This is a genomic window from Shewanella salipaludis (assembly GCF_012911865.1).
Classification (GTDB): domain Bacteria; phylum Pseudomonadota; class Gammaproteobacteria; order Enterobacterales; family Shewanellaceae; genus Shewanella; species Shewanella salipaludis.
The window spans coordinates 57,672-115,342 of the sequence record NZ_JAAXYH010000011.1 but is presented as its reverse complement, the minus strand read 5'-3'; the positions used below and the strand labels follow the sequence as shown (position 1 = coordinate 115,342).

Here is a 57,671-nt window from a genome sequence, read left to right as displayed (position 1 = left end):
CCTCCCTAATTGCCTTGGCGATATAGTCGCCCATCTGTGTCGTCGTCTTGGCGTCCGCTCTGTGTTCGGCGCTCAACAACTCTCCCGTTAAATAACCGTCGGCCAATGCCTTGCCGACGGCGCGTTCTATGGCGGCGGCGGCAGCTTCCTGCTTCAGACTATGGCGCAGCATCAGCGCCGCCGAGAGGATCTGCGCCACAGGATTGGCTATGCCCTTGCCCGCAATGTCCGGGGCACTGCCGCCGGCGGGTTCGAACAGGCCGAAGCCGCCGGCGTTCATGCTGGCCGAGGCCAACAGGCCCATGGAGCCGGTTAACATGGCGATCTCGTCCGACAGGATGTCGCCGAACAGGTTAGAGCAGAGCATGACGTCGAACTCATGGGGACGGCGCAGCAGCTGCATGGTGGCATTATCTATGTAGATGTGCTCCAGTTCGACATCGGGGAAGTCGCGCGCCACTTCTTCGACCACCTGACGCCAGAGCACAGAGCAGGCCAGGACGTTGGCCTTGTCGACCGAGGTCACCTTCTTGCGGCGGCCGCGGGCGGCCTCGAATGCGATACGGGCGATGCGCGCTATCTCGCGGCGACTGTATCTCATGGTATCGAAGGCTTCTTCATCTTCGCCCTCGCCCTGACGCCCTTTCGGCTTACCGAAATAGATGCCGCCGGTTAACTCACGCACACACAGGACATCGAAGCCGCGGGCCGAGATGTCACTGCGCAGCGGCGACATATGCTCCAGCCCGGAATGCAACTTGGCAGGACGCAGGTTGCAGAAGAGTTCGAAGTGACCCCGCAATGGCAGGAGCGCCCCACGCTCCGGCTGCTCGTTGGGCGGTAACTTCTCCCACTTGGGGCCGCCTACGGAGCCGAACAGTATGGCGTCGGCCGCTGCACAACCCTGCAGGGTTGCTGCCGGCAAGGGGCAACCATGCTTGTCTATGGCGATACCCCCGACATCGAATTCGGCATATTCCATCTCCAGAGCGAAACGCGCCTCGACGGCACTCAACACCTTGCGCGCCTCGGCCATCACCTCTGGCCCTATGCCGTCACCGGCCAACACTGCTATTTGATAACTCATACGCCACCCAACTCCTTATTTTTCTGAATGCTATCGGCAATCGACACCCGTCGTTGCGAGACGTTAAACGCTGCCCAGCTCTTTGCTCTGCTGCATCCGCTGCTTGCAATCCGCGACCCTGTCGGCACGGCGGATCAGGTTCATCACATGCACCAATGCCTGGGCCGAGGCTTCAACCACATCGGTCGCCAGCCCCAGGCCGTGGAAGTTCTGCCCATGATAATTGGCCGTGATGTCCACCTGCCCCAGGGCATTCTGACCTTCGCCCTTGGCCCCCAGCTTATAGCTAGAGATATTGACCTTGTGGGCCGTTGCCCGCGCTATCGCGTTGTAGGCGGCATCGACCGGGCCATTGCCCGTGGCAGCCTCGGTTTTCGATTCACCATCTATCGCTATGCGCACGGTCGCCGTCGCTACGCCTTCGGTGGAGTCTGACTGCACCACCAGCTGTTGCAGTTGGTAATGAGCGTCCGTCTCCGCCTGGGCCTCCATGAAGGCCAAGGCCTCCAGGTCATAATCGAACACTTGTCCCTTCTTGTCCGCCAGCTTGAGGAAGGCCTGGTACAAGAGGTCCATGTCGTAGTCGCGCTCGCTGTAGCCCATTTCCTCCATACGGTGTTTGATCACATGGCGGCCCGAGCGTGAGGTCATGTTCAGGTTGTTACGATTCAGACCAATGCTTTCCGGGGTCATGATTTCATAGGTATTTTGTGCCTTTAACATACCATCCTGATGAATGCCCGAGGAGTGGGTGAAGGCATTGGCCCCGACGATCGCCTTGTTGGCCTGCACCGGCATGTTGCATAACTGGCTGACCAAATTGGAGGTGCGGTGGATCTCCTTGGCCCTGATGCCGGTTTCCACTCCCAACAAACTCTTGCGGGTCGCCAATATCATGGCAATTTCTTCCAGCGAGCAGTTGCCGGCGCGCTCGCCTATGCCATTGACGGTACATTCAATCTGTCTGGCTCCTTGCTCCACAGCGGTGATCGAGTTGGCCACCGACATCCCCAGATCGTCATGGCAATGCACCGAGATGATCGCCTGATCTATGTTGGGAACCCGGTTGAACAGCGTCCGTATGATGCCACCGAATTCGCTCGGCACCGTATAACCTACGGTATCCGGGATATTGATGGTGCGGGCACCGGCGGCGATGGCCGCCTCCACCATGCGGCATAGGTTGTCTATCGGGGTACGGCCGGCATCCTCACAGGAGAACTCCACATCGTCGGTGAAGCGACGGGCATATTTCACCGCCCCGACCGCCATGTCCAACACTTGCTCGAAGGAGCGCTTCAACTTGCTCTCGACATGTATGGTCGAGGTCGAGATGAAGGTATGAATGCGGAACTGCTCCGCCACCGACAGCGCCTGGGCCGCCGCATCTATGTCTTTCTCCAGTGCCCTGGCCAAGGCGCATACCCGGCTCTGCTTGATGGTGCGGGCTATGGTCTGCACCGACTCGAAATCCCCCGGCGAAGACACAGGGAAACCCACCTCCATCACGTCCACGCCGAGACGCTCGAGTGCCAGCGCAATTTGCAGCTTTTCCTTGACCGTCAAGCTGGCGGCCAGCGCCTGTTCGCCATCGCGTAAGGTGGTGTCAAATATGATTACCCTGTCAGACATCTCGCTTCTCCATAGGAGGTCATCCTCCGTTGATTGCAGCTTTACCCGCACCTGAAAACAAAAAACCCCGCGACTGTTAGCGCGGGGTTTGTGAATGCTTGCCTATTTATCGAGCGTGCAACACTAAGACCTCCGCGCAGTATCTGCGAGAGAGAGAATGAGGAGGTCGAGTGTCAGGCTGATATTGTTCATTGGAATTTTCTATTCACCAAATGTAGATTTTTATTCTGTGTCAGTATTTTGAACTGGTTAATATTTAACGTGTGGCGCCATGGGTGTCAACCCCGAATTTTTCATGTTCAACACATTAGACCAGTCAGAACCCGGCGAAAACAGTCCAACTCCCCCCGGGCGAAGACCAGATGAGCTGTCGCAACAGCCAGGGCGTTCGGGTCGGCCCAAGAGACATCATGGGGATAAGCGGCTCATAGCATAAGATTTTTATGCAACTTAGCATAGAAAACTGGGTATACTGGCGCCCGGTTTATTCTGGGATCCCCACTCGCGCACTATCGGAGCATTAAATGGATTTTCGTGTCATGGTTCTGAGTCTGCTGATCTGGCTGACACCGCTCGCGGCGGGGGCCATGGAGCAGATGGATAAGCTGAATCTCTTGATGTACCAGTATCCGACCCAGGCCATGGAACAAATAAACCAACTGGAAAAACAACTGGATAAACCCGGCACTCCTGAGATTGAACGCCTGCGCCTCAGCCTGTTGAAATGTTTCAATCTATTGCAACTGGGTGAGAATGAGGCCGCCCTCAACCTGGCACAGCTGGGGGATGCCAAGGCCAAGCAACTGAAACTGGATAGGGCCAGGCCCTATTTCCTCACCTGTCAGGCAGATGCCTATACCAATTACAACATGCTCAAGCTGGCACTGCCCTTGTTGGATTCGGCCGTGCTCCTGGCCAAGCGCTACCAGCAACCCCAGGCACTGGTCGATGCGCTGCGTCTCAGGGGCCAGCTGGATACGGACACAGAAAATTTCACCTCGGCCATCGAAGATTTACGCCTGGCACTGGACATCTACCCCGACATTCACACCCAGATCAACGACTGGAGCTGGCCACCACAGGCCTATCTCTACGCCGCCATGAGCAATTTACTCTACGCCAGCGGCGATCTGCAGCAGGCAGTGTATTATGCCAACCTGGGGCTGCAATCCGACGAGGCCAAAGGCAAAGTTCTGCAAACCTTGTTGATCAATGCCGCCATGGTGACTCTGGTCAATGGCGACACCCAGACCAGCGACAACTTGCTCAAGCAAGCCAAGGCCCTGCAACCGGAAATTGCCTCACCACTGGAACTGGCCTTCAGCTATGGCATCATAGCCTCGATCGACTTCAAACGCGGCCGGCTGGACAGTGCCGAGGAGTTGATCCGACTCAGCCTGCACACCTTCGAGGCACAGAGAAAATTAATTGCCACCATGCGGGCCAAGCGCCTTCTGGCGCAGATCCTCTTTGCCAAGGGCAAGGACGGCGCCGCAATGGAACTCATAGAGCAAGCGATAAGCCAGGGCATAGAGCTTGGGCAATACAGTGACCTGGAGGAATTTTACGCCATAGTGAGCCAACACTACGCGGCCCAGGCCAACTTCAAGTTGGCCTATGCCTACTCACTCAAACGCTATCAAGCCAAGGAACAGGCAGATCAAACACTCAACGATGCCCGCTTCATTCAGTTCAAGGCCAGGCTGAATCAGCAGGAGTCCCTGCAACTGGTCTCGCAACCCGACGCCGGCAACACCCTGTTTGCCTTCAAGGGGTTCTACTTGGCCCTGATAGCCGCCACCCTGGTCCTGCTGTGCGTCTGCGTCTGGTACCTGATCTACCGTAAGCACAGGCATCAAGCCGGCAATCACGGCGTGCAAGAGTCAGGTTCCATGACACAGGAATTGGATGCCATGCTCAGTGGCGCCAAACGGGGCAACACGCCATTGTCGCTCTTGTTGTTCAACACCAGCCACGTACGCCAGGTCGATCTGTCGCCTCTGCAGTCACAGATGGAACAAAGACTCAGGGAGCAGGACAAACTGATACGCTATTCGATGGATGAGTTGGTGATCATCTTGCCCCATACCTCCGCCGTCGGTGCCAAACGTGTGATGGAGCAGCTCGTCGACTGTATTCAGCCCTGGCAGGCGGGTTTCAAGGTCAATCTGGGGCTGGCGACACTGCAACATTTCGATACCTTGGCTTCGCTGATAAAACGGGCCAACATCAGTCACTTGGGTCAGGTCAAAGCCACAGAGTCGCCGGCGTCAACACCACAAGCCCAATAGCAGGGGCGCAAGTGCCGTTTCCGGCCTCACTCCCCCGCCAGATAGGCACTGATTTCGTCGAGGAATTCACCGCCGAAACGACTGAGCTTGCGCTCACCCACGCCATTGACCGCCAACATCTCCCCCGGGCTGGTCGGCACCATGGCCGCCATTTCGGCCAGGGTGGCGTCGTTGAACACCAGATAGGGAGGAACATCTTGCTGTTCCGCCAGGTTCCGGCGCAGTAATTTCAACCTGGCAAACAACTTACGATCGTAGTTCTGTGGCACCCTGGCCTGACTCGTCCTGCGTTTGCCCGTGATAAGTTGAATTCTCGGCTCGGCCAACATCAACACAAGTTCGCCCCTGAGCACGGGTCTGGCGGCGGGATTCAAGCGGATCGCCGAGCCGCGGCTGATGTCCTGGCTGGCCAGCCCCAAATGGATCAATTGGCGAATGACACTGAGCCAATACTCATGACTCTTGTCCTTGCCTATTCCCCAGGTCGTCAACTTGTCATGTCCCCTGTCCAGCACAGGCGCGGCCTTCGCGCCCCTGAGCACTTCTATGACATGGTTGATGCCGAAACGCTGCCCCAGGCGATAGATGCAGGACAGCACCTTCTGGGCATCCTGGCTGCCATCGTAACGCTTGGGCGGATCCAGGCAGATATCACAGTTACCGCAAGGCTCGAGGGCGCTCTCATCGAAATAGTGCAGCAACACCTGACGCCGGCAGGTCTGTGCCTCGGCGAACGCCGCCATGCTGTTGAGCTTATGGAATTCGACCTGCTGCTGTGGTCCGGGTTCGGACTGCTCGATAAGATGCCGGACCCGGCCGATATCCGCCGGATCGAACAACATGAAGGCCTCGGCGTCCAAACCATCGCGGCCGGCACGGCCCGTCTCCTGGTAATAGGCTTCGACGCTCTTGGGAATGTCATAGTGCACCACATAACGCACGTTGGACTTGTTGATGCCCATACCGAAGGCGACGGTGGCCACCACTATGTCGAGTCTGTCCTTGAGGAAGCCGTCCTGGACGGTCGCGCGCTCTTCCTGGGTCATGCCGGCATGATAAGCCCCGGCATTGAATCCTTGTTGGCGCAAGCGCTCTGCCACCTCATCGACCCGGCGCCGGCTGCTGCAATATATGATGCCGCTGTTGCCCTTCTGCGCTGTGATGAACTGCCTGAGTTGATTGGCGGCGTTGAGTTTCTCGGCGACCGTATAACGTATGTTGGGTCTATCGAAACTGGCCAGCAGGCTGTAGGGAGTGATCCCCAGGCGCTCACAGATACTGGCGCGGGTCGCCTGATCTGCCGTGGCCGTCAAGGCCATCAGGGGCACATGGGGAAAATACTGTTTCAACTGCCCCAGGGCGGCGTATTCCGGCCTGAAGTCATGGCCCCACTGGCTGATGCAGTGCGCCTCGTCGATGGCGAACATGGCCAATGGCAGGGATTGCAGCCGCTCGATGAAGTCGGGCCGCAACAGGCGTTCGGGCGACACATACAGCAGCTTAAGTTCACCGAACCTCAACTGCCTGAGCACCTCCAGACTCTGCTCCCTCGGCTGGGACGAGTTGAGGTAGGCCGCGGCAACGCCTGTCTGCAACAGGCTGTCGACCTGATCTTTCATCAAGGAGATCAAGGGAGAAACCACCAGGGTCAGGCCCTCCATCAGCAGTGCCGGCAGCTGGTAGCACATGCTCTTGCCGCCACCGGTCGGCATGATCACCAGACAATCCTCGCCGGCGCACACCCTCTCTATCACTTCCCGCTGGCCATCCCTGAAGGCGCGATAGCCAAATACTTGTGCCAGGCGCTGTGACAGCGGATCTTGTGATACTTCCAATGCAGATGGGTCCATGGGGCTCGGATGTCAAAAGTGAGGCGCACTATTCTAATCCAGCTCGCCTGCCCTGTCTTGCCTCAATCGTCTTCGCGTCTCCTTGGGTTTGCATTTCTTGCCTGAATGACGGTAGATTAATTGCTCTAAACAGAATGATTCGGGTCGCATAGACACAGGGACACACATGGCTACAGCTATTCAAACAGCAACACTCCAAAGGGTCGCCCAGATTTTCGACGCCCAGGTGCCCTTCCATAACCTGCTGGGATTGGACATCAAACGCTATGATCTCGACGGCGTCGAAGTGACTATCAGGATGAAGCCAGAGCTGATAGGCAACATACACCAGCAGATCCTCCATGGCGGCGTGACAGCCACCATACTGGACGTGGTCGGCGGCCTGACCGCCTTCGCCGGCCTGGTGGCCAGCCGTGACGATTGGTCCCTGGAGGCATTACAGCAAAGGCTCAAGACCCTGGGCACCATAGACATGCGGGTCGATTATCTGCGCCCCGGTCGCGGCGATGTCTTCACCGGCACGGGCAGCGTGATCCGCGCCGGCAACAGGGTCTCTGTCTGCCGCATGGAGCTGCACAACGAGCAAGGCACTCACATCGCCTTCGGCACAGGCACCTACATGGTCGGCTAGCGCTTGTGTTTGCCGGCCATGGCAGACTAACGGGACAGGGAGCGCCAAAAGAAATAACCCCAAGGCTTGAGCCAGGCAGTTCGAGGGCCTACAATCGCCATTCCAATCGACTCCGAACTGCTCACATGCCCAATCTCGAACACCGCAAAGGGATCTTCCTGGCGATTTGCGCCTATTGCCTCTGGGGCTTTGCGCCTCTGTACTTCAAACTGCTGCAACAGGTGGCCGCCACCGAAATACTGCTGCACCGCATCATCTGGTCGTTCGCCTTCATGTTGTTGCTGATGGCCGGCATCGGCGGTTTCTCCCGCCTGAGGTTGCTGCTGCGCCAGCCGAAGCAACTGGCGGTGTTGCTGCTGACCTCTGTGCTGATCGCCGGTAACTGGCTGTTGTTTATCTGGGCGGTGAATAACGACCACATGCTGGATGCCAGCCTGGGTTACTTCATCAACCCCCTGCTCAACGTGTTGTTAGGCATGCTGTTCTTGGGGGAGAGACTGCGTAAGCTGCAATGGGTTGCGGTGGCGCTCGCCTGCATAGGGGTGATGATCCAGTTGCTCTCTTTCGGCTCCATCCCCTTGGTCTCACTGGCATTGGCGGGTTCCTTCGGCTTCTACGGCCTATTGCGCAAGAAGGTCAATGTCGATGCCAAGACTGGGCTGCTGGTCGAAACCGCGATCCTGCTGCCCGTGGCGCTGAGCTATCTGCTGCTGACCCTGGACAGCGCCAGCGCCAACATGTTCACCAACCCCTGGCAGATGAACCTGATGTTGATGGCCGCCGGCATAGTGACCACCATTCCCTTGTTATGCTTCGCCGGTGCCGCCGTCAGGATCCCCCTGACCCTGTTGGGTTTCCTGCAATACATAGGCCCCAGCATCATGTTCATCATGGCCATAGCCGTATTTAACGAGCCTTTCGATGTCGAGAAGAGCATCACCTTCGGCTTCATCTGGAGCGCCTTGCTGCTGTTCAGTGCCGACATGCTCATCAGACGCAAGCAAACCAGGCTGGTGCCCGACTAGCTCGGCAAACCGTTGGCGAGGCGACAAACTGACGATGAAACGAAAAATGCCAGCTGAGCTGGCATTTTTATTGGGCGCTTACTGCAGATCCAGGGCGAGAATCTTGGAGCGCCGCTGATAGTTATACAGCTGCTTCTTCTTCTGCGGCAAGGCATCCACTTCGACTATGTTGAAGCCATGCTCCAAGAACCAGTGAATGCTGCGGGTGGTGAGGGCAAACAGTCGACCGTAGCCCCTGACTCTCGCCTGATTGATGATGTTCTTCAGCAACAGGCTGCCTCTATCCGCATCCCGGTAGTCAGGGTGTACCACCAGACAGGCGAATTCGCCGGCATTGTCTTCCTCGAAGGGGTAGAGGGCGGCGCAGCCAATGACCAGCCCATCGCGCTCGATCAACATGAACTGCTCTATCTCTATTTCCAGCTGCTCGCGGGAACGCCGTACCAATATGCCCTGCTCTTCCAGTGGCCGGATCAGATTCAATACCCCGCCGATATCCGCTATGGTTGCCCGGCGCAGTCGCTCGGCGCTCTCTGTCACTATCTGGGTACCTATGCCCTCTCGGGAGAATAACTCCTGCAACAGGGCACCGTCTTCGAGATAGCTGACCAGATGGCATCTGGGCACGCCGTTACGACAGGCGTCTATGCTGGCCTTGAGGAAGGCCGTAGTGCCTATGCAAGGTTGTTGCTCCGCCTCCAGCCGATCGAGGATCTGTTGTGCATCGGTCGGCATCAGCTCGGCGATGACCTCACCATTACTGTCTAGGATCCCGCTCTGGGCACTGAAACCTATCATCTTGTCGGCCTTGAGCTTGATGGCCACCTGGGTCGCAACTTCTTCGGCCGTCAGGTTGAAACTCTCGCCTGTGACCGAGGCGGCAATCGGCCCCATCAACACTATGCAATTCTTATCCAGCTGATGCCGCAGGCCCTCGACATCGATGCGGCGCACCTTGCCGCTGAGTTGGAAATCCACCCCATCATCGATCCCCAGCGGCTGGGCGATCACAAAGTTCCCGCTGACTAGGTTGATCTGCGCCCCCTGCATTGGGGTATTGCTCAGGCTCATGGACAGGCGGGCGGTAATGTCGAACTGCAAGGCCCCGGCCACCTGCTTGATCACCCTCAGGGTGTCTTCGTCGGTGATCCGCACGCCATTGTGATAGGCTGGTGCAATATTGTTGCTGCCGAGCGCCGCATCTATCTGTGGCCTGGCGCCGTACACCAGCACGACCTTGATCCCCAGGCTATGCAGCAGGGCGACATCGTTGATGATGGCGCGAAATTGACTCTGGGCCAGGGCTTCTCCGCCGAGCATCACCACGAAGGTTTTGCCCCTGTGAGCATTCACATAGGGAGCGGAATGACGGAAACCATCGACTAATTCAGTGGTACGCACGCGTTATTTTCACCTCTATTCGACCCGGGACGGGCACCAGCCCTGCCCACATTGACAATTTTGGCTATGCTATTGCATTTTAATTCACAATAAAAGAATTTAATCTCACTTGATGGCCGTATTTTATCATAACCAGTCAGTATCGCCGCTTTGTGTTACACAAATATAAGTGTAGAAGAAATAATGATACTTTCAGGCGCATTCCCGCCGGCAGCCGGATTTAGCCAGGCAAAAAAAAAGCCCCAAGAAGGGGCTTTTCGCAAGAAGTGAAATCGAGTAATTACTTGATTTTAGCTTCTTTGTAGATAACGTGCTGACGGATAACGGGATCAAACTTCTTGATCTCCATTTTCTCAGGCATGTTACGCTTGTTTTTCTCAGTAGTGTAGAAGTGACCAGTCTTAGCGCTTGAAACTAATTTGATCTTCTCGCGATTACCTTTAGCTTTAGCCATGATCTATTATACCTTCTCGCCACGGGCACGAAGTTCAGCAACAACTGCTTCGATACCTTTTTTGTCGATCAGACGGATACCTTTAGTAGATATACGTAACTGTACGAAACGCTTTTCTTCTTCTAACCAAAAACGGTGGTTTTGCAGGTTAGGTAAAAAACGACGACGGGTCGCGTTTTTTGCATGCGAACGGTTGTTACCAACCATCGGCTTCTTGCCAGTAACTTGGCATACTCTTGACATGTCAATCTTCTCCAAAAACAATTTAACGCTCGAGCATTAATGTACCTCGTATGGCCGTCGCCCGAGGCACAAAGAGGGCGCATTTTATACACGATCCCCTAGGGAAGATCAAGCAATAGATTAATTAATCCACCCTCGCTCCGCAAAGGATACTATCTCAGTGTCGCCGACAACCATATGGTCTAGCAAAGAAACATCTATGGTTGCCAAGGCATTTTTTAAGCGTTCAGTTATGCGTCTGTCAGCCTGGCTGGGCTCGGCAATGCCAGACGGGTGATTATGGCACACTATAACTGCCGCAGCTTTTTTCTCCAACACCAGGCTAACCACTTCGCGAGGGTAAACCGATGCCGAATCTATGGTGCCGCGAAATAGCTCTACAAACTGTATCACTCTGTGCTGGCTATCGAGCAGCAAGATGGCGAACACTTCATAGCTGCGATCGGCCAATTGTCGCATTAAATAGTCCCGAGTTAAATCGGGATTTGTCAAAACCTGGCCTCTTTGCAGATTTTCGTGCGCCACACGCCGTGCCAACTCGGCAGCGGCCTGAAGCTGGGCGTATTTTACAGGGCCAACCCCGGGAAGTCGACACAACTGCTGCCTGGATGCCGCCAACAGGCCCCTCAGACCGCCAAACTCGTTGATCATGCCGCGGGCAAGCTCGACGGCATCCACGCCGGGGATGCCGCTGCGCAACAACACCGCCAGCAATTCGGCGTCTGAGAGCAAGTTGGCCCCCAGTTGCAGCAACCTATCCCTGGGCCCCTCACCCTCGGGCCAGTCTTTAATTCCCATCCGCCACTCCCTGTCCAAGCCTGCTGATTTAACGGCTGTTCCTAAACAGTATGGAACATAATTTTTCCCCCTTGGCCTCACAACAGCGAAACCCTTTGTGATATCGTTGGCGCAATGATTTCTCAGTCGGATTGAGTCTGTGAGCCTGACCAATAAAAAAATACTCCTGGGCATAGGTGGCGGCATCGCCGCCTATAAGAGTGCCGATCTGGTGCGGCGCCTCAAGGAACGTGGCGCCCAGGTGCGGGTGATCATGAGCCAGAGCGCGCTGGAGTTTATTACCCCGCTGACACTGCAGGCCCTGTCCGGTCATCCGGTGGCCACCAGCCTGCTGGATCCGGCCGCCGAAGCCGCCATGGGACATATAGAATTGGCGCGTTGGGCCGATATGCTGTTGATAGCCCCCGCCACGGCCAACCTGCTTGCCCGCATCAATGCCGGCATGGCAGATGACATACTCACCACCACCTGTTTGGCTACCCAAGCCCCAGTGGTGCTTTGCCCGGCGATGAACCAGCAGATGTACCGCAACGCCGCCACCCAGGCAAACCTCGCCCAGCTGGCGCAGCGTGGACTCACCCTCTGGGGCCCAGACAGCGGCAGCCAGGCCTGCGGCGAAGTCGGTCCCGGACGCATGCTGGAGCCTTTGGCCATCGCCCGGTTGACGGAGCAGTTCTTTGCCCCCAAGAGTTTTGCCGGCCAGACGATATTGATCACCGCCGGGCCCACCCGCGAGGCCATAGATCCCGTGCGTTACATCTCCAACCACAGCTCGGGCAAGATGGGCTTCGCCCTGGCCAAGGCCGCGACCGACATGGGCGCCAAGGTCACCCTGGTTGCCGGCCCCGTCACCCTGCCAACCCCGGCCGGCGTGCACCGCATAGATGTAGAGTCGGCGCAGGAGATGCTGCAGGCCGTGATGGATAATGTTGATCAGCATGGTATTTTTATCGGTTGCGCCGCGGTCGCCGACTATCGCGTCGCCGAAGTCGCCGCCGGTAAGATCAAGAAGTCAAGCGAGCAGATGCAGCTTGCACTGGTACGCAATCCTGATATCTTAGCCACGGTTGCCAGCCATAGCCCCAGACCCTTTACCGTGGGTTTTGCCGCCGAGACGCACGATGTCGAGGCCTACGCCAGGGGCAAACTCAACAACAAGAAGCTGGATATGATAGCCGCCAACGATGTCTCGGTTGCCGGTCTTGGCTTCAATGCCGATGCCAATGCCCTGCGGGTCTTTTGGCAAGATGGCAGCCAGGATTTACCCGCGACCGATAAGCTCAGCCTTGCCGGACAATTGCTCTCATTGATAATGAAAAAAATAACCCATAAATGAAGACACCAATAGAACTGAAAATCCTCGATTCGCGCATAGGCTCCGAGTTTCCCCTGCCTGCCTATGCCACCCCAGGCAGCGCCGGCATGGATCTGCGGGCCATGCTCGACACAGACCTGACCCTGGCCCCGGGCGAAACCGTGCTGATCCCCACTGGCATCGCCGTCCATGTGGCCGATCCCAGTTTGGCGGCGGTGATCCTGCCACGCTCCGGCCTGGGTCATAAACACGGCATAGTGCTCGGCAATCTGGTCGGCCTCATAGACTCGGACTATCAGGGGCCGCTAATGGTGTCCTGCTGGAATCGCAGTCAGCAGCCCTTCACCCTGGAGATAGGCGACAGACTGGCACAGCTGGTCTTCGTTCCCGTAGTGCAGGCACAATTCAAACTGGTCGACGAGTTTGACAGCTCAGATCGTGGTGAAGGCGGATTTGGCCACTCGGGCACCAACTAATCTGTCGATGATTGATCCAAGGATTGATCTAAGAGTTGAGCTAAGAATTGAGCGAAGGAAACTGCAATGGCTGTAACCCCAAAAATAAATCGCCGTGAACATATTCTCCAGTGTCTGGCACAGATGTTGGAAACCAACCCGGGACAAAGGATCACCACGGCAAAACTGGCCGCCGAAGTCGGGGTGTCCGAGGCGGCACTGTATCGCCACTTCCCCAGCAAGGCCAGGATGTTCGAGGGCTTGATCGAGTTTATCGAAGAATCCTTGTTGTCACGCATCAACCTCATCATGGACGAAGAAAAAGACACCATGAAGCGTTGCCAGCAGGCACTGCAGCTCTTGCTGGTGTTCGCCGAGCGCAATCCTGGGATCTCCAGGGTACTCAACGGCGATGCCCTCTTGGGTGAAAACGAACGCCTGCGCAGCCGCATCGGCAGCCTGTTCGCCAAGATAGAGACCCACCTGAAGCAAATCCTGCGGGAAAAGACCCTGCGCGAAGGCAAAGGCTTTAACCTGGACGAAGCCATACTGGCCAACCTGCTGCTGGCGGTTGCCGAAGGCCGCATAGCCCAATTCGTCCGCAGCGAGTTCAAACAGAAGCCTACCCAACACTTCGAGCAGCAGTGGAACTTCATCCAGCAACAATTGCTGCAGAGCTAGAACAACACAGGGCAAGCTACGGCATGGGAAGGTTGGGCCTCTTAGAACCAACCCCTCTACACTAGCGCCCGATGCGAATGACTAGTCACAAAAAGCCGATAGCCACTGCTGGCCATCGGCTTTTTTGTGGTCTTTTGTCCGCCCGACGGTATGAATTTACAGCAATTCAGGGTATTCTCCCCCTCCGCGCCCTCGAAGGGGCGCAATCCCAGAGTATATTGCCGGTCTCCAGGGCGCTGCATAGCCAAGGCCATGGAGAGAGGCACACAGTGACAACCACTGCCTGTGGTAGTGGAGGAACCCATGACATCGAAAGAAGCGGTATTATCCGAAGCAGCATTGACGGTACGCACGGCACTGAGCGAGCGCGGCCTGGAAACCCCCATGATCCCCTGCGGCCTGAGTGCCGACGAGCGCAAAGAGCGCATCGAACATCATATGAAAGAAGTCCTGACTCTGATGTCATTGGATCTCAGTGATGACAGCCTCGCAGATACCCCGCGCCGCATCGCCAAGATGTATGTCGATGAGATCTTCTCCGGCCTGGATTATGCCAATTTCCCCAAGATCACCGTCATAGACAACAAGATGGGCTTCGATGAAATGGTCAAGGTGCAGGACATCAGCCTCACCAGCACCTGTGAACACCACTTGGTGACCATAGACGGGGTGGCCACAGTCGCCTATCTGCCGCACAAGAAGATCATTGGCCTGTCGAAGATCAACCGCATAGTGCGCTTCTTCGCCCAGCGACCCCAGGTACAGGAACGCATGACCCAACAGATTCTGGTGGCCCTACAGGCGCTGCTGGAAAGCAAAGATGTGGCGGTCAAGATAGATGCTGTGCACTACTGCGTGAAATCCCGCGGCGTGATGGACTCCACCAGCAGCACCACCACCACGGCACTGGGCGGCATCTTCAAGAGCAACCCTGCTACCCGCGCCGAATTCCTGCATCAGTAATAGTCCCGCCGGCGCCTCACTCGCGCTCAAGCGCGCAATAAACAAAAAGCCAGACCTTGGGTCTGGCTTTTTATTGTGGCCGAGTCGCTCAAGCGACACCTGCGCCGGCATCAGATGCCGTATTGGTCGCGGTAGCGGCTCACGGCTGCCAGCTCGGTTTCCATCCCTGACTTTTCAGACAGATAATCGATCAGATCCGCCAGTTTGATGATGGACACTATCTTGCAGCCGAAATCACGCTCCACTTCCTGAATCGCCGACAGCTCCCCCTTGCCCTTCTCCTGACGGTCGAGCGCGATCAACACCCCGGCCAGCTGAGCTTCATGGGCCGCTATGATATCCATGGACTCACGTATGGCGGTACCTGCGGTGATCACATCATCCACCAGCATCACCTTGCCCGTCAGCTCACTGCCGACCAGGCTGCCGCCTTCGCCGTGATCTTTCTTCTCTTTGCGATTGAAGCAATAAGGCATGTCGAGATCATGATGTTCCGCCAGCGCCACCGCAGTAGTAGTGGCTATGGGGATCCCCTTGTAGGCAGGGCCGAACAGCAGATCATACTCTATGCCCGAATCCACCAGCGCGGCGGCATAGAAACGCCCCAGACGCGCCAGATCCCGGCCGGTATTGAACAGGCCGGCATTGAAGAAATAAGGACTGGTACGGCCCGACTTAAGGGTAAACTCACCAAATCTCAGTACCTGACGTTCTAAGGCAAATTCAATAAACTCACGCTGATAGGCTTTCACAATCTCTCCTCGTTATTACAGCCGGCGCTAACCCAGCTCTCATTATCTATGCCGTTGCTCTTGGCTAATCCAAAAAAAGGACCCTTGCGGGTCCTTCATATAAACTTAATTCAACGCCGACTTCTGTACATCGACTATCTCACGAATGCTGTTCTTGGCCAGCGCCAGCAGTTCGAGCAATTCTTCATGGCTGAACGGCTCGCCTTCGGCGGTGCCCTGGATCTCGATGATCTTACCGGTTTCCGTCATCACCACGTTCATGTCCGTTTCGGCGGCGCTGTCTTCCAGATACTCGAGATCGCTGATGGCTTCGCCCTTGAAGATGCCGACGCTGACGGCGGCGATCAGGAACTTGAGCGGATTGGTCTTGAGTATGCCCTTGGCACGGGCCCAGTTCAATGCATCGACCAGGGCCACACAGGCCCCTGTGATCGCCGCGGTACGGGTACCGCCATCGGCCTGGATCACGTCACAGTCGATCACTATGGTGTTCTCGCCCAGTGACTTCATGTCCACGGCGGCGCGCAGGGCACGGCCGATCAGACGCTGGATCTCCTGGGTGCGGCCCGATTGCTTGCCACGGGCGGCTTCCCTGTCCATGCGGCTGTGGGTCGAACGCGGCAGCATGCCGTATTCCGCCGTCACCCAGCCCTGGCCCTGGCCCTTGAGGAAGCGCGGCACGCCTTCGGTAAAGCTGGCGGTACAGAGTACCTTGGTCTCACCGAATTCGACCAGCACAGAACCTTCTGCGTGAGCGGTGAACTGACGCGTGATGGTGATAGGACGAGTTTGAGCTGGCGTTCTGTTGCTTGGACGCATGCGAGATTCCTGTTTTCAGAGTCATTACCGATTTTGGCTGCATATTATAAGGGCTTGGGCTCCCGGATGCCATGTTATCGCGCCATTCTATGCAAACTGAGGCCGGTTCACTTTAACCCCGGGGATAAGATCACTATAATCGCCATTCAATCTGCCGATTTAAACCAACGGGATAACCCATGATCCAAAGCATGACAGCCTACGCTCGCATCGAGCACAAAGCCCAATGGGGCACAGCCTCCTGGGAAATTCGCTCTGTCAATCAGCGCTATCTCGAAACTTACCTGCGCCTGCCTGAGCAATTTCGCAGCTTCGAACCTGTGCTGCGGGATCGTCTGCGCAAACGTTTAAATCGCGGCAAAGTCGAAGTCAACCTGCGCTACGAGCTGGCCGACAGCAGCAACAACGAGCTGCAACTCAACCAGGACTTGGCCAAACAGCTGCTCAGCGCCGCCAACTGGCTCAAGCAGGAAGCGGGTCAGGGCGAGCTCAGCCTCACGGATCTGTTGCGCTGGCCCGGCGTACTTTCCAGTTCGGAACAAGACATGGACGCCATAGGCGCAGATCTGCTGCAAGCCTTCGACAGCGCCATAGATCAATTCATCGAGGCCCGCGGCCGTGAAGGCGCCGCCATCAAAGACATGCTGCTGAGCCGCCTCGACGGTGTCACCGAGCAGATCGCCCTGGTACGGGAACACATGCCCAAGGTGATGGAATATCAACGCGAGAAACTCAACAACCGCCTCGCCGAGATCAAGGGTGAACTGGATCCCGCCCGCATAGAGCAGGAAATGGTGCTGCTGGCACAGAAACAAGACGTCGCCGAAGAAATGGACAGGCTCGAGGCCCACGTCACCGAGGCGAGGCGCATCCTCAAGAAAGGCGGCAGCGAAGGCCGCCGGCTGGATTTCATGATGCAGGAGTTCAACCGCGAGTCCAACACCCTGGCCTCCAAGTCCATCAGCACAGAAATCACCGCCGCCGCCGTGGAGCTGAAAGTCTTAATCGAGCAGATGCGCGAACAGATCCAGAACGTGGAATAGCCGTTGCGCATATAGATAACAGAGAGATACCCAAGCCCCGCGATGCGGGGCTTTTGCGTTTATGGCACTTCGAACTTCGGGAGCAACAGGTATCCTGGTACCGGGACCTTGCTATCACATCTCATGCCTCCCCTCATGCCCCCTTCTCCGACACGCCGCAGGTCCCTCCATGGAGGCTGGGTCTTGCCATTCGCCACTGGTGCCGCCGGAACAGGTTTGGCCTTCCAAGGTGCAGCAAGTGCAATGCTGCCGACAAGCCTTGGCATGGAAAGAGGTAAATGTGACCCCTGCCGAGTGCTTAGGTGTTTTGCATTCGCGCCCACTGAGGTATATTGGATCTCTTATCATTGCAATGTAGATACAAGGAAAATCAGTGGCCTACTTGATTGATAACTCATCGGGGACGCGAGTCTATCTATGCACCAGCCACAGCTTCGGCCGCCTGCTGTTTTCGGTGCAGACGGAAGTCCCGCGTGCGGAAGTATCGAAAATACACTGCCTGGTAGAATGGGAAAATCAACAATGGCTGATAAGGGACATCAGCCTCAACGGCACCTGGGTCAATGGCGAGCGTCTGGAGCCGAATAAGCACAGGTTATTGCACCTTGGCGATCGCATCAAGATCTGCAATCTCGACGATGCCAGCTTCGATGTGCAGGACTTGTCTCCCCCCATAGATATGCTGATCCCCCATCCGGAGCAGCACACACAGCAACAAGAGATCCCGCTGGCCCGTTTCAATATATTGCCCAATGAGCAGGCTCCCGAGCTGCTGGTCTATTACGACACTGAGCGCGACGTCTGGACCATAGAAGAATATGACCGGCAATCGGTAGAGCACAAGCCTTGGCCGGATCACGACAATATTTTACTCTCGGGTCAAAAATGGCAGCTGTTCGTCAATGAACAGAACTGTGATACCAGAATATTGCGCCATAACTCGGTCAACAATCTCACAGTGACCATCAAGACGAGTCTCGATGAGGAGAGCACCCAGCTCATAATTGACAACGCGGGGCAAACATTCGATTTGGGCATGCGCAGCCATCACTATCTCACCCTGTTGCTCGCCCGCTATCGAGTGCACGACATTGGCCTGGGAATAGCGGCGAATGAACAGGGCTGGAGAGACGGCAGTCAACTGATGCGCGATTTAAAAATTGATGCCAATCATCTCAACATTCTTATCTACCGGGCGCGCAAACAGTTTGCCAGCGAACTGGGACTGAGCAACAGCCAGAATCCGGCGCTCATAGGACGCAGGCCGGGTAAGATGCGTTTCAATGTTGCCCATTTCACCCTGAAAAAAGGTGACATAGACGAATATGTTTCGCCTCTGCAGCCCCATGATCCAGTAAGTCATATTGAATGTTAACCCGGGTCCGACATTATCGTATCGAGAAGTGCCTGGCCCGTGGGGGTATGGGCAGCGTCTATCTGGCCTATGACGAGAAGTTATCACGCCACGTCGCCCTGAAACTGCTGGATACAGACCAAGGCGCACGGCAGCAGAGCCTGCAGGAAGCCAGGGCGCTGGCACGGCTTAACCATCCCCATGTGGTGCAGATCTACGAAGTCATAGAGGGCGAGTCTCCAGGGCTGGTGATGGAATACATCAAGGGTCATGACTTGCTGACGCTGCAACGCCAACAGATATTGAGCCTGCCGCAAAAACTGCAGATCCTCAGCCAGATTGCCGCTGCGCTGGCCGCGGCCCACAAGGCCGGCATCCTGCACTGTGATATCAAACCGAGTAATATCCTGATCTGCGACAGGCTGCAGGCCAAGCTGTGCGACTTCGGCCTGGCGCAGCAACCACAGGATGCGCCGCCCTCTTACGGCAGCCAGCCCTATATGTCACCGGAGCAGCGGCAGGGTAAAGCACTCGATGAGCGCAGCGAGCTGTTTTCTTTTGCCGTGATGGCCTTCGAGCTGCTGGCGAAACGCCACCCCTTTAGCGACGCCGACAAGCCGCGCGCAATGGATGCCGCCGGCATCATACCCGCACTCCCGGCGGAATTGATTAGCCTGCTGAATAAGCTGCTCGATGCCAATCCGGGACGGCGGGGGTACAACAGCGAGCAGGTCGCCGAGGTGTTGGCCCGCATCTACCGGGATTTGGAGTTCCAGGCACAACTCAGCCAGCAGACCATGGCCATTCCTGCCGCCAAACCACCGCGTCTGCAGGGCACACTCACACTGTGGGGGCTGGGGGGGCTGGGGTTGCTGCTCTGCCTGGGCCTGGGTTACGCCGGCTTGGATTATTGGCGCAGCCATCGAGCCAACCGCTATGTTCTGGTGTTGGAACCCAGATTCGATCAGCCAACGACGCAAGAGCAACAGCTGTTGTTGCAAGCGACCATAGACGATGCCCTGCGCCAGGCGGTGCTCCACACCCGCGGCACGACGCTGATTTCCCGCAGCGAACTCAACCAGAACCACGACAACCTCACGCAGTTGGCACAGCTGACCGGCGCAACGGATATTGTCGATACCGAGATCAACTGCCGGGTCCAGCCTTGCCAGATAAAACTCAGCCGCTTGGAGCCGAAGCAATTAAGCGTACTGGGGCAGGTCAATTGGCCCAGCCTGAGCAACCTCGACAACTACAGCCTGTTTCAAACGACCCAAAGCCATTGGGCAAGGCTGTTCCAGGGCTTGGATATGCAGCCCGACAAACTGACGATGTCGGCGGTCGAATATCAGGAATATCTGGCGATATACAGGTTGTCATTCAACACCCTGGATGCCGGTTTGCTGGCGCGCCTCGATACCTTGTTGGAGCGTAATCCCTATATTACCGCGGCCTATTCTCTCTATCGGGAGCATGCGCTCAAGCTGTACCACTCATCCGAAGATTCTGCCTTACTGCAGCGACTGGCGCAGCGGCTGGACAAGAGCCCGGGCTCCTACAAGACCAGTGTGTTCTATGCCGTCGACAGATTCTGGCTGGCACTGAGTCAACAGGACTATCGGGACGCCGAACAATACAGGGAGAAAGCGCTCGAATTGGGCCTGGATCCCGCCCATGCCGCCGCCTTGGGGGGACACCTGGCCTTGTATCAGGACCAGTATCGACAGGCACGGGAGCAATATCTGTTGGCTCATTCGCTGCGCCACGACACCGCCAGCCTGATGAACCTCGCCATCACAGAAATCGCACTCGGCGAGGCCAGCCAGGCGCAACAGCGACTGACGCAGATCCTGGGTATTCAACCGCAAAACTGGTCGGCCAACGTCAATCTGGGGATCATTTATTTGACCCATGGACCGGTAAGGGATGCGATAGCGCGTTTCGAGGCTGTGCTGGCACAGAGTGAAGACCCGGAAATCCTGAGCTACCTGGGACTGGCGCAGCTCATCGGCGGCCAACAGTCGGAGGCACTCGCCTCCATGCGCCGCTCGGTGGCACTCAGCCCCGACGTCGCCACCTATCGGCTCAATCTGGCCGACGCCGAACTGGTCAGCGGCAACCAGGTCCAGGCCGAGCAACATTATCAGGCGGTGTTGCACCTGTCACCACAGACGCCGCTGAGCGTGGGCGAATGGCTCGAACGCGCCCAGGCCTCGCTGCATCTGGGCAGCACAGTCGCGGCCATGCGTGCCTTGAATGAAGCGCAAAAACTGGCGCCGGCCGACACCAACGTCGCCTATGTTGCCGCGTTGATCGGCAGTAAAACCGGCAATCTGGACTCGGCCCTGGTACAGATGGAGCAGGCACTGGCCTCTGGGCTGGCCAAAGAGTGGTTTACTCTGCCCTGGTTCACGCCGCTGCAGCAACGCGAGGAATTCGCGGCACTGCTGCAACGTTATTGAGCCCTAGCCCTGCGGACGTTGAATTTTGATACTGGGATCTTGTGAGTAATAGAGTCCCAATTGACCGCCGCCAAGGCTGCTCTCAGGCAGGAAGCTGGCCAGGTAGCGGAACGCCAACGGCAGCTCGTTGCTGGTTTCCTTCACCTGGCTGACAGTGATAGTCAGGCAAGTGCTGTCATCATTGAGTGCCGTGGTTACCGCAAAGTCCGGGTTGTTGGCGGTATTGTTTTCAAAATATACCCCCTTATCATAGAACTGCCATATGCCAGGCTCTTGTGCCGAACCGTCGAGCAGTACAAGCAACTTGAATGTCTGCATCTCGGCCAACAAATTCAGCGTCGGGAATTGAACATTGTCCGCTGCGAATATCACCTCTAGTTCACCGTCCAGGGGTTGGAACTCGTTATTCCTTAATATTTGCGTCTGCCAGTCGGCCGTTTTATGTGGCGTCACCTTGAGGCAGACGATCGCTATGCCGCCCTCGACTGTCGACGTGTTTGCATTAAAAGCCGGTACTATTATGGTATTTTCGGACATAAATTTCTCCAAGTAACAAAATGATGCGGTGCGATACTCAGCTGTATGAGTCGTGTTCAACTCACTATCCACGCTAGCAGTAATCAGAATTTTATTCTATCTCTTAATGACTTAAAAAAGGATTACACGGCATTACACCCCTGCTTCAGGGAAACGCTCTGCGGCTTGCCGGCATCGAGCGGCAGGCTGTCTTCGCTGAGGCTGAGCCTGGCCTCAAATCTGCGGGCACTGCAATAGCTCACCTGCATCTCGTGTCGCAGCCGGGCCGAATGCTGGATCTTGAGCATGGACTGCTGGGGCAACAGCGACTTGGTCAACGTCAAGACCAAGCGTATCCCGGGATTGTCCCTGGCCTGATAGCGCGCCCAGCCCATGAAGACCCGGGCGCCCACATGCGACTCCAGCAGTATGCTGGTGCTGCTGTTTGCGGGCAGCACGGCGGGAAATTGTGCCTCATAATGGCTGCCACCCGGCCGCCTGAACAGGGGAAAGGGGGAATCATTGTTCAACTCTATCCTGGCGCAGTGCCTTAACTCGGCCCCCTGGAGCTGTAGTGTCTGTTGCATAAGCCGTTGTCCACCCTCATCCGCATCAAGGCGTGAGCCGGCCAAGGCAGCTCCGCCATCCAGTCTGTAAGAGTAAGGAATTTAACGACCAAAGCGAATTACACGCCATTACATGCCATTACATGCCATTACACGAGCGCGCCACAGTGGCGCCGACAAGCAAGATCTGGCCACGGCTGCCCGAACATTACCGCCAACTTGCCGGGTTTTATGACACAGGCTCGGGTAGCGACTCACGCACTTTATCCGGCCAGGAGAAGCTGAACACTGCGCCGCGGGGGGAATTTGGGGTCAGGCTGATGGTGCCGCCGAAGGTTTCAACCGTCTTCTTGACTATCGCCAGTCCCATGCCGCTGCCCTCCACCTCATCACGGGGCCTCAGGGTCTGGAACATGCTGAAGGCGCGCCCGGCCAACTCCGGCGGTATGCCGGGGCCGTCGTCTATGACATCGAACTCAAAGCTGTTGCGTCCCGGGTGCACCCTGACCCTGATTTCCCCCCCGGCTCTGTCGTGATGCTTGATGGCATTGCCGAGTAAATTCCTGAAGATCAACTCCAGCGGCACCCTGGCCGTCCGTAACCTGGGAAAGTTGCCCTCGAGTTGCAGTCTGAAGGCGGCATCCAGGCACAGCAGCTCGAAGGTATCTCGTACCAGGTCGGCGGTGTCGACCAGCTCCGGGCTGCCTTCCAGGCGCCCGGCACGGGCATAGGCCAGCAGATCCGCCAACAGTTGCTCCATACGGCTGATCCGCCCCCGCATCAGCCTCAAATGCTCGGCCGATTCCGGGTCTATCTTGCCGCTCAAGTCCTCTTCCAACCAGGTGGCCAGCTGATCTACGCCCCGCAGCGGCGATCTCAGATCATGGGAGGCCACATAGGCGAAGTTATTCAATTCCTGATTTCTGCGGGTCAGCTCGTCGGTAAACTGCTTGCGTTCCGAGATGTCGACTATCGCCGAGAGCACCTTGATGCCGACCGTGGTGTCGACCCGGCTGAGGCCTATCTCCACCGGAAATTCGCTGCCATCTTTGCGCAAGGCATAGAGATCCCGTCCCAGCCCCATGGCCCTATTCTCCGGCTTGGCAAAAAAGCCGCTGCGCAGGCCCGGATGCTGATGCCGAAAGCGCTGCGGGATCAGCATTTCTATCGGCTGCCCCAGAAGCTCCTCACGCAGATAGCCGAACAACTTTTCGGTCTGGGCATTGACCAGTTCGATACGGCCCAAATTATCCGTCATCACCATGCAGTTGGGCGCGGCCTCGATCACCTGCCTAAAGCGCTTCTCCAGGCTGGACAGTGCTTGGTTGCGGTGGGACAGCTCGGCAATGAAATGCTGGCGCTCTGAAATATCCACTATGGCCGAAAGCACCTTGGCGCCTTGCTTGGTGTCTATGCGACTGAGGCCTATCTCGACCGGGAATTCGCTGCCATCTTTACGCAGGGCATACAGCTCCCGCCCGAGTCCCATGGGGCGGGTTTCCGGCTTGGCGAGAAAGGCATTGCGCAATCCAGGATGCTGGTGATGAAAACGGGCGGGGATCAGGGTTTCTATAGGCTTACCCAAGAGTTCGGCACGCTCATAGCCGAATAACGCTTCTGTCTGGGCGTTGACCATTTCGATCACCCCGGCTTGATTGATCAATACCTGGGCATAGGGGGCGGCTTCTATGACCTGGCGCAAGAGCGTCTCCAATTCGCTCACGGCCTGCAGTTTGAATTGTTCATTTTTCAGGAATAACTTCATCCGAAAATAATAAAATACCCCGCCACAGATGAGCCCCAGGATGCCGATGGCAAGCAGACAATAACTCCCCGCCATGATAGCCCGGTTAAGGACAATAGACTCGGGTGCCAGGGTGAGCAGGGTCAGGACCCGCTGTGGTTCATCCGGATCCAACGCTATGTTTTTCTTTGAAAAATAAAAGGTACCCGATTGCGGCAGTCCGGGAAGCGAGTGGGAGGCGGCTAATTCTCGCGGTGAGACCAGGTTGAAATCATGGCTCCAGAGATGCCGCTCTCCCAGATCGAAACCGAAGCTCTGAGCTGCGTCCGGGTGCACCAGATAATCGCCTTCGGCGTTAACCATCAGGGTGCGGATTTGGCCGAATTCGAATGGGATACTACCTATGCTCGCCAGTAACCGGGAAACATCTGCGTTCAATACCAGCATGCCAAACAGCTGCCCATCCTGGCGATACACTGGCATGCCGGCGCGGATCATGGGCGTCAGGGGCTGCGACAGCCGGCCATGCTCCCGGTTCAAGCTGATATCGGAAATATAGACACTATCCTTGCCGAGTTTGGCGATCGCCATGAAATAGTCCCTGGCGGCCTTGGGCTGCAACTGATTGTCGGCGACGGCAACAGGTGTGCCATCGATACGATCGACCCGGACCAGTTCTTGCCCCTCATCTGCAATGCCGATGAAGCGGATCTGGTTCAACGCCGGATTGGCCACGAGATAGGCACTGAAAATTTGTTTCAACCTGGCGCGCCAGATCTCGAGCGAGTCACCCTGCAGTGGGTCCAGGCCGGCGTTGAAACTGGCGCGGACTATGCCTTGTACCCCTGGGGTCTTCTCCAGAAATTGCACATCTTTTTGAATGTTGACCAGCAGCAACTGCAACTCGGCGCTTTTCTTGTCGGTGAGCGTCGTCAGTTGTTGCTCCAGTTCCATGACCCCCTTGGTATGCACTTTGCCGCCATAATAGGCCGAGAGCAGCAGTGCCAGCAGCAGGAAGAGCAGCAGGGTTCTGACGAAGACGCGTTTATCTTTCGACAACAAAAATCGGGAAAACGGCACAGCAACACTCCCTTTCGTTAGCCATCCCAAGACATGGCTCTGTATTTCCCGCTCTCACAGCCTTGGCCATTGATGGGGCATAGTTCCGGTCAGGCCAACAAGAACCTGGACTCGAACTCGGTTGCCGGCAGGGCCTCGGCATAGAAATACCCCTGCTGGAAATCACAGCCATGCGCACAGCAAAATTGTGCCTGGGCATTGGTCTCTACCCCCTCGGCGACCACTTTCAGCCCCAGGGCCTTGGCGAAACGTATCATGGCGGCCAGCAGACGATCCTGGGCCTCGCCCTGACCTATGCCCGAGACGAAGATACGATCTATTTTCAGCGCATGAATGGGAAATAACTTCAGATGCTCGAAGGAAGAAAAGCCGGTACCAAAATCATCCAGGGATAAACGCACCCCGCGGGCAGCAATCTTGGCCAGCTTGGCGGCGATATTCTGGGGATTCTTGATCAAGGCATGTTCGGTAATTTCCAATTCGAGCAGGCCGGCATCCAGACCGCTGTCTGCCAGGGCCCTGTCTATGGTCTCGAACAGATCTTGCTCCTGTAATTGCCCGGCAGACAAGTTGATGGCGATGGCCAGACACAGGCCATCGGGAGCCAGGCAGTTACGCCAGGCATGAACCTGGCGGCAAGCGCTTTGCAACACCCACTTGCCTATTTCCGGCATCAGACCTATCTCTTCCGCCATGATCAGAAAGTCGGCCGGCAGTAGTACCCCGCGGCTGGGATGCTCCCAACGCAGCAAGGCCTCCAGACCGATCAACTGACCATTCTTGGCATCGATCTGGGCCTGGTAGTAGAGTTTGAATTCCTGTTGTGCCAGTGCATTGCGTATGTCGCGCTCCAAGGCCATGCGCTTGCGCACGGCCTGATGCAGCTGCTTCGAATAAAAGTGGCTCTGATTACGGCCCGCCTGTTTGGCGCGATACAAGGCGATATCGGCGCATTTCATCAGATCCAGGGTGTTGTTGGCACTGTCGCCGTAAACGGCTATGCCTATGCTGGCGGTGACCCGCAACGAGATACCATCGCATAGCATGGGTTCGTGGAAGGAGGCCACTATGCGTTCGGCCAGCAGTATCGCTTGCTCATCGCGGGCCAGGTCCTGGAGCAGGACCACAAACTCATCGCCCCCCAGTCGCGCCAGCAAATCGCTCTCGCGGATGACGGGTTTGAGTCGCCGCGCCACCTCGATCAGCAACCGATCGCCCACTCCATGGCCGTAAGTGTCATTGACCTGCTTGAACCTGTCGACATCCAGCAAGAGCACAGCCAGGGTGCCGCCCCTGTTGGCCCTGCCGACCCCAAGCTGCAAGGCGCGTTCGAAATCGTAGCGATTCGCCAACCCGGTCAGGGGATCGCACTCGGCCAGCTGCCGCAGTTCATTCCTGCTGTTATGCAATGCCTCTTCCAGGCGGTAACGATGCTGCGCCTGATATACGGCGCGCCACAGACGGCGGGAGTTGACCTCATCCTTGAGCAAAAAATCTTGCGCCCCGGCTTCCAATGCCTGAGCCGCCAGCGTCTCATCCTCCTGTTGGCTGAGCATGACAATCGCCGTCTGACAGGCGCCGGTGCTGCGCAACATTTTCAGCACCTCGATGCCATCGCAGTCAGGCAACCTGAAGTCGAGCAGAACGACATCGAAACGTTGCGCATTGGCGAGTATCAAACCTTGCTGCGCCGTCGTCGCCTGGGCAAAGTTGACCTCAACCTCGGCGTGTCTCATGGCCCTGATGATAGCCATACGGTCCAGCTCATCGTCATCGATAATAAGCACTTCCATGTATTATCTTCCTCGATTAACGTTAACTTATGCCGGGCATCTCGACCACACGCCAATAATGGTCCAGCATTTCCATGATGTGTATGAAACCATCCCCGCCCTGTCGTTTGACTATGTAGCCGGCCACATGCTGGTCATAGGCGGCTATCCTGTCTTCGTCGTCTTTTGAGGTCGTCAGCACAAAGACCACTGAGCTCGCCAACTTGCGGTCCTGGCGTAACTGGGCCAACATCTCTATCCCATTCATCCGCGGCATGTTGATATCCAGCAAGATAAGATAAGGCCGTGACACACTGTCCGCTTGGCGCAATAATTCCAGCGCCTCCACCCCATCCTTGGCACGAATCAAAGGATTGGGGATCTTGAGTTGCTTCAAGGCGCGCTCAACACCCTTCACATCGACATAGTCATCATCCACCAGCAAGATGGTGACTGGTTTGCGTTCACTCAATTCTTGATTCATGGCAATACTTCCGTGTTTGGTACCCTGGCTCATGCACTGGTTCCATCCAGGCTGCAACCCTCAGGCACCTGTCGATGAACTATAGTAGTCGAACACTGTCTGCTCAAGTTTCTGATTTAAAGGGGAGAAGTAACCTGGCTATCGCCATGGGATGCCCGGTGCCTATTGGGCCGCTTAGGCCGGATAGCCTGCGCCTGAGCGAGTGGGCCTAAGCCAAAGTGGCGCTGAACCTGGGCCAGAAAATAACTTGGCTAACCTGGCCATGGCTGGCCCGATTGGGACTGGCATATGAAAGCCCTGCAAACCCAGGGCTTTATATTGACATGAATGAGGGCGCAGCAGCCTGGGTTAGCTGCACAGCAGTGCTTGCAGTTCGCTCAAGGAGTTCACCTGGTAATGGGGCGATATGCCTGTTGGCACCTGCTGACCGTGGGCGTTGTACCAGCAGGTGTGAATGCCGGCGTTGATGCCGCCCAGGATGTCGGAGTGGGGATTGTCCCCCACCATCAACACCCGCTCCCGCGGCGGATGTTGCATCAGTTTCAGGGCATGTTCGAAGATGCCGGCGTCTGGCTTGGCGATCCCCACCTCTTCGGAAATCACCAGAATATCGAAATGATGCTGCAGCCCGGTGCGCTCCAGACGCACAGTTTGCAGCTCGGTGAAGCCATTGGTGATGATCCCCAGCTTGGCCTTGCCCTGCAATGCCGCCAACAAGTCGCGGGCACCGGGCAGCGGCGCACAGATCTCGGCCATGGCCGTCAAGAATGCGCTGTTGAGCCTTTGGGGCGTGAGCTGGAGCCGCGCCGCCCAGGGCTCGAAGCGGCGGGTTTGCAGCTCGGCGGCGCTTATCCTGCCGTCCTGATAATCGACCCACAGTGGCTTGTTGACCGCCTGATACTCATCGAAATCGGCCTGGCCGAAGTCGACCCCAAAGCCGGCAAACATCAGCCTGAGGCCGGCGAAGGCATCGAAATGAAACAGGGTCTCGTCGGCATCGAACAACACCCAATCGAAGGGCAGGCTTGTGCTGTGGGGCATGATATTCTCCAGGAAGTAACGACAGGCCAGCGGTCGCCGGCCACACCTATGGCGTGCGCTACTCTACTTTGTTTTCAGTCATTCTATAATCCCCAATGAATAAATTCATTGTTGACTGAATCTCTACAATGCCGACAACCGCAGATGGACAAGAGCCAGGGTGAGCCGCTGCCGACCTACTACCAAGGCGCCAGAGCCGGTTAACATCGAACCCCCAGCTACAAGGTGATGAGCCAGACCAGGTTCTAAGCCAAACTGAGTTATGAGTTAAGTTGCCAAGAAAAAGCTGATTAGCCTATAAGCACTGGGTATCGCTTAAAGAAAGGTGCGCCCGGGCAGACTCGCTTATAAGTGAAGTGGGATAACAGCCCTGCCCCTTGGACATTTCAGAGATACGCTCCCAGGGGATGCCTGCATTGCTCGCGCCCGCCGCGAGCGCACCGTCCTCTTCCTGTCGGCACTCTCTATCAGGGACTATCTCTATCGACCCTCTTCCTATCGATCTTGTAAACAACAGGCCTATCAGCAGAGCGGGAGCGCAATAAGCGAGATGGCGGCGTTGGCGTGATGCCACACCCCATAGATAAGCGTTTATAAGCGAATGCCGTTCGCCTATGAGACCGGCCCCTTAAATATTGTATAAATCATTGATTTAAAATGGTTAAAAAGTTGGCCAATAAATTGCTAAATGGCTTGCTGTAACCGGAACTATGCAATCCATTGAGGACAGGCGAGCAAGGCTCGCCGATATCCCGTCCAGCTCCCGTACAGTTCCTGCACAGCCTGAGTTGCGTACCGTCTGCCAACGGGCGTAGATAAAAGTGTTAACCAAGAAATTTTAGAAGAAGAGGATGGAACCATGAAAATAGCAATCCACAAACATCTGGCCGCCAGGGCCCTGCTCTTGGGCAGTTGTTTGCTGTTAGCCCCCATCAGCGGCTGGGCCGAGATCGACAGCAGTGCCGAACAAGTCACCCGTCTCACCCTGCAGGGGCAGATAGATACCAGAGCACCCCTGTCCAAGAGTCTGTGGGCGGGCGCGCACAACGCCTTCGCTTCCTATGATTGGAAGGCAGGTGATTACACAGATGTGAACCAATGGTACTCGCCGAAAAGTTTATTTTGGCGCGGCATTCGTGTGATCGAATACGATGTCTACCCCATGTCGGCCAGCGATAACACCCCCAAGCTCTGTCACCTGGGTTTAGAAGAAGCAACCAAATGCAGCTGGACCTTTGTCAGTGTTGCGAGCCTGGCGACAGGACTCGACGAGCTGTCGGATTACTTATCCACCCATAAAGACGAAGTCTTGATGTTGAAACTGGAAGCCTATGACTCGGATTACCATAACAACTTCCGCAACTTAATCGGCGATAAGATCAAAGACAAGCTCGGTGACTACGTCTTCAAACCCGAGAACTGGGGCTATAACAGCGGCGATTGCGCCTCCTTGCCGGTGCAAACACTGCGTAAGCAGGATGTGCTCGATGCCGGCAAGAACATCATCATAGTCACCCAAATTCCACGCAAAAAAGATCTGTGCAATTATCATGACGAGGACCACGCCAGCAAGTATCTGGAATGGGTATGGATAGGCGCCGACGAGTTCGACAGCAGCGGTAATTTGTCGTCCAGCGAAGCCTTCTGCCAGAACGGAGATCAATGCGCCAAGGATGCAGACGGCGATGAATCCTTCTCCGCCCATTATGCACTGGGGAATTTCAGTTTGGCTCTGGATGCCACCACAGAATACAAAAAAGACGAGATCGATCTCCACGGCGATAAGGTGCTCGCCAAAGCCGAAGAAGGTGCCAATATTCTGGAACTCGCCCTGGTGGAAGCGAACGCCACCACCATAGGTGCCTCCAAAGCGCCGCAGATCGAAGATTACGTCTGGTCATGGTATAGCGGCGAACCTAACAATGCCAACAACAATGAAGACTGCGCGCTGAGCCGCTCCGACGGCATGCTCAACGACGCCAACTGCAGCCTAAGCAAACGCTTCGCCTGCGTCGATGACAATAGAAACTGGCAAATATCAACCGCCTCAGGGTCTTGGGAGCAGGGATTCAGTGCCTGTGAAGCGCTGGGCAACTTTCACTTTTCCATGCCCTATAACGCGCGCGAAAATCAGGATCTCCTCAGTGCCAAAAGCGATGCGGGTATCACCACTGCCTGGCTGAATTATCATGACCAAAACGTCGAAGGGGTATGGCAGGCCAGTACCGAGTATCAAGACATAGGCTACAGCAAGAGTACCGCCAAAGGCGATGCCTCGGCCGGTGATGCTTTCGATGATCTGGATATGCTGCAGCGCAAACTGCAGGGCACAGGCGCCTTGAACCTGAGAAGCATCAAGCTCAGCGAAGGCGACAACGGCAAATTTCGCTATGTGCGCATGTGCTATAAGCAGGGACAAGTCGTCTCCCATGCCACCGCCGACGGCAACGACATTTGCAAGACACATGGCTCAATCAACGGCGGCCACAACAGCGAAATCACCCTGGCTAGCAGCGGATACGTCAAGGCGATGACGTATTGTGTCGATCGTGACGACGGCAAAGATCGCGTGGTTTATCTGAAATTCACCACCAACAAAAACAGCTCGATCGACTCGGGAACCTGTACCGGCACCACCTACACCCTCAACTACGGTGATCAGATCTTCGCCTTGCACGGCCGTGCGAGTAATGATTTCATTAGGTCACTCGGCGCCCATCGTATCGCCGCCTCCCAGGTCACCCCGCCTCTGTATGCCACCGACTGGCTGGACAGGGACGACCCGGCGAATGGCGACAACGAGCTGTTTACCGCCCAACAGCAAAGCGGCAATATCTCCTCCTCCTGCGCCGCCAGCGATGTCGCCGGCATTGTTGCCAGGGTAGTAGGCAACAAGCTGGATGCCCGCCTCACAGGCCAGAGGCTGGTCAACAACAGCACAGGTTTCGCCTGCTGGAACTCGAGCAACGGCGGTGACTCCAACAACACCACCTGTGAAGACTACGAAGTCAAATACTTCTTCACCAATGCCAGCTGCCTGCCCTGATAGCGCCGCTTGGCCGCTTGGCCATCGGTGTAATAAAGAGCGTGCGACAAGCAGCTGGGAACAAACAAGATGTAACAAACGGCCTGTAACAACAGACGTATAACCAGCGGGGCAGTCATTGCCCCGCTTTTTTTTCCTTTTTCTGCCCTTAGGAGCAATCTTGTCCGGCATGGCTGCCATGGCCAGTGCAGCCCATAGCCTGTTGCAGATGAGGTGCCGGATGCACTCATCTTGCTATGACAGGAAGCCATAGCGCAACCTTTGGCATTATCCCTATTACAAGGGCTGCAGTGAGACACAGGCTCTTGATCTCACATGCAGCGGCCAATCTGCATTTCATTTTAAAGAGCAAATACTCCGAGTCATGCCAAGCAATCGCCTCCCGCGGGGGTAGTGCAAGCACAGCTGTGACACGCCGCCAGCACCTCCCTGTGGGCTCTACGCAAACATCCCTGTTTTCGAAGGTCACAGCCATGCTTACACCCGGGTTATATCCCTCTTCGATTTGGCAACCGTGCAACAGAGACAATGCAGCACCAGAACATTATCAACGGCAGCATCTGCCAACTAGCGCTAGCTAAATGTCGTGAACACATAGACGCACAAGCAATCATCCATGTCGCCAACGCCTGTTCAAGTGTTCCGGTTTGGCATCGCGACGTCCGGAAATTGTCATTGGAAGTTATGCCTGTCTCCACATTCTTTCTTGTCAGCCTTTTCGTGGCCAAGTGACTCACCGTTACTTGAACTTAAACCGGAAGCGCATTATGTTATTGTTTTACGGTGGATGGACTGATTTTTTCTGATTTTTTCTGATCTTTTTAGCCGAAGATAATCTAACTCAGAATGAACAGTTTGAGGGCTTTCACAGAACCCGATTTAGCTTATTTTATACACCTCGGCGACAACACAATAAGTGTCTCGCCATATTACAAAAGGATTTTGTATGTCGCTATCTGCAGATCAAATTGCTGTAAATTATCCTACCCCTACTTATCGTTTTCGCGTAAGCGTCGATAGAGAAGAGATGCTGTTTAATGCCGTTTCTGGCCTAGTGCACAGTTATGAAACGATTGAATATAAAGATGGTCTCGGCGGCCAGTTTCAAATGCCAGGGCAACGAGGCGGTATTAACATCAGCCTAAAAAGGGGTGTCGTCCGTGGGCAAGCCCAACTCTACGAATGGATTAGTTCTATCTCCTTAAATCAAGTGGAAAAGAAAGATATTTCCATCACTCTGACAAATGATGCCGGCACCGAACTATTGCTGACTTGGAATGTTGTGAATGCCTTTCCCATCAAGCTCACCGCACCGGACTTCAATGCGTCCACCAATGAGTTCGCGATTGAGCAATTAGATCTAGTGGCGGACCGTTTTACCGAGCAAATATGGACACCCAGTATTGAATAGTGTGATTTGGCATCCTCTACTAGACTGAATGAAAGTGTCGATGTTGGAGTCTTGCTATGCCGCGCCCTCGCAGATCCCAGATTAGTATCGAAGACACGCCGTATTACCATTGCTGTAGTCGTGTGGTGCGGCGTGCCTTCCTGTGTGGGGACGATGTCTACTCGAGTAAAAACTATGACCATCGCCGCGGTTGGGTTGAGTCCTTGCTGTTTGAACTCGAAGCGGTTTTTGCCATTGATGTAGCGGCTTTTGTGGTGATGTCAAATCACCTGCATGTGGTGCTTCGTATCGACATAGCTACTGCGAACAATTGGAGCGACAGGGAAGTGCTTGAGCAATGGCATAAATTGTTCAAGGGGAATGAGTTAACCCAAAAATTTACCCAGGGTGAGCTGGTTGAGTCACATGAGGTGGTCAATTTAAAGCACTCCATCGCCACCTATCGCAGCAGGTTATGCGACATATCTTGGTTCATGCGTTGTTTAAACGAACCTATAGCACGACAAGCAAATCAAGAAGATAATTGCTCAGGTCGCTTCTGGGAAGGACGCTTTAAGTCGCAAGCCCTGTTAGATGAAGCTGCCGTATTGGCCTGTATGGCTTATGTTGATTTGAACCCCATCAGAGCCAAGATGGCGACTACCCCAGAACAATCAGACCATACCAGCATCAAACTGCGTATTCAGGCCGCTTTGAAAGGCGAGCAGCCCCAAAACTTACTGCCTTTTATTGGAGACGAACGCAATAATCAGCCCAATGGTATTGCCTTCTCGCTACAGGACTATCTCGAATTGATTGACGATACCGGGCGAATTATTCGCGACGATAAACGTGGTGCTATCAGTGAAAATAGCGCTAAGTTGCTAACAAGGCTGGATATCTCCCAAGATAATTGGCTCAAGCTCACCACTGAGTTTGGTAAGTTATTTCGCGGCCCAGTGGGCACACTGATCTGCACCACTAAAAGTGGACATTTTGCTAAGCACTGTTCTTTTGTTCAAAATTCTCTGGGCTTAGATAGCCAAGGGCACTATGCCTTCTGCTTTTGTTGTAATCAACTTCAATGTATTCAAACACAACCTGACGCATAGTTTCTCTGTCCATAATGGATTCATATTGAATCGCCTCGACTTTGAGTGAATGGAAGAAACTCTCAGCACAGGCGTTATCCCAGCAATTGCCTTTACGGCTCATGCTTTGATTCAGTTCATGTCTTGCTATTAAATCTCGGTACGCATGCGAACAGTATTGGCTGCCTCTGTCACTATGGGTAATGACCTCTTTGGGGAAGCCACGCCGAAACAGCGCCATTTTCAGAGCATCACAGACCAACTCAGACGTCATTCGTGAGCTCATTGACCAACCAACCACCGCCCGTGAGTACAAGTCGATAATCACCGCCAGGTACAACCAGCCCTCACTTGTCATTAAATAGGTCATATCGCCTACCCATTTCTGGTTCGGTGCCATTGCCGTAAAGTCTTGTTTCAGCAAGTTAGACGACACAGGCAGTTGATGATTGCTATCTGTGGTCACCTTAAACTTGCGGGCGGCATTGGCCACCAAACCCTGGCGTTTCAGGCTGCGGCCTATGGTCTTTACATCGGCAGCATCACCCTGTTCGGCAAGGTCAACCTGGATACGTCGGGCGCCGTAACGTGTCTTGCTGGCTTCAAAGGCTAGCTTGATTTTGGCATCCCGGGTCGTGCGCTTAACCAGCCTGGGACTGGGCTGCCGACCGACCGACACTACGCCACGCATAATACCCACTTCGCGATACCTTGAGTGCCAGCACCATTCTTCGAAGCGTGAACAGCTGCTGATGCTCAAGGATGAATTCAAACCGGGCTATTTTTGATTCTTCGCGAAGTAGGTGGCCGCCTTTTTTAGGATATCTAAATCCTCAGTTTTCTCAGCGAGTTGCCGTTTAAGCTTAGCCACCTCGGCGGCCAGTTCAGCTTCACGTTGACTGGTGCTGGATTTTCTCTCGTTGGTAGCACGCCAGTTATAGATTTGCGACTCGTACAGTTTCAACTCTTTGGCCGCTGCGGCAACACCAACTCGACTGGCGAGTTTTAACGCCTCGGCTTTGAATTCAGCGGTATGGATTTTACGTTTAGTTTTAGTGGTCATTTTTCACCTCGTTAAGGGATTTTACTCACTTAGCTCGGTGTCCAAAAGTAGTGGTGCAGATCAATCAGGGCCGAGGCGGCTATCTGACCGCACAGCACCAAGAATATCGCATTGCCTATGCCAATCTTAGGTGCAATCCAGGTGATGGAGAGTATGTAGAAGGCGACGAAAAAGCCGCCCATGAAATAATGCGGCGGCGTAGCCGCGAACTGCGCCGCGGCGGGCAGCGGCCTGCCAAGGGTGAAGACCAGGCTCACCAGCAGCGCCAGACTCAACAGCAAACTGGAAGCGGCGACCGGATTGCCCAGCCTGAGCCCCAACCCGCCGTTGAGTGCCGCCATGACGGGTATGCCCATCCCGGCTGCTATCATGACAAGACCCATGACCAGCGCCATGCCGACTGAGGCGGCCATTATTCCATGCTTCCACTGCCCTGGCCCGACGTCGCCGCAAGCCGGCGATAGTCGGTGACGGGCAGCCCGCCAATGCCCCAGTTGTCCAGGTCGACTTCGTCAATGACGACCATAGTGGTTGCCGGGGACTTGTGCAGCACCTCGACCAAGAGATCTGTGACCCCCTTTATCAGGGCGGCTTTTTGCGTTTCTGTCACCCCTTCCCGTGTGACCTTGATATTAACGTAGGGCATGAGTCTCTCCATTGGCTGCAATCACGTGGAATATTTTTGCCATTATGTACCAGCGGCCTTCGCTGCGGACCAGGGTCAGCAGGTCGATGAAATCGCGGCCGCCGAAGGAACAGCGAACCCGGGCAAGCGCGGTGTTTTCGCCTGCAAATTCAATTTCATCTATAAGATCTCGACGCGGCTCCTTGCGCGCTGCCGGGGGCTCGCGCCGGGCCAGCACCTCCCGGTAGCAAGGCATATCCCTGTGCAGCAAGGGCGTCTCGTCGGCCGTGGTGTAGATGGCCAGGGGATGAAAAATCGCATCAAATTTTTCCAGGTCGCAGTAGTACAAGGTATCGAAATACTGCGCCAGCAGCGCCTGAACCTCGGCTGATGCGCTCATCGCGATCCCCCCACAGGCAGGAGCCCTTCGGTTTCAAGAGCTTTCACCACACTTGGGTGCGCGCCCAGCCTTTCCAAAAATGCCTGAGTAAAAGGCCAGGGTTGAAGCGAGAAGCCGATGAATTGCGACCAATTGAGTATGACGAAGGCATAGGCATCGGCGACACTGAACTGGTTTCCGAGCAGAAAAGGCCGCTCATCCGCCAACCGGGCTTCGAGGGGTGCGATCCGCCTGGCAAGCTTGGCTTGCGCTGCATGACGCTCCTCGGTCGACAGCTCTGTGCCGCTGAAAAACGGGCTGAAGGCCTTATGCAACTCGGCTGACAGGAAGGCGAGTAATTCACGCAGCCGCGAGCGCTCCAGAGTGCCTGGTTTGGGCGCCAGGCCTTTTGTCGGCACCAGATCGGCCAAGTGTTCGAGAATCGCGGCATTCTCAGTCAATACCAGTCCGGGCTCCAGCTCCAGGGCCGGCACGTAGCCATTGGGGTTAATTTCAGCATACTGCCGCCCCGTCTCGGTAATGCCCTGCGCCGTGTCCGTGCGCTCGAGGGAAAAGCTGAGCTCCAGCTCATTGAGTACTATGTGTGAGGCCATGGAGCAGGCACCGGGTTTGTAATATAGCTTCATGTGGGTCAGTCCTTTGGTTGTGGTAGTAGACGCACAGATAATATCAACTGGATATTAGATTACTAGAAGTAACCTTGTATTTGCTGATAGAATTGGGTTACCTCATGGAAACCTGGTTACTCTTATGTCACTGAAAGTTAGGATTAATAGAAGCCCTGCACCACCCGAGCCCTGCATGCTGACCGAATGCATGGCGGTGATCGCGGGGGCGTGGGCACCGAACGTCATCTGGTGTTTGCGCATGGGACCGCGGAGATTCAACGAGCTGCGAATCGACATTCCGCCTATTTCGGCAAAAGTGTTGTCGACACGGCTGTCAGAGCTGACAGAGCGTGGTGTCGTTCAACGTCATGTCAGGGACACCTCACCGCCTTCAGTAGAATACGAATTGACCGAACTCGGTCGCGAACTGCTCCCCGCGCTGGACGCGATAGTCAAAGTTGGCCACAAACTGAAGGCACGGGGACAGCTTGGCGTTAACAATTGATGCCCTCGCCTGGCAGACTCATGAGGACTGAAGACAAGCAATAATAGCGACGCCGGCTTGCTGCATTGCTGAGATCCAGGAGTAACCTTGGCTGGTGCAGTGGCCGTGTAACAAGTGACTACGACATTCCGTCAATCAAAGAGATGGCACACCCACAATACTGTCTGCGATAAATGGTCCGAAGAACCTCTGTGCTACAGTGACTATCAATACCTATGAGTACACCAAAAGAAGCACTGCTGCGCCAGTGACCGTTGGCGACAGGGTGAGCATCGCATGGCGATATGTTGCGAACGAGAGCCATGGATGGCGAGCTGGCTGTTGTGCAGGGAAGCATTTGTCGCCGTCGAGGCTACAAGGATGACTCTTTTGAGATCAAGAGCCGCCGTGTCACTGATGCTCCTGATATAAGAGCAGTACGCAGGCCCACGGCAGGTGATGGGCTGCAAACTTACTTTGCAGCCACACTTTACCCAGTGAGTCCCCCCTATGCTCAATCGAGAGTGTCATTGTTAACACAACGCCTCATGACCGAGGTGATCATCTCATCACCCAAACCTGTTAGTGATGCCGAGTTTACAGCTTGCCACCCTCCCCATCGAAGTTGCCGCAGGGCGTTGAAGAAAATGGCGTGGGGCTGACAGGATGTCAGCTCAGCTTTCGCGGGGGCAGGGGCGAATGAAAAGCGGTGATTTTCGAGCCTATGAGCGCACGGCAGGGACTGCCAAGCTGGGTTGGATTATAGGGATATAATCCGCATCCATCGGAAGCGTTAGTTATTTTCGAATAAGCACAAGGAATACAACTTCGTCGGGGCGTCATGGTGGATGCAAGGAGGATAGGACGAGCAGTCCTCCTTGTTCGGGTGTGGGCTGAAGGCCCACGACAGACACCCCCTGAAGCTCAGAGGTCGTCTTAAAGCGCTTGTATGGTTAATCCTCCGTCAACGGTGCACTGCTGAAACTGTACAGCACCAACTTATCTGCCTCCGGGTTGATGAAACTCGATGCCAACAGCTGCTTGTCGCCATCTTGCCAGACGGCGTGACTGTGGGCATTGAGCGATACCAGCACCAGGTTGATGCCCGGCTTAAACAGCCCGGCGGGCAAGTGCACGTCCGGCCCGTAGAGACGCTGGATTTTCTTGCCGTTCACATAGAGATGGGCGTGACCATTGAGCATCTTCCCGACCGCGGCCTGCTCCGGAGGCCCCAAAGCATAGTGACGCAATGCCAGGTGCAGATTGATGCCGGACATGGCATCGCGGTGCAACACCAGCGCCAACTCGGGCAAGGGGCTGTCATCCGGCACCTGAATGGGCCCATAGTCGTGCACCATGCTGGCCATCTCGGGCCCTGCCATTGGATGACCTGGCATTACGGAACCGGCTGTTTCGGGCACTGCGGTTTCGGACACGGCCATGGCCTGTTGGGCGTCGGCGCGCGCGGCCAGACACAGCAGCAACAGCGCACCGAAAATGAGTCTGCTCATGATGACCTCCTAGTTGCCACAACTGGCAAAGGTGTCGGCGGGCAGCTCACCGTAGAAGGTCGGCCCCACCTGATAGGGGAATACCGGTTGCAGCTGGCCCGCTACCGATTGGGCGGTAACATGATAGTGGTAGCCCAGGCCGTCGTGATCATGGCCGTTGTGTTGGTCCAGGTATTCCCCGCCCATGGCCGTCAGAGCGGCATCGTAATAATAATCTTCGAAATAGATACCACTGACGGCGGCTATGCTGTTGCCGGACATGGTAGTGACATTGGTATCTGTGTCCGGTCCTGCGCTGACGCTCTGGGTGCCTTTGCTCAGATCGTATTGATCCACCAGCTGACAACTGCGCACGCCGTCGGCGCCACAGCCGGAAACCGATGCGGCGCTGTAGTCACGCTTGATCCAGGCGGATTTCGCCAACACCCCCTGCATAGTGTAGGGACCATAGATGGGGTAACCATCGGCGGCGAAACCATAGATGGGGGAATGACCGCTGCCGTTATCCTCCAACAAAGTCTGCAGACAAGCCGAGTACATGTGATGATGGTAATTGCCCTGTTGCTGGGCATGGCCCTGGCAGATATCCACGTCGTATTGTTCGAACACAGGCGCCAGATTGAGCCAGACCTGCTGATTGTTGTAGCTGGAGCCATCCTGCCAGTTGAATACCGCAGCACCGTTGAGCATCAGGCCTATGGTATTGAGCGAGGTCGCACAGGCGGTGCCGCCAGCCGGGGCCGGCTCGGTAGGCAGCTTGAGTTGCGCGCTCTGATTGGAGGGACATGCAGGGCCAGGCGGCCAATAACCCAGGCTGCAACTTGAGCCCACAGGCTTGTAGCCTATATTCTGACCGAAGGCGATCGCCTCGCCGGCTTTGGCCGAGGTCACGCCACCGTAAAAATCGCTGGCAGCCTTGGGCCTGTTATTCAGCCAGTCCACATCGCTCTGGCTGAGGGTCACTTTGTAATCCGGAATGCCTGTAGTGGCCACCGTCAGGTAGTGGGTGCCCGCCGACGCCGAGGTTTGCAGCCCCTGGACGTTCACCAACACACCATTGCCGTTACTCTTGATATAGCTCGAGCGGACATTGGTGTTGAGCAACCACTCGGCGGCGGTGACGCTGACTTCGTCCAGGTTACTGATCTCAGTGCCGTCGCTGACTTCCAGTCTCAGCAAATAGTTGCCCGACTGATCCGGTACCAGGGTGGGGCTGGCGCTGGTGGCGTTGCCGAGACTGCTGTGGCTGCCCGCCGGCTGTTCCGCCAGGGTCCAGCTGTAGCTCAGGCTGTCGCCGTCGGCATCGCTGCTGCCGCGGCCATCCAGGGTGACGGTGGCGCCGACGAAGCTGTATTGATCCTCGCCGGCCGAGGCGATGGGCGCCGCGTTTTGGCTGCCCTGACTGCCGCCGGCGGGGGCGCCACCACTGCTGTCTGCAACTGTGCCGCCGTCATCCGCACTGCCCCCGCCGCCGCAGGCGGTCAGTGCCAGACCGACAGACAAGAGCAGCGCCAAGCCGCGCAGGCGTAAAAAATAAGCTGGAAACTGTGATGAAAGCTGCATGGCAAAACTCCCTGTTGTTCATATTAAATCCATTTACATTGAGGCAACTTTCTTGCCAACATAATTTAACACAAACAATCAAGTGCTTACGCTGTCACACCAGCAGTACGCTTAAAGACATGCCAGAACGCTTATAACAGGGCATGGTTTCGCTTATAGCATATCCACGGCTAGTCTGCCGTGTAATAGGTCCAGCGGCGCTCTCCCTGCTTGACGAGTCGCCCCTCCCGGTGCAGTTTCTTCAACAGGTAGGAGGCGCGGCCATGATCCACCCCCAGCAAGGTCTGGGCGGCGGTATTGTCTATCCGCCCTTGGGCCCCGGCATAGCGCAACAGCGCGTCCTCCTCCGAGTCCGGCGGCGCGCCGGCGCCCGCCGTGCTTGCAGAGCGTATGCTTGCAGAGACCAGCCTTTCAGAGTGAAGTCCATCGGCAAGCCCCCCATTCGGGCTCATCACCCCAGCGGCGGCTTGGTCGGCCTGTGCCGCCGGCGCGTCCCGGCCCACGGCGGGCAGAGGTTCCAGAAAATGCAGGTGCTCTGCCCTGATGCCCTTGCCCCGACTGGCGATCAGGGCATACTCGAGCAGGTTCTTCAGCTCACGCACATTGCCCGGATAATGATAGCGCCCCAGCGCCTGTAACGCCTCCCGGGTGATCGCCGGCTTATCCCGCCCCATCTGGGAGGCGAGCAACTGCAGGAAATGCTCGACCAGGGGAGCTATGTCACCCGGGCGCTCCCTGAGCGGTGGCAGGCTCAGCTGATAGCCGGCCAAACGGAAGAAGAGATCCTGGCGAAACTGCTTATGCTGCACCTTGGCCCTGAGGTCGACATTGGTCGCCGCGACCACCCGCACATCCACCCGACGACTGCTTTTCCCGCCTATGGGGATCACTATGCCGTCTTCCAGCACCCTGAGAAGCTTGGCCTGCAATGCCGGCGGCATGTCGCCTATCTCATCGAGAAACAGGGTGCCGCCATCGGCCTTGACGAAATAGCCCTGCCTGTCGCTCGTGGCCCCGGTATAGGCGCCCTTCACATGGCCGAAAAATTCCGCATCGGCCAGCTCGGCGGGAATGGCCGAGCAGTTCACAGCAACAAAAGGCCGGTTGCTGCGCTCACTGCCATAGTGGATCGCCCGGGAAATCAACTCCTTCCCTGTGCCGCTTTCTCCCAGCACCAGCACATTGGTGCGCGGCGCCAGCTGCAGATCCCGTACTTCATCCAGCAGGCGCGCAGTGACCCGGCTTTGGCCTATGAAGGCATCTATGCCCCATAACCTGGCCTCCTGCCGACTCAGCATGGACAGCTTTTCGTCCGCCAATTGCAGTGCATCCTCCGCCTGTTGGCGCCTGTCAATCTGCTGCTGCAGCGCCAGGTTCAGCCCCGCCAGCTCACTGTTCTTGCTCTCCAGCTCCTGCTGTTGCCTGCGTATCGTCAGGTGCGCCAGGATCCGCGCCAGCACTTCCTCCCGCTGCAGCGGCTTGCTGATAAAGTCTATTGCCCCGGCGTTGAAGCCCTTCACCTTGCTGTGGGTATCCGACAGGGCGCTCATGAAGATCACAGGCACGTCTTTGGTGGCCTCGGCCTGTTTCAGCAGGCGACAGAGTTCGAAGCCGTCGATACCTGGCATCATCACGTCCAGCAACATCAGCGCCGGAGTGCTCTGGGCCGCCAACTGCAACGCCTGCTCCGCGTCCAGCGCGACCCTGAGATCCAGGCCGCTGTCGGCCAGATAATTGACCAAAACATCCAGGTTGTCCGGCTGATCGTCGACGATCAATACCTGTGGTTGCGACATGAGCTAACTCCGGAGTAAACATGATTATGCGAAACAGTATAGGAACCCAAAGCTATAAGATCCTATAAGCGACCAGGAAAAACTATAAGCACTGGGGTGGACTGTTCCAAGAGTGCCAATATAATGCACTGATATATAATAATTTATCAAGTTGGCGTTTTTCTTGCTCTGCTATGCCAGGCATTATTCTTACCACAGAGCCGCAATGGAAAATTCCTTGAATACCCAGACAGACAAACCTTGTGTTCTGGTCGTTGACGACAATGTCGACAACCTGGATGTGATGATCGCCAACCTGCAGCAGGAGAGCATAGAACTGCTGGTCTCCCTATCCGGCGAGGAAGGCCTGCAACTGGCACGGGAACTGTCCCCGGATCTCATACTGCTGGACATCATGATGCCGGGCATGGACGGTTTCGAGGTCTGCCGGCGGCTGAAACAAGATCAGGCCACAGCCGATATTCCGGTGATCTTCATCTCGGCCAAGAACAACGAAGCGGACATAGAACAGGGATTGCGGCTGGGCGCGATCGACTTCGTCAACAAGCCTTTCTCCATCCCCATACTCAAGGCCAGGCTGCGCAATCACCTCGAAGTCAAAAATCGCACGGACAGGCTGGCACGGCTCGCCTGTACCGATGCCTTGACCGGCATAGCCAACCGGCGCCATTTCGACTGCATGCTGGAACGCGAGTGGCGCCGCGCCGCCGCGAGCCAATACCCCTTATCCGCGCTGATGATAGACATAGATTATTTCAAACAATTCAATGACAGCTACGGCCATAATCACGGCGACGAGTGCATAAGGCAGACGGCACTGACGCTGGGCCAGCAGCTGCTGCGCCCCGCCGATCTGCTGGCACGTTATGGCGGTGAAGAATTCGTGGTGCTGCTGCCCGAGACCAGCGAAACCGGCGCCCTGGCGGTGGCCGAGCGCTTGCGTCAGGCCATGGAGGCACAGGCCATCCCCCATGCCGGCTCCGCATGCCTGCCCCATGTCAGCGTCAGCATAGGCATTGCCAGCATGTATCCCCGGCAAGGCGACAACTGGCAGACGCTGCTGCACAGGGCCGACCAGGGCCTGTATCTGGCCAAGCAACAGGGGCGCAACCGGGTCTGCAGCCTGGATGAGACCTCGGCGCAAATAAGGCTGAGACTCAATTAAATTTGTGCTGGGCTCAGGTAAAATTTATCCTGCTAACAATTTTTTAGCTAATAGCGCGGATAAAAAAATAAATGACAACAAACCGACTGCGTAATCTGTTGCCTTTGGCAGCTACCCTGACACTCATGGCCCCCGCTTTCGGCTTGAAGGCCGATGAACAAGAGGAGATGGCGGCCCTGATGGCGCTGCTCGAAGAGGAGACAATGCTGGCGACCCAGACCAAGATGAATGCCGACTATGTGCCCGGCATGGTCAGCGTATTGGATGCCAGAGAGCTGGCCGGCTACGGCGTACAAACCATAGGCCAGGCGCTGAACCAGGTAGCCGGCTTCTATATCACGGTCAACAATGCCGGCGATCCCCTCGCCATAGTCCGCGGCACGGGTGCCAGTCTCGGCGCCAGCAACCTGAAAATCATGTTGAACGGGGTCCCGGTCAACCGCGCCGTCGACGGTTCAGCCGATTGGCTGTACCGCCTGCCCCTCAGTCAGTTTGAGCGCATCGAAGTGATCCGCGGTCCCGGCTCCTCCCTCTATGGTGAATTTGCCTTTTCCGGCGTCATCAATGTCATTTCCCGCAGCGACAATCTGCTGACGGCTGCAGCAGGCAGCCATGACGCCCTTGGCAGCAACCTGCTGGCGCAGCACAGATTCGGCGACGACACCCGGGCGAGCCTGAACCTCTCGGTGTGGGACAGGGACGACAGCGGGCTCAAGGGCAATCCGGATAACTTTGCCAACTCGGGACGCGGGTTTTCACCCGGCGCTATTTTCGATCGCGAGCAGGGCACCCTGGCGCTGGCCAAACTCGAACACCAGGGCTACCACCTGGAGCTGCAATACGCAGATGTGGAGCGCGGCGGCTGGTATGGCCGCAATGCCGCCATGCCGGCATCGATAGCGCCGCGCCAGGAGACATTCCTGGCCGTCAATATAGATAAGAGCTGGCAATTTACCCCGGAATTGACCCTCAAGACCGAGCTTTCCCACACCCGCTCGCAGCTGACCGAGGCGGCCTATCTGCCGATCCCGGCCGGGGGGCTGAGGCCGGGAGGCCAGGAAGTGGTCGTCAACCAGTACCGCCAGGACGGCAATAGCGAATCGAGCGACAGGGCCAATGTCTCGCTGCATTGGACCCCAACAGAAGATCACAGGCTCTATGCTGCGCTCGGTTACAGCCACAGCCGGGTCGATGATGCCTTCGGCAGATTCCTGCAACCCGGCCAGGCAGCGAGAGAGTTTCCCGCCGACAAAACCCGGGTGCTGGACGATTCGAGTCGCAGCCTGACCAGTGTCACCCTGCAGGATCAGTGGATGCTGACAGAGGCGCTGGAACTGACCCTGGGGGCCAGGTTGGACAGTTACAGCGACTGGGACGCCAACCTGTCCCCCCGCCTGGCCGCGGTATGGCGCGTCGACGAGCACCACATACTCAAGGCCCAATATGCCGAGGCCTTCCGGCCGCCGACCCTGGAAGAAGCCCACCCCGGCCCCCACGCCTTCCCCGGCACAGTGTTCACCCAGCTGAGCGAAGAGAGACTGAACTCGAGCGAAGTGGCCTATGTGTATCGGCGCGATGGCTTCAGCTTCCACACCACAGTGTTTAATACCAAGATAAAAGACTTGATCGAATTTCTCCAGCAGCCGGGCCGGCCGCCCATCTGGCACAACAACGGCGACATCAGCACCACAGGGGTGGAGTTCGAGTGGCAGCAGGCAGTCAACCGCAATTGGGATTGGTTTGCCAACCTGTCCTACGTCAGGGCCAGGGACCATAGGGACAGGGACAAGATCCTCATAGGATCGGCCCAATGGCTGGCGCGGGCCGGCATCAGCTGGCACGGCGACAACCATTTACATCATGCCTTGTTGTTCAATTATGTCGGCGAACAGGAAGGAGCGGATATCGAACTCAGGAGTCAGGTGACCCACGAATTTGATCCCTATTTTACGCTGGATTACACCCTGGGAGTGGCGCAACCCTTGCAGATAAAGGGGCTGGATATCACAGTCGGGCTGAAGAACCTGACGGGGGAAGAATACGATACAGTGCCCAATCCAGTGCAATATCCCCAGGGGCTGCATCAGGGCGAGCGCACAGCCAACCTGCAGCTGAGTTATCAATTCTGATGCCGTATTAGGAGCAAAGTGAGATGAGACCGGGCGCAGGCATACTCCATCAGACAAGCAAACTTGCCCGGCAACTTAGGTTGCCTGCTCTGTTGCCTGCTCTGTTGCCTGCTCTTTTGCTTAGCCTGTTGCTGTGGCCGCCACTGCTCCATGCCCAGTCAAACAACGACAGCTTCACCGACCACAGGGTCAGGGTCGGCCTCAAGCTGTTTCGGGCGCTGCTGAGCGCCGATCTCAAGCTCAGGGAGAAGACCGACACCTCGGGAGCCGTGCCCGTGATCCTGGTCCATATCAACAGCGAAGACGACATCCGGGAATACCAGGCCCTGCTCGACGACTATCTGCGCGAGATCAACGGTTTACCCCTTAGAATCGACATCCGTACCCTGGAGCAGATATTGCAGCCCGGCAGTGACAAGCCGGCGGCCATCTTTATCGCCCAAAAACTGAATGATGCCGAACTCAGCGCCCTCATAGAGCAGAGCATCAACCAGGGCGTCATCCTCTTCTCACCCTTCGAGGGGGATGTGGAAAAGGGTGTGCTGGCGGGGATCTCGGTACAGGCGGCGGTGCGGCCGCTGCTCAACATAGGCACGATGAACCAGAGTCGGCTGAGTATCAAATCCTTCTACCTCAAGGCGGCACGTCAGTATGAGTAAGTTTTCCCTGCCGCCGCGGCTGCGCCCCGGCAGCAGCCTGTTAAGCCAGTGCATCATCAGCGCCATCTTCATCGCCCTGCTGGCCGTGCTCGCCTGGTCGCTGGAAAATTATTGGCAGCATACTCTCAAGCCCAGGCTCTATTTGGCCGCCCAGACCCAGGCCAATGTGTTGGCACAATCCCAATCCGCCGTGATAGTCGAGACCCTGGAGCATAGCAAGCCCGAGGAGCTGGCCGGCAAGCTGCGCAGCCTGATACAGGAGATGCTGATCGTCGAAGATCCGGCGATCGGCGGGCGCTATATCCGCGGCCTGACGCTGCAATTCGATTACGATCTGCTGGAACTGGCACCCGGCTCGCTGGATTTCCATGAGGGCGATGCCCAATGCCTGAACTGCTTCCAGATAGCGCTGCCGCTGATCACCGGCCGCGGCGATCTGCTGGGGATCGCCAATATCGCCATCAGCGACGGCTATTTCAAGACCCTGAGCAATGAAATGCAGAGCCGGTTGTTTGCCGAGTCGGGGCTGACCTTCGGACTCTTGGTGGCTGTCTGGCTGGTCATGATGCTGATGTTCCACCGCCTGCATGCCGCCAAACACTTGCTCGAAGCCTCGGACAAGGCCAAGACCCGCTTCATGGCGAACATCACCCATGAGCTGCGTACCCCGCTCAATGCCATTCTGGGTTACACCCAGCTCTACAAGGAAGATCCGGCCTTGATGGAAAATTATCGCCAGGGTATCAACAGCATAGATCGCAGTGCCGACCACTTACTCATGATGATCAATGACATACTCGAATTTTCCCGGGCCGATGAGGACAGCGTCACCTTCCACCCCAGCGAGGTGGCGCTCACAAGTTTCCTGAACACCCTGGTGGAAATGACGCGTCTCAGGGCGCAGCTTCAGGGGCTGGACTTCAAGGTGAGGTTCGATGACAGTCTGCCCAAAGCCATCCGGGTCGACGAGAAGCGCCTGCGGCAGATTTTGCTCAATCTGCTCAGCAACGCGGTGAAATTTACCCCCGGCGGCGAGGTGGTTTTCAGTGTTACCCGGCTGAAAACCCAGGCCCAGGACCACTGCCGCTTGCATTTTTGCGTGGCGGACAGCGGCATAGGCATAGCCAAAAATCAGCTCAAGGAGATCTTCATTCCGTTCCAGCAATTGGATAACCCCATCACCCGCGCCGAAGGCTCGGGTCTGGGGCTGAGCATAAGTCAGCGGCTCATCGCCCTGATGGGCGGCAAGCTGCGGGTCAGCAGCACCCCGAATGTCGGCAGTCGCTTCTGGTTCGAACTCGAACTCCCCAGCAGACGGGACCCAAGCCCGGCCACCGAAGCCAAGATGGAGACAGCCACGGATACAGTGGCCGACAGCCATATCACCCTGCCGCCGCTGGCGCAGCGGGAAGAACTGGCGCTGCAGGCCCAACGCCACGACGTGTTGGCCCTGCGCAAGCTGATCCAGCAACTGGAGCAGGCCGGCTGCTACCAGGATTTCCTCGCCGACATCGCCCCCTTCGTCAGCAACTACAGGTTCAAGCTGCTGGTCGCCAAGTTAGGCCAATATGAGCAAACGCCATAGCGGCATGAGCGTGCCCTGTTAGCCCGCCTTGCGGCGCCATCCCAGCAGCCCCAAGAGCCACACAGACCAGAGTGACAGCGAGCCGCCCTTGTCCGCCTCAGGTTCTGGCTCTGGTTCAGGCTCCGGCTCGACAGCGGCCGCCGTCACTGTCACTTCCACCACGCCTTCGGCCATGCCGCCGTAACCGTCACTCACCCGATAGCCGACAGTGGCTGTGCCGCTGAAGCCCGGCTCGGCAGTGTACTCCAGCCGGTTGCCGGCGGTCACCACAGCGCTGCCATGCTCGGCACTGACCTCGACCAATGTCAGGGCATCGCCGTCGGCGTCGCTGTCATTGGCCAGCACGTCGATCACCAGGCTCTGCCCCTCGGCAACCTCGGCCAGATCCGCCACCGCCACGGGGGCGACGTTTTGCACCTGGGTGCTGACCACACCCGGATCTTCAATCACGCCGTTGGCTACTCCATCGGCATCGTTGGGGCCGCCGTCCTGCAACAGCAGTTGCACGCAGTGAGAGCCTGCCACCAGGCCGGGCTCAAAACTGTCGGCGCCTACTTGCGGGCACTGGCCTTCGGCGTTGAGCTTTGCCGAGCTGATGCCGTTGCTGACGTCCTCGACAAAGTCATACCAGCCTTGCTCCGGCGTGTACTTACGATAGATGGCGCCTTCCGGCAGTGCAGTGCCGCGTGGCAGTGGGAATACCACGGCCACCGATTGCCCCGCCTGGAAGGTGCCGCTCAGGGTGAAGTCGAGCACGGCCGCCACCTGGCTGAAGTGGCTGTCGCTGCTGTCAGCGGCGGCGCTGTCGGTCGCCACAGCCTCTGCCAGGTCGGCCATGGTCATGCCGGCGCCGCTGCCGGTGATGATGGCGCCGGTGATGTTGCCCAGTGCCAACTGCACACCGGCTGTGGTTTGCATTGGCTCTGTGCTGCTATTTACCGGCAGGCTGCTGGCGTCGCTGTCATTATCCAGATAATCGGCAATACCATCGCCATCGCTGTCACCGTAACCTTCCTCGCTGTCGACAAGGCCGTCACCGTCGCTGTCTGTCGTGGGGCTTAACGCCGGCAGGGCATCCACCCTGAAGCGAATACGGCGGCTGCTACTGAGCGGTGCAGGGGTGTTGGTTTCAGTCACTGTCACATCCACGGCATAACGTCCGGGGGCAAGAACGCTGGGGTCAAACTCCAGACCCAGACCATCCTGGGTCAGAGTGCCGTCGAAGGCCTGATCCACCACCTGGAAGCCGACGCTATGACTGTCATTGGCGTTGACATCGCGTACCTGAACACGGATTTGTGCCATGCCGGCCAACGGATCCAGCAGCCGGGTGGCAGTGCCCTGCTGCTGCACTTTCGCCGTTAGCGTCGGCGCCAGGTTCTGCTCGGTCAGCACTAATTGTGTTGCAGTGTCGGCTGAAATAAAGGCGTTGGTCACGCTGTCGATAACCACAACAACCGCAGCGTTACTATCCAGGTTCGCCGGTACCGAGACGGCTAACTGGCCCTGAGTCTCCTGCAAAATGGCTGCAGTAGCCGAGTTAAGCGCTTGTCCATCGACCCAAAGTGAGTAGCCGATATCAACCGGATACGCCGGCGCTTCGCCGGTTAATTGCAGCGGCAGCTGATAATCGCCACCGGCTTCAACCGTCATGCTCCGCGCCAACTTAAGCTGCGGCAGTATATGCACGCTGAGTGTCGTGGTGGCGGTATTGCCTGAACTGTCGGTCGCACTCAGCTCAAGCTCATGGGCGCCGCTTGCCAGCTCATTGCTGCCATTAAGCGCTGCGGTGATATCACCGTCTACCAGATCGCTGGCGCTGATATCCAACAGCGCGCTGATATCGGTCAAGCGGCCAGTAGCGTTAACCACCAAGGTGTCCAGCACATCAAACTCAGGTGCCCTGGTATCGACAATCGTCACCAACTGCTCGGCAGTGGCCTGATTACCGGCCACATCTGTTGCGGTCCAGGTGATGACATGTTCACCCAGCGCCAGCTCTGCAGCCAGATCCGAGCTAATTGTCAGCACTGTGCTGATGTTATCTGTCACCACAGGCTCTGACAGGGTTACTGCTGTCATAGGCCCCGTGGCTTCAAAGGTCAGTGGCGCCAGTTCGGCAAACACAGGTTTGTGGGTATCCCCTATGCTGGGGTCCAGTGGCGCAGCGTCATCTTCATCATTGATACTGTCGTTGTCGTCATCCGGATCGGCATTGTTGCCAATGCCGTCGGCATCGGTATCGACAGACTCTGTTGCATCCAGCGGGAAGGCATCCTCGCTGTCGAGCACGCCGTCGTTGTCATCATCCGTATCGGCATTGTTGCCTATGCCGTCGGAGTCTGTATCGACAAACTCAGCAGCATCCAGCGGGAAGGCATCGTCAGTGTCCACTACACCGTCGTTGTCATCATCGCTGTCGACACTGTTGCCTATTCCGTCCAAGTCTGTATCCACAGACTCAGCAGCATCCTGCGGGAAGGCATCCTCGCTGTCCAATACACCGTCGTTGTCATCATCGGTATCGGCGTTGTTGCCTATGCCGTCGAGGTCGGTGTCGACAGTTTCGCTGGCATCCAGCGGGAAGGCATCTTCGCTGTCCACTACGCCGTCGTTGTCATCGTCCGTATCGGCATTGTTGCCTGTGCCGTCGGAGTCTGTGTCGACAGACTCGGTCGCATCCAGCGGGAAGGCATCGGCCGCGTCTTCTACACCGTCACCATCATCGTCAGTATCCGCATTGTTGCCTATGCCATCAGCATCGGAATCGATGGCTTCAGCGGCATCCAGCGGGAAGGCATCGTCGCTGTCTAATACGCCGTCGTTGTCGTCATCCGGATCGGCGTTGTTGCCTATGCCGTCGGAGTCTGTGTCGACGGATTCTGTGGCATTGAAGGGGAAAGCATCGACTATATCCAACACGCCGTCGTTGTCATCATCGGGATCGGCGTTATTGCCTGTGCCGTCGAGATCCGCATCCAGCCACTCGGAAGCATCCAGAGGGAAGGCATCGCCGCTGTCCAGGACACCGTCGTTATCATCGTCGCTGTCGGCATTATTGCCTATGCCATCGGCATCGGTATCCAACCACTCGGAGGCGTCCAGTGGGAAGGCATCCTCCGTGTCTACAACACCGTCGTTGTCATCATCCAAATCGGCATTGTTGCCTATACCGTCGAGATCCGTATCGAGCCATTCGGCGGCGTTAAAGGGGAAGGCATCGACTATATCCAACACGCCGTCGTTATCGTCGTCCGGATCGGCATTGTTACCTATGCCGTCGAGATCCGCATCCAGCCATTCGCTGGCATCCAGCGGGAAGGCATCGCCGGCATCCAACACACCATCGCCATCGTCATCTGTGTCGGCATTGTTGCCTATGCCATCGCTATCTGTGTCGACAGCTTCGGTGGAGTCCAGGGGGAAAGCGTCTTCGCTGTCCGGGACATTGTCGTTGTCGTCATCGGTATCGGCGTTATTACCAATGCCATCGGCATCTGTATCCAGCCACTCGGATGCATCCAACGGGAAGGCGTCTTCGCTGTCGGCAACGTTATCGCCGTCATCATCCAAATCGGCGTTGTTGCCGGTACCGTCATTGTCGGTATCCAACTGCTCGTTCGGATCGTTCGGTAAAGCATCACTGTTATCACCGACGCCATCGTTGTCGCTATCAAGCGTTTCGGTCGGATCATTCGGGAAGGCATCCTGACCATCGGCGACACCGTCATTGTCGAAGTCGCCATCAAACACATATTCGATAGCGCCGATGTCCATCTTCGGATACAGCGGGCCGCCGGGCGCGGCTTCATCATACAGGCCAGATACGCGTGGCTGTCCCAATATGTCGACTTTCCCGCTATCTAATTCACCGGCCTCAGCGGCATCGATATTGGCACTGCCCGGCACCGGCCGGTAGTCACCATTGTCCGGATCGGCCAGCTCCACATAGCCGGTTGACGTGACACCACACTCGCTGTCTTCTACCCAGCTGGCGGTCTGCTGCTCCCAGGTTTCAACGTTACACAGGGTAGAGCCGGTTGGGCCTTTTAACAGCAGGCTGTTGCGTAGCTGCGCCGTGCCGCTGTCCCTGATGGTTATCGCGCCACCTTCGCTGTTGTAAAGGGTGCTGGAGAACAGCGCAACATGGCCCTGCTCTGCCGTGATAGCCGCATACTCACCGCTAACGTTGGCCAGCAGGCTATTATCGGTATAAAGCTTGAAGTTATCACCTGCGATGGCGGGCGCTGCCATATTGTCGATCAGGCTGTAATCCAGCAATAAATATGACGCAGAGTACATATGGATAGCACTGCCATAGCCCTCGGCGTCGTTCGCACCGTTTCGCAGCGTTAACCCCACCAGATGCGGAAATTGGCTACTGGTCAACCTGTCGACCAATGCTACTTCGAAAATGGCAGTCGCGTTTTGACCATCGAGCACAACCTCTTTGTTACCATCAATCTTCATGCCCTTGCTGATCACTAAAGGCGACTGCAGCGTGATCGTCATCGGGCCGTTAAACGTAATAGTGTTAAGATCTGCTCCAAGTGCACTGGCACATAAATCCGCTATGGCCTGACGAAGCGTGCCCGGGCCACTGTCAGCATTGCTGCTAACCTGAATTTGATTTGCAGTACATGCGTGGTAAGGATTGTCATCGATACGCGCCCAGTTAAGTACCACGTCATTTTCATCAACCAGGGTTTGTAATTCGGCTGTGCCCTCTATCTGATAGACAAAATCCACCACGCCATCGTTGTCGCGGTCTTCATCATAAATATCGGCGATGCCGTCATTGTCAAAATCGGCTAAATCACCCGCCACAGTCGGGCTCGGATCTACGCCATCGAGCACGCCGTCGCCGTCTGAATCCGGAATTAACGGATCTGACCCAGCCGAAACTTCGTCAGCATCACTTAAACCATCATTGTCATCATCGGTGTCAGCATTGTTACCCATGCCGTCACGATCGGTATCCAGCCATTCGCTGGCATCTGTAGGGAAGGCATCTGCCCAGTCAGGTTTGCCATCATTATCATCATCATTATCTCTGTCATCTGCGATGCCGTCGCTGTCAGTATCCAGCTGCATAGTTACACTGGCAGAACAAACCTGCTCGCCCAGCACGCCACCAAACGTGCGCGGCGTCACACAGAAACGTATCTGCGTACCGGCAGCCACATTCAGATCAAAAGTGAGTTCAGTTTGTCCGGCAATAGTGGTCCAGCTAGCATTTTGCAGCTGCTGCCACAGGTACAGGCTTTGTGACTCCAGGCTGTAGTTGCCTGCATCAGGCGCGGTATAAGTGTACTGCCCTATCAATCCGAAACCGGCAATAGGTTGCCCCATCTCGGCAGTGATTTTTACCTCTGTCGCCAGCGGTAGTTGGCCAATCTGTATCCAGTTACCGCAACGCTGGCTGTTTTCAAAGGTCATACACATGGTGACAAAGGCATTGCCATCATCCACCTTAGCCTGATAACCAAACACATTGGTAGCAACCACAGTTGCATCGCTGACTTGCCCGGTCGCCGAGCGTAACCAGACAAAATTTGTTGCATCAACAGAGTACGCAATATTGGCAAACAGATAGTCGCCCACGCGCATTTTTTGGCCTACTTTATCGACATGAGGCCGGACGCTGCCAGGTGTGTACCAGGGCGACTCCCCGATACGATCAGTACTACTGTTAACCGGCACTTGAATATGAAAGTATTCTTGCGTTTTATAATCGCCGGTGTCTATGCCCGGCAGCGGGCCATCACAGGTACCGCAATACCACTCGGTTGAAGCAGCCTCCACATTCACGCCAATAAATTGCCAGGTATCGGCATATTTGGCTAACAAATCGATGGTTTCATCGTAACTGGCTCTCTGATAGCTGAGCTGCATGCGATGAACCTGTGTCGTCCGGTCGATATTCAAATAACTGAGGGTTTGACTGGCCGCCCAATCCGGTGGCGTCAGGCGTTCTTTAAAAGAGGCATAACTTCTGCGGTTATATTCGTATACGGCTAATAAATTCTGGGCCGGCGTCGCAGCGGGGTGGCCACCGCCTTTAAATTCGACCTGAGGATCCGAATTGTCCCAATTGGCACTGCCAACCCACTGAATATCGTTGTCTTCAACAATCCTATTGCCCGGTGCGTAATCGACGCAGGCGGTGTGCACATTGTCGAACACACAGGTATTGTAGTGATAGGTCGCTAACCAGTGCCAGGTATTGTCGCTGCCAAATAGCACCTCATCCCAGCCGCGATCCGCGACAAAATTAGGAAACATTTTTGCCAGCGTACCGACAATAGGCTGCTGATCTGCGTCAGTAACCGGGTTCAGCATTTCCGGCTCAGTGACGCTCTCCCAATCCCACTCCACTTCAGAGTAAAAGGTACGCTCCATTTCCAGCGGCTCATATTCGCTGTTCACATAGGGCAGACGTGGTGTATTAAACACACCCCGGCTCATCGCATCTACCGGCATAGAGACATAAGCACAAAAGTTTTGCACATCATCATCCTCGGCACAGGCTGCCCGATTCAATAAGGGTGATGTGGCGGCACTGTGCGGGAAGTACTGAAAGTTTGCTTGCGGTACCGTTAAATAGCTGCCGCCGCGGATATTGGTATTGGTATCTCTGACCACTTTAAAGGTATTGGCGATACTGCTGATGTCACCCAACACCATAAAGCCAATCCGGCCGGCATAAACCGTATCACTGTTGGCCTGTTCGACACTGGTTTGCTGCATCAGGCGCAGCATAATGCTATCAACATTGCCAACGCCCTCGGTAACAGTCGCGCCCTGATACACAGCCACGTCGTCCAACTGACGAAATCCCAGGCTGTTTTTATACAACATAGGGCGCTGCAATTGCGCCACAGTGACCGCATCGGTAAAGCTGGCACCCAGCGCAATACTTTGGCCGCTAAAGCCGGTGTGCTTTATCTCTGCTGTTGAAATCAGCAACATACGGCCATCCACCAAACGGTGCCAGCCTTCTTCGGCCACCATATAGTGCACTTTGGCGCCGGTTAAATCCGCGGCAAAGCCAGTAGCCTGGCGCACATCAAATAAAAACTGATTACCGGCGGTAATGGGGGCCGTAGGCACTATGCTCACCCCGGGGTTTAGATTCGGGTCTTCGAGGCTGACAAACACCACAGGGCGCTGGAAAATACGATTGGTCCACAGGTCGGCGATCTGGTTATTGGCGCCGATAGTTAAAGTGCCCGTTTCCGCCGGAATACCCAGCAGCGCGGGTGAGCCGTTAAACTGCATACCGGCTGCTATAGTGCTCGGCGGGGTTTCGCCGTCATTGGTAGCATAAATCCATTTGCCGTTACCTTCAGTGACAAAACCCGATGTATTGGGCACTATCGCCTGCAAAAACACCAGATTATCGGCGTCATTGACAACACCAAGATCCTGGGCACTACCATCAACATGGGTAAATTGCTTCGTCAGACTGGCTGCGAACAGACCCTGTGCCGGGCACAAGCCGATTAACAGAATCCAAACTAATAAACGCATCATGCTGTATTTCCCCGCATAGAATCTTCTAGCCCGCATTAAAACAGGCAAAAGTGCAGGAAAAATGCAGAATGCAGGGGAGCGGCAGGAAAAAGTCGTACTAAAGCGTCACTGGCTCAGTCCGCCAATGCCGGCAGGGTGATCAACAGACGCAGGCCACCCAGGGGAGACAAAGCCGCCTGGATCTGGCCCCGGTGCGCCTGGATGATGGATTTGGCCATGGACAGGCCCAGACCCGCGCCGCCCGTGTCGCGGCTGCGGGAATCCTCCAGACGGAACAGCGGCTCGAACAGGCGCTCAAGCTGGTCAGCAGTCACACCGGGGGCGCTGTCCTCCAGGGTGATGATGATAGTGTCGTTGTGGCGCTGCAGACCCAGGCTGATGCTGCCCGGCGCCCGGGTATAGCGCAGGCTGTTTTCCATCAACTTGCCGAGCGCCAGCGCGAAGCTGGCCTCATCCAGGAGTGCCGGGCAACTCTCGCCCGGGGCAAGCTCTTGAGTCAATTGCAAGCCCTTCTTCGCGGCACTGTCCTGAAAACCGGCCAGCCAGCGGGGCAGGAAATCTTGCAGCTCTACCCGTACCGCATTGCCGTCGAGCCGGGTCTGGTCCAGCTTGCTGGCCCGGGACAGGTCAGAGATGAAGGTATCCAGCTGCTGAATGTGTTTAAGCAGTCCCTCGAGATTGGCGCTGCTCGGCGCCATGACCCCATCCTGCAGCGCTTCCAGCTTCATCCTCAGTACACTGAGCGGGGTCCTCAGTTCATGGGACACATCAGTGAGCAGTTTTTCCTGTTTGGCCAAGGTGTCGAGCATCAGGGCATTGCGCTCCATCATCAATTTTTGGGCCTCCCCATGGGACCTTTGCAGCTCAATATGGGCACGGTTGAGAGTCAACTCGCTGAAATAGCAGGTAAAGACCATGACCAGGGAGGCCAGTACGAAACGGATCAGGCTGACCGGATTCCAGGCGCCCTCCTGCCACTGCCCCAGATGGCTATAGGCCATGGCAAACAGCACCAGGTAAAACACAGCCACCAGGGCGGCACCCAGAGCGCGGCCATTGAGCATGAACACGAACACAGGCAGGAATAAGGTCCAGATCAGAATGAAGTTTTCCGCCCGGCCCTGCCAGGCCAGGGCCCAGAGAAACACTATCAGGATCAGACTTATCTGCAACGCCGTCGATTGCAGCACGCTTGTCTGCCGCTCCGCAGTCTGGCCTTGGCTGCGGCGCAGGCGAAAATAGGCCAGGGTGCAGGCCAGCAGGGCCACGACATCCAGCAGGGCTATGGGCCACATGCCCCGCAGCTGGTTGTAAAAGGTGAACACCAGCAGCAGCAGGATAATGGCCAGCAGCAGCCCATGGAGCACCACCCGCTTGCGTCTGAGGTCAATACCATCCTCGGCAAGGGGCTGACCTAAAATATGGCTGGTACGTAAAAAATCGAACATCCCTTTACCTTGCTGATGCAAAAACACCACTGAGAGTGTAATAAACCAATGGAGGGTCCGAAGTAAAGCATAACAATGTGCAATGAATATGCAGTTGCCTATGATGCTACTGAAATTCTGTCCCCGGCCTCCAGAACTCGCCTGTCATTGTTCGCTGCATCTGATGTCTCGAAACCAGCTCTCGAAACCAGCTCTTGAAACCATGCCCTGAAACCATGTATCGAAACCAGGTCTCCAAGCTAAGTCTCGAAACGATAGCCCAGACCGTAGATGGAGCGGATCATCTCAGCGGGCGACTCCAACTGTGCCAGCTTCTTGCGCAGGTTGCGTATATGGCTGTCCACCGTGCGCTCGGACAAGACCCGAAAGTCGCTGTAGAGCAGGTCGAGAATTTGCCCCCGGGAATAGATGCGGTTGGGATGGCTGTAGAGCAGATGGAACAGCCTGAATTCCAGCGCCGTCAGCACCACCTTGTGACCACCATAGGTGAGCGTCAGGCTGGACTCGTCCACTGTCAACTGTGGGCCCGCCGAGGTCAGGCGACCGTCGAGGCGGCGCAGTACGGCCCGTACCCTGGCGACCACCTCTCGGGCACTGTAAGGCTTGCAGACATAGTCGTCGGCACCTGTATCCAGCCCCAACAAGCGGTCAACTTCCTCGACCTTGGCCGTGGTCATTATGACGTGCACTTCGGAGAAGGCCCGCACTTCACGGCAAATGGTCAGCCCGTCCTTGCCCGGCAGCATCAGATCCAGCAGCATCAGGCTGGGAGCTTCGCTGCGCACCGCCTCCACCACGGCATTGCCGTCGTGAAATACCCGGGTCTCGAGTCCCTCGGCCTGCAGGTACAGCTGCATCACCTCGGCGATGCTTTTCTCATCTTCTACGATAAAAACCTTGTGTGTCATCGGCTCGTCTTTTTTATCAAATCTGGGCTGGCCTGAGCCCTGGCGCCGTTATCGGCTGCCCGGCCGGGCTTCATACTCAACTCATTCCTGACGTGGTAACAGGATGCTAACGGATAATCCCCCCAAAGGCGAGGCGACGGCAGCTATGACCCCACCATGGGCCTGAATTATGGCGCGGCAAATCCACAGTCCCAGCCCTGAACCC

At 56.3% G+C, this 57,671-nt stretch carries 43 protein-coding genes and 2 pseudogenes (2 of these 45 cut by a window edge); 18 read left to right on the top strand and 27 right to left on the bottom strand.

The window, feature by feature from the left end:
- Positions 1-1,087 carry the 5' portion of a 3-isopropylmalate dehydrogenase gene (gene leuB, locus HC757_RS14525; protein WP_169565099.1) on the bottom strand. Its footprint begins 8 nt before the window's first position, so only the first 1,087 of its 1,095 coding nucleotides appear in the window; the start codon lies at positions 1,085-1,087; its stop codon lies off the left edge, out of view.
- Positions 1,088-1,150: 63 nt separating this feature from the next.
- Positions 1,151-2,719 carry a 2-isopropylmalate synthase gene (leuA, locus tag HC757_RS14520; RefSeq protein ID WP_169565098.1) on the bottom strand — a complete coding sequence of 523 codons (1,569 nt, stop codon included), beginning with the start codon at positions 2,717-2,719 and terminating at the stop codon, positions 1,151-1,153.
- A gap of 524 nt (positions 2,720-3,243) precedes the next feature.
- Here leuA and HC757_RS14515 point away from each other — a divergent pair.
- Complete coding sequence (locus HC757_RS14515; protein ID WP_169565097.1) at positions 3,244-5,010, top strand: diguanylate cyclase domain-containing protein; 1,767 nt, start codon at positions 3,244-3,246, stop codon at positions 5,008-5,010.
- A 26-nt stretch (positions 5,011-5,036) separates the two neighbouring features.
- Here the strand turns inward: HC757_RS14515 and recQ are convergent, their stop codons facing one another.
- Positions 5,037-6,860 (bottom strand): DNA helicase RecQ, encoded by a 1,824-nt coding sequence (recQ, locus tag HC757_RS14510; protein WP_169565096.1) that lies wholly within the window; start codon positions 6,858-6,860, stop codon positions 5,037-5,039.
- Between the two features lie 166 nt (positions 6,861-7,026).
- Between recQ and HC757_RS14505 the strand changes: the two genes are divergently transcribed.
- Positions 7,027-7,491, top strand: a complete 465-nt coding sequence (locus HC757_RS14505; RefSeq protein WP_169565095.1) for a thioesterase family protein — start codon at positions 7,027-7,029, stop codon at positions 7,489-7,491.
- A 125-nt stretch (positions 7,492-7,616) separates the two neighbouring features.
- On the top strand, positions 7,617-8,516 hold the full coding sequence (gene rarD, locus HC757_RS14500) for an EamA family transporter RarD (RefSeq protein WP_169565094.1): 900 nt from the start codon (positions 7,617-7,619) through the stop codon (positions 8,514-8,516).
- A 78-nt stretch (positions 8,517-8,594) separates the two neighbouring features.
- Here rarD and argA read toward each other — a convergent pair whose 3' ends face one another.
- From argA to radC, 4 genes are all read right to left on the bottom strand, one after another.
- The gene (gene argA, locus HC757_RS14495; RefSeq protein ID WP_169565093.1) at positions 8,595-9,917 is read right to left on the bottom strand and encodes an amino-acid N-acetyltransferase; all 1,323 of its coding nucleotides are present in this window, start codon (positions 9,915-9,917) and stop codon (positions 8,595-8,597) included.
- A gap of 280 nt (positions 9,918-10,197) precedes the next feature.
- Entirely contained in the window at positions 10,198-10,371 is a 174-nt protein-coding gene (gene rpmG, locus HC757_RS14490; RefSeq protein ID WP_007651290.1) for a 50S ribosomal protein L33, read from the bottom strand.
- Between the two features lie 6 nt (positions 10,372-10,377).
- The gene (rpmB, locus tag HC757_RS14485) at positions 10,378-10,614 is read right to left on the bottom strand and encodes a 50S ribosomal protein L28 (protein ID WP_169565092.1); all 237 of its coding nucleotides are present in this window, start codon (positions 10,612-10,614) and stop codon (positions 10,378-10,380) included.
- A gap of 120 nt (positions 10,615-10,734) precedes the next feature.
- Positions 10,735-11,412 (bottom strand): RadC family protein, encoded by a 678-nt coding sequence (gene radC / locus HC757_RS14480; RefSeq protein WP_169565091.1) that lies wholly within the window; start codon positions 11,410-11,412, stop codon positions 10,735-10,737.
- A 139-nt stretch (positions 11,413-11,551) separates the two neighbouring features.
- Between radC and coaBC the strand changes: the two genes are divergently transcribed.
- The 4 genes from coaBC (at position 11,552) to folE (ending at position 14,826) form a co-directional block, all read left to right on the top strand.
- Positions 11,552-12,748 (top strand): bifunctional phosphopantothenoylcysteine decarboxylase/phosphopantothenate--cysteine ligase CoaBC, encoded by a 1,197-nt coding sequence (gene coaBC / locus HC757_RS14475; protein WP_425313975.1) that lies wholly within the window; start codon positions 11,552-11,554, stop codon positions 12,746-12,748.
- Positions 12,745-13,203: a dUTP diphosphatase gene (gene dut / locus HC757_RS14470; RefSeq protein WP_169565090.1), complete on the top strand. Its 459-nt coding sequence runs from the start codon at positions 12,745-12,747 to the stop codon at positions 13,201-13,203. Before coaBC ends, dut begins: the two co-directional genes overlap by 4 nt.
- Positions 13,204-13,269: 66 nt before the next feature.
- Positions 13,270-13,863: a nucleoid occlusion factor SlmA gene (slmA, locus tag HC757_RS14465; protein ID WP_169565089.1), complete on the top strand. Its 594-nt coding sequence runs from the start codon at positions 13,270-13,272 to the stop codon at positions 13,861-13,863.
- 303 nt (positions 13,864-14,166) lie between these two features.
- Positions 14,167-14,826, top strand: coding sequence for a GTP cyclohydrolase I FolE (gene folE / locus HC757_RS14460; RefSeq protein WP_169565088.1), 660 nt, complete (start codon positions 14,167-14,169; stop codon positions 14,824-14,826).
- A gap of 110 nt (positions 14,827-14,936) precedes the next feature.
- Here folE and pyrE read toward each other — a convergent pair whose 3' ends face one another.
- Both pyrE and rph read right to left on the bottom strand, forming a co-directional pair.
- Positions 14,937-15,578, bottom strand: a complete 642-nt coding sequence (gene pyrE, locus HC757_RS14455; protein WP_169565087.1) for an orotate phosphoribosyltransferase — start codon at positions 15,576-15,578, stop codon at positions 14,937-14,939.
- Between the two features lie 105 nt (positions 15,579-15,683).
- Entirely contained in the window at positions 15,684-16,397 is a 714-nt protein-coding gene (gene rph, locus HC757_RS14450; protein ID WP_169565086.1) for a ribonuclease PH, read from the bottom strand.
- 179 nt (positions 16,398-16,576) lie between these two features.
- Here rph and HC757_RS14445 point away from each other — a divergent pair, with 179 nt between their 5' ends.
- The 3 genes from HC757_RS14445 (at position 16,577) to HC757_RS14435 (ending at position 21,256) form a co-directional block, all read left to right on the top strand.
- On the top strand, positions 16,577-17,440 hold the full coding sequence (locus HC757_RS14445; protein ID WP_169565085.1) for a YicC/YloC family endoribonuclease: 864 nt from the start codon (positions 16,577-16,579) through the stop codon (positions 17,438-17,440).
- A gap of 373 nt (positions 17,441-17,813) precedes the next feature.
- The gene (locus HC757_RS14440; RefSeq protein WP_169565084.1) at positions 17,814-18,815 is read left to right on the top strand and encodes an FHA domain-containing protein; all 1,002 of its coding nucleotides are present in this window, start codon (positions 17,814-17,816) and stop codon (positions 18,813-18,815) included.
- Positions 18,809-21,256 (top strand): serine/threonine-protein kinase, encoded by a 2,448-nt coding sequence (locus tag HC757_RS14435; RefSeq protein WP_169565083.1) that lies wholly within the window; start codon positions 18,809-18,811, stop codon positions 21,254-21,256. The genes HC757_RS14440 and HC757_RS14435 overlap by 7 nt, the downstream gene beginning before the upstream one ends.
- A 3-nt stretch (positions 21,257-21,259) precedes the next feature.
- On the opposite strand, the gene HC757_RS14430 is transcribed toward HC757_RS14435, so the two are convergent.
- The 6 genes from HC757_RS14430 to yjjG all read right to left on the bottom strand — a co-directional run bounded on the left by HC757_RS14430 (position 21,260) and on the right by yjjG (position 28,459).
- On the bottom strand, positions 21,260-21,793 hold the full coding sequence (locus HC757_RS14430) for a hypothetical protein (RefSeq protein ID WP_169565082.1): 534 nt from the start codon (positions 21,791-21,793) through the stop codon (positions 21,260-21,262).
- 122 nt (positions 21,794-21,915) lie between these two features.
- Positions 21,916-22,359, bottom strand: a complete 444-nt coding sequence (locus HC757_RS14425; protein WP_169565081.1) for a hypothetical protein — start codon at positions 22,357-22,359, stop codon at positions 21,916-21,918.
- Between the two features lie 208 nt (positions 22,360-22,567).
- Positions 22,568-25,162 (bottom strand): PAS domain S-box protein, encoded by a 2,595-nt coding sequence (locus tag HC757_RS19160; RefSeq protein WP_169565080.1) that lies wholly within the window; start codon positions 25,160-25,162, stop codon positions 22,568-22,570.
- 89 nt (positions 25,163-25,251) lie between these two features.
- Complete coding sequence (locus HC757_RS14415; protein WP_169565079.1) at positions 25,252-26,955, bottom strand: putative bifunctional diguanylate cyclase/phosphodiesterase; 1,704 nt, start codon at positions 26,953-26,955, stop codon at positions 25,252-25,254.
- A 22-nt stretch (positions 26,956-26,977) separates the two neighbouring features.
- Entirely contained in the window at positions 26,978-27,418 is a 441-nt protein-coding gene (locus HC757_RS14410; RefSeq protein ID WP_169565078.1) for a response regulator, read from the bottom strand.
- Between the two features lie 348 nt (positions 27,419-27,766).
- Positions 27,767-28,459 carry a pyrimidine 5'-nucleotidase gene (yjjG, locus tag HC757_RS14405; RefSeq protein WP_169565077.1) on the bottom strand — a complete coding sequence of 231 codons (693 nt, stop codon included), beginning with the start codon at positions 28,457-28,459 and terminating at the stop codon, positions 27,767-27,769.
- A gap of 859 nt (positions 28,460-29,318) precedes the next feature.
- Here yjjG and HC757_RS14400 point away from each other — a divergent pair.
- The 3 genes and pseudogenes from HC757_RS14400 to HC757_RS14390 form a co-directional block, all read left to right on the top strand.
- Positions 29,319-31,505 carry a jacalin-like lectin gene (locus HC757_RS14400; RefSeq protein ID WP_169565076.1) on the top strand — a complete coding sequence of 729 codons (2,187 nt, stop codon included), beginning with the start codon at positions 29,319-29,321 and terminating at the stop codon, positions 31,503-31,505.
- 946 nt (positions 31,506-32,451) lie between these two features.
- Positions 32,452-32,916: a phage tail protein gene (locus tag HC757_RS14395; RefSeq protein ID WP_169565075.1), complete on the top strand. Its 465-nt coding sequence runs from the start codon at positions 32,452-32,454 to the stop codon at positions 32,914-32,916.
- Between the two features lie 56 nt (positions 32,917-32,972).
- Positions 32,973-33,863, top strand: a pseudogene (locus tag HC757_RS14390) (transposase); the annotation flags it as partial.
- Between the two features lie 34 nt (positions 33,864-33,897).
- Here HC757_RS14390 and HC757_RS14385 read toward each other — a convergent pair.
- The 5 genes and pseudogenes from HC757_RS14385 to HC757_RS14365 form a co-directional block, all read right to left on the bottom strand.
- Positions 33,898-35,049 (bottom strand): annotated as a pseudogene (locus tag HC757_RS14385) (transposase); the annotation flags it as partial.
- A 29-nt stretch (positions 35,050-35,078) separates the two neighbouring features.
- On the bottom strand, positions 35,079-35,462 hold the full coding sequence (locus HC757_RS14380; RefSeq protein ID WP_169565074.1) for a DMT family transporter: 384 nt from the start codon (positions 35,460-35,462) through the stop codon (positions 35,079-35,081).
- Positions 35,462-35,695, bottom strand: coding sequence for a tautomerase family protein (locus tag HC757_RS14375; protein ID WP_169565073.1), 234 nt, complete (start codon positions 35,693-35,695; stop codon positions 35,462-35,464). Before HC757_RS14375 ends, HC757_RS14380 begins: the two co-directional genes overlap by 1 nt.
- On the bottom strand, positions 35,682-36,074 hold the full coding sequence (locus tag HC757_RS14370) for a nuclear transport factor 2 family protein (protein WP_169565072.1): 393 nt from the start codon (positions 36,072-36,074) through the stop codon (positions 35,682-35,684). Before HC757_RS14370 ends, HC757_RS14375 begins: the two co-directional genes overlap by 14 nt.
- Entirely contained in the window at positions 36,071-36,700 is a 630-nt protein-coding gene (locus tag HC757_RS14365) for a glutathione binding-like protein (RefSeq protein WP_169565071.1), read from the bottom strand. Before HC757_RS14365 ends, HC757_RS14370 begins: the two co-directional genes overlap by 4 nt.
- A gap of 124 nt (positions 36,701-36,824) precedes the next feature.
- Between HC757_RS14365 and HC757_RS14360 the strand changes: the two genes are divergently transcribed.
- The gene (locus tag HC757_RS14360) at positions 36,825-37,187 is read left to right on the top strand and encodes a winged helix-turn-helix transcriptional regulator (protein WP_169565070.1); all 363 of its coding nucleotides are present in this window, start codon (positions 36,825-36,827) and stop codon (positions 37,185-37,187) included.
- Positions 37,188-38,119: 932 nt separating this feature from the next.
- Here HC757_RS14360 and HC757_RS14355 read toward each other — a convergent pair.
- From HC757_RS14355 to HC757_RS14345, 3 genes are all read right to left on the bottom strand, one after another.
- A complete protein-coding gene (locus HC757_RS14355) occupies positions 38,120-38,677 on the bottom strand; it encodes a hypothetical protein (protein ID WP_169565069.1) in 558 nt (185 codons plus the stop codon).
- A 9-nt stretch (positions 38,678-38,686) separates the two neighbouring features.
- Positions 38,687-40,240 carry a YHYH protein gene (locus HC757_RS14350; protein WP_169565068.1) on the bottom strand — a complete coding sequence of 518 codons (1,554 nt, stop codon included), beginning with the start codon at positions 40,238-40,240 and terminating at the stop codon, positions 38,687-38,689.
- Positions 40,241-40,410: 170 nt separating this feature from the next.
- The gene (locus tag HC757_RS14345) at positions 40,411-42,036 is read right to left on the bottom strand and encodes a sigma-54-dependent transcriptional regulator (protein WP_169565067.1); all 1,626 of its coding nucleotides are present in this window, start codon (positions 42,034-42,036) and stop codon (positions 40,411-40,413) included.
- Between the two features lie 205 nt (positions 42,037-42,241).
- Here HC757_RS14345 and HC757_RS14340 point away from each other — a divergent pair, with 205 nt between their 5' ends.
- The 4 genes from HC757_RS14340 (at position 42,242) to HC757_RS14325 (ending at position 47,574) form a co-directional block, all read left to right on the top strand.
- On the top strand, positions 42,242-43,201 hold the full coding sequence (locus tag HC757_RS14340; protein WP_169565066.1) for a diguanylate cyclase: 960 nt from the start codon (positions 42,242-42,244) through the stop codon (positions 43,199-43,201).
- 71 nt (positions 43,202-43,272) lie between these two features.
- Complete coding sequence (locus HC757_RS14335) at positions 43,273-45,330, top strand: TonB-dependent receptor plug domain-containing protein (RefSeq protein ID WP_169565065.1); 2,058 nt, start codon at positions 43,273-43,275, stop codon at positions 45,328-45,330.
- 23 nt (positions 45,331-45,353) lie between these two features.
- Positions 45,354-45,989 (top strand): hypothetical protein, encoded by a 636-nt coding sequence (locus HC757_RS14330; protein WP_169565064.1) that lies wholly within the window; start codon positions 45,354-45,356, stop codon positions 45,987-45,989.
- Positions 45,982-47,574: a sensor histidine kinase gene (locus tag HC757_RS14325; protein WP_169565063.1), complete on the top strand. Its 1,593-nt coding sequence runs from the start codon at positions 45,982-45,984 to the stop codon at positions 47,572-47,574. Before HC757_RS14330 ends, HC757_RS14325 begins: the two co-directional genes overlap by 8 nt.
- An 18-nt stretch (positions 47,575-47,592) precedes the next feature.
- Here the strand turns inward: HC757_RS14325 and HC757_RS14320 are convergent, their stop codons facing one another.
- The 4 genes from HC757_RS14320 to HC757_RS14305 form a co-directional block, all read right to left on the bottom strand.
- Positions 47,593-55,110 (bottom strand): Ig-like domain-containing protein, encoded by a 7,518-nt coding sequence (locus HC757_RS14320; RefSeq protein ID WP_169565062.1) that lies wholly within the window; start codon positions 55,108-55,110, stop codon positions 47,593-47,595.
- A 113-nt stretch (positions 55,111-55,223) separates the two neighbouring features.
- Positions 55,224-56,558, bottom strand: a complete 1,335-nt coding sequence (locus tag HC757_RS14315; RefSeq protein ID WP_169565061.1) for a sensor histidine kinase — start codon at positions 56,556-56,558, stop codon at positions 55,224-55,226.
- A 239-nt stretch (positions 56,559-56,797) separates the two neighbouring features.
- Positions 56,798-57,466, bottom strand: a complete 669-nt coding sequence (locus tag HC757_RS14310; RefSeq protein WP_169565060.1) for a response regulator — start codon at positions 57,464-57,466, stop codon at positions 56,798-56,800.
- A gap of 81 nt (positions 57,467-57,547) precedes the next feature.
- Positions 57,548-57,671 carry the 3' portion of a two-component regulator propeller domain-containing protein gene (locus tag HC757_RS14305; protein ID WP_169565059.1) on the bottom strand. 3,101 nt of this gene lie beyond the right edge of the window, so 124 of the gene's 3,225 nt are visible here — the last part of the coding sequence; the start codon falls outside the window, past its right edge; the stop codon is at positions 57,548-57,550.

Bases quoted from the DNA above. Each gene is read 5' to 3' on its own strand.
- leuA (WP_169565098.1), bottom strand. From the start codon at position 2,719: ATGTCTGACAGGGTAATCATATTTGACACCACCTTACGCGATGGCGAA.
- HC757_RS14515 (WP_169565097.1), top strand. From the start codon at position 3,244: ATGGATTTTCGTGTCATGGTTCTGAGTCTGCTGATCTGGCTGACACCG.
- recQ (WP_169565096.1), bottom strand. From the start codon at position 6,860: ATGGACCCATCTGCATTGGAAGTATCACAAGATCCGCTGTCACAGCGC.
- HC757_RS14505 (WP_169565095.1), top strand. From the start codon at position 7,027: ATGGCTACAGCTATTCAAACAGCAACACTCCAAAGGGTCGCCCAGATT.
- rarD (WP_169565094.1), top strand. From the start codon at position 7,617: ATGCCCAATCTCGAACACCGCAAAGGGATCTTCCTGGCGATTTGCGCC.
- rpmG (WP_007651290.1), bottom strand. From the start codon at position 10,371: ATGGCTAAAGCTAAAGGTAATCGCGAGAAGATCAAATTAGTTTCAAGC.
- rpmB (WP_169565092.1), bottom strand. From the start codon at position 10,614: ATGTCAAGAGTATGCCAAGTTACTGGCAAGAAGCCGATGGTTGGTAAC.
- radC (WP_169565091.1), bottom strand. From the start codon at position 11,412: ATGGGAATTAAAGACTGGCCCGAGGGTGAGGGGCCCAGGGATAGGTTG.
- dut (WP_169565090.1), top strand. From the start codon at position 12,745: ATGAAGACACCAATAGAACTGAAAATCCTCGATTCGCGCATAGGCTCC.
- slmA (WP_169565089.1), top strand. From the start codon at position 13,270: ATGGCTGTAACCCCAAAAATAAATCGCCGTGAACATATTCTCCAGTGT.
- folE (WP_169565088.1), top strand. From the start codon at position 14,167: ATGACATCGAAAGAAGCGGTATTATCCGAAGCAGCATTGACGGTACGC.
- rph (WP_169565086.1), bottom strand. From the start codon at position 16,397: ATGCGTCCAAGCAACAGAACGCCAGCTCAAACTCGTCCTATCACCATC.
- HC757_RS14445 (WP_169565085.1), top strand. From the start codon at position 16,577: ATGATCCAAAGCATGACAGCCTACGCTCGCATCGAGCACAAAGCCCAA.
- HC757_RS14435 (WP_169565083.1), top strand. From the start codon at position 18,809: ATGTTAACCCGGGTCCGACATTATCGTATCGAGAAGTGCCTGGCCCGT.
- HC757_RS14430 (WP_169565082.1), bottom strand. From the start codon at position 21,793: ATGTCCGAAAATACCATAATAGTACCGGCTTTTAATGCAAACACGTCG.
- HC757_RS14425 (WP_169565081.1), bottom strand. From the start codon at position 22,359: ATGCAACAGACACTACAGCTCCAGGGGGCCGAGTTAAGGCACTGCGCC.
- HC757_RS14415 (WP_169565079.1), bottom strand. From the start codon at position 26,955: ATGGAAGTGCTTATTATCGATGACGATGAGCTGGACCGTATGGCTATC.
- HC757_RS14410 (WP_169565078.1), bottom strand. From the start codon at position 27,418: ATGAATCAAGAATTGAGTGAACGCAAACCAGTCACCATCTTGCTGGTG.
- yjjG (WP_169565077.1), bottom strand. From the start codon at position 28,459: ATGCCCCACAGCACAAGCCTGCCCTTCGATTGGGTGTTGTTCGATGCC.
- HC757_RS14400 (WP_169565076.1), top strand. From the start codon at position 29,319: ATGAAAATAGCAATCCACAAACATCTGGCCGCCAGGGCCCTGCTCTTG.
- HC757_RS14395 (WP_169565075.1), top strand. From the start codon at position 32,452: ATGTCGCTATCTGCAGATCAAATTGCTGTAAATTATCCTACCCCTACT.
- HC757_RS14380 (WP_169565074.1), bottom strand. From the start codon at position 35,462: ATGGCCGCCTCAGTCGGCATGGCGCTGGTCATGGGTCTTGTCATGATA.
- HC757_RS14375 (WP_169565073.1), bottom strand. From the start codon at position 35,695: ATGCCCTACGTTAATATCAAGGTCACACGGGAAGGGGTGACAGAAACG.
- HC757_RS14370 (WP_169565072.1), bottom strand. From the start codon at position 36,074: ATGAGCGCATCAGCCGAGGTTCAGGCGCTGCTGGCGCAGTATTTCGAT.
- HC757_RS14365 (WP_169565071.1), bottom strand. From the start codon at position 36,700: ATGAAGCTATATTACAAACCCGGTGCCTGCTCCATGGCCTCACACATA.
- HC757_RS14360 (WP_169565070.1), top strand. From the start codon at position 36,825: ATGTCACTGAAAGTTAGGATTAATAGAAGCCCTGCACCACCCGAGCCC.
- HC757_RS14355 (WP_169565069.1), bottom strand. From the start codon at position 38,677: ATGAGCAGACTCATTTTCGGTGCGCTGTTGCTGCTGTGTCTGGCCGCG.
- HC757_RS14350 (WP_169565068.1), bottom strand. From the start codon at position 40,240: ATGCAGCTTTCATCACAGTTTCCAGCTTATTTTTTACGCCTGCGCGGC.
- HC757_RS14345 (WP_169565067.1), bottom strand. From the start codon at position 42,036: ATGTCGCAACCACAGGTATTGATCGTCGACGATCAGCCGGACAACCTG.
- HC757_RS14340 (WP_169565066.1), top strand. From the start codon at position 42,242: ATGGAAAATTCCTTGAATACCCAGACAGACAAACCTTGTGTTCTGGTC.
- HC757_RS14335 (WP_169565065.1), top strand. From the start codon at position 43,273: ATGACAACAAACCGACTGCGTAATCTGTTGCCTTTGGCAGCTACCCTG.
- HC757_RS14330 (WP_169565064.1), top strand. From the start codon at position 45,354: ATGAGACCGGGCGCAGGCATACTCCATCAGACAAGCAAACTTGCCCGG.
- HC757_RS14325 (WP_169565063.1), top strand. From the start codon at position 45,982: ATGAGTAAGTTTTCCCTGCCGCCGCGGCTGCGCCCCGGCAGCAGCCTG.
- HC757_RS14320 (WP_169565062.1), bottom strand. From the start codon at position 55,110: ATGATGCGTTTATTAGTTTGGATTCTGTTAATCGGCTTGTGCCCGGCA.
- HC757_RS14315 (WP_169565061.1), bottom strand. From the start codon at position 56,558: ATGTTCGATTTTTTACGTACCAGCCATATTTTAGGTCAGCCCCTTGCC.
- HC757_RS14310 (WP_169565060.1), bottom strand. From the start codon at position 57,466: ATGACACACAAGGTTTTTATCGTAGAAGATGAGAAAAGCATCGCCGAG.